This is a genomic window from Mycobacterium sherrisii (genome assembly GCF_002102355.1).
GTDB classification, from domain to species: Bacteria; Actinomycetota; Actinomycetes; order Mycobacteriales; family Mycobacteriaceae; genus Mycobacterium; species Mycobacterium sherrisii.
Genome location: NZ_LQPT01000019.1, coordinates 282,329 through 337,949, shown reverse-complemented (window position 1 = coordinate 337,949; position 55,621 = coordinate 282,329). Strand labels below are relative to the sequence as shown.

Here is a 55,621-nt window from a genome sequence, read left to right as displayed (position 1 = left end):
TGCCGGTGGACAGCAACGCGCGCGCCAGCGCGTTTTTGCCTTCGGCCAGCGCGACCAGTGGGAAGATCCCCTCGGCCGCGGTCACGATGACGTCGTATCGTTCTGCCATCCCGATGAGCAGTGCGTCGACCTCCGTCGGTATGACGGGAAACCCGTCGGTGTGGGTGACGGTCATGGTGTGGCCGGCCAGCGCGACGCGAAACGCGGTGTCGGAACCGGCGTTGATGAAACGGATCCGGATCCGCTGGCCGGGCTTTGCGTTGAAGACGGTGGGGGAGGCGGGAATTCGGCCGTTGATCAGATAGAACGGGTAGGCGATGTCGCCCGCATCGCCGCCGAGAAGATCACTGGTGCCGACGCGCGCGGGGGCCGCGGGCGGCGACGGGCTAATGGAGGTTGCTGTGGTTGCGGGGGTGCTCGTCTCCGACGTGGGGGTACTCGTGGTCGATGACATGGTTTCGGGTGGGGGCGGCACGTTCGTCTTGTTCGGATTGGTGAGTTCCTCGTAGAGTTGGTGCGGGCTCCTGCCCACACCGTCGGTCCAATCATCAAGGACCACAATCCATTCGACGTCGTAGTCACTCTCGGTCGGATCATCGATGATGACCGGCACATACAAGCCGGTGTCCTCGTCGAGGCCGGTGTGGGGATGGCCCCAGAAGGTACCCGAATCCGGCGCCGAGAACTGGTAAGTGAATTCCTGCCCGGCTGCGATGTCCGGTGTCGCCGGCTCGGCGCCATCCATGTCGTTGCGCAACGCGATACCGTGCCAGTGCACCGATGTCGGCCGATCGAGGTTGTTCGAGACCCGCACCACAAGCTCGTCCCCGATCGCGGCCCGGATCAGCGGGCCGGGGATCGTGTCACCGAAGGTCAGCGTCCGGACTACGGGCCCACCCAGATCGATCTGCCTGACCTGCGCGGTCAACCTGGCCGTCACCGTGCGTCCGCTGTGCGGCCGGGCCGCCTCCGCCGCGGCGATCGCATCCGCCATCTTGGTGGCACTGCTCGGCGCCGTCGACTTGGACTGTCCGCACGCGGCCAGCGTCAGTCCGCCCGCAAGGCCCGCCGCCATGAACCCGCGCCGGGTGAGCCGTGCACCGAAGGGACCCCCACGGGTGGGCTGCACCGGCATTGATGGCTCCTTGTCGTCGGTCGGTTGGTTCTCGGCGAATTAACGCTGCCCGGGAGTCAGCCGGAACGCAACCACCCATCGACAATTCCTTCGAACTCAGACCGCGGCGCCGCCCCCGTCGACGTGCAGCGTGGAGCCGGTGATGAAACTGGCGCGGGGGGAGCTGAGAAAAAGGACGGCCTCGGCGATCTCGGATGCGTAAGCGGTACGACCCAACGGCAGCGCCCGCCCGAGTTCCTCGTTGACCTCCCCCCAGGCCACGGCCACCCCGAGGGTGCGGGTGGGGCCGGGCGCCACGCTGTTCACCCGCACCCCGGCCGCCCCGAATTCCGCCGCCCAGGTGCGGGTGAGCGATTCCAGGGCGGCCTTGGAGGCACTGTAGCCCGATGCGCCGGGAATCCCCTTGAACGCGGCCATGGTGGTGACGTTGACGATGCTGCCGCGACCGCGCTCCAACATGCGGGGGATCAGGCCGGCGACCAGAAAGTAGGCGCCGCGTACATTGGTGCGGAACATCTCCTCGAAGGCGGCCATGTCCTGGTCGATGGTCAGCGCGGACGGGAAGCTGCCGGCGTTGTTGACGATGATGTCGACATCGCCGCATTGCTGCACAAGTGAATTCACGGACTCGGCGTCGGCCATGTCGGTCGGCACGAACCGCGCGTTCGGACCGATCGCCGCCACCGCTTGTTCGCCGCGGTCGCGGTCACGGCCCGAGACGATGACCGTGGCCCCTTCGCTTGCGAGCAACCGCGCGGACTCGAGCCCGATGCCCGCCGTCCCGCCGGTGATCACGGCGGTCTGGTCCAACAACTCCATCGGACTCAGCTCCTCGGCATTATTACTTGGCGGTGGGTACCTGAGCGTCCAGCCAGTCGCTGAACCTGGTGGGGTAGAGGGTCACCTGTTCACCCTCGATGGGGACGATCATGCGGTCGTCGAGCACCGCGCCGTAGTACCGGGCGTTGGGATCGGTGATCACCTCGCGCGGATCGCCCGTCGCGGCGAACCGGGTCCGGATGAAGTCGTCCATGCCCTGCTTCTCGGGACCTGCAATGTTGATCAGTCCGGCCGGCTCGCCGATCGACGCGCGCGTGACGGCCGTGGCCACATCGGTGGCCGCGATCGGCTGGAAAGCCCCGTGCGGGGCGCGGACGGTGTTCCCGTCGGTCAGCGAATCGGCAATGCCCCCAACGAATTCGAAGAACTGGGTGGCCCGCACGATCGTGTACGGCGCGCCGGATTCCCTGATCAACTTCTCCTGGGCGATCTTGGCCCGCATGTACCCGCTTGCGGCCGCCCGGTCGGCTCCCACGATGGACAGTGCGACGTGGTGCTGCACGTCGGCCGCCTGCTCGGCCTCGAGGAGGTTACGGGTGGAGGTCGTGAAAAATTCCAGCACGTCATCGTCGGCCCAGGACGGCGAGTTCGACACGTCCACCACCGTGTGCACTCCGGCAACCGCCGCGGCGAGACCTTCGCCGGTAATGGTATTGACCCCCGAACTCGGCGAGGCCGGGACAGCCTCGTGCCCCAGTTCGCTGAGCTGGGCGACTACCTGTGACCCGATGAGTCCGCTGCCACCGATTACCAGAACCTTCATGATCACGCCTTCCGAGTTTCCCGATGCATTGGCTCTCTCAGCATGGTCCCGGTGGCCGCCCCCGGGAACCCCGGAAAGTCCGTAGTCGTCGCGAACTCAGGGGGCCAGCTCGATACCCCGCAGTTGTCGGCGTGAGGTGATGCCGAGCTTGGCGAACACCTTCCGCAGGTGCCATTCGACGGTGTGCGCGCTGATGAACAACTGCGCGGCGATTTCGGGATTGGTCAGGCCCGCACCGGCCAGCCGGGCGATCTGCGCCTCCTGGGCGGTCAACTCCTCGCCCGGCGCGCTTGGGCGGCCGCGCCTGCTCACCTTTTGTCCGGTGACCAACAGTTCGCGGCGAGCACGCGCGGCGAACGGCTCGGCGCCCATCCGCCCGAACATTTCGTGGGCGGTCTGCAACTGGGTGCGAGCGTCGATGCGGCGGTTGCACCGACGCAGCCACTCTCCGTAGACGAGGTGGGCGCGGGCCAGGTGCACGACGATGCGCGTGCGCCCGAGTCGTTCGATCGCCTCCCGGTAGCGGCCTTCGGCGGCGCCGTCATCGGTCAGCAATGCGCGTGACCGCGCCAAAGCTCCTGCGGCCCAATCGGTTCCGGTGACCAGCGCGCGCTCTTCGAGTTGACGCAGGGCAGCCTCGGCCGCCGCGCGTTCGCCGCTTCTGGCGGCGGCCTCGATGAGTTCGATCAAGCACCAGCCGAACAACCCGTAGTCGTCGTCTTCGCAGGCCTGACGGGCGGCGGCGAACGCATCCGGGTAGCGACCGAGACCGTTGTAAAGCACGGCCTTGGCATAGCCGGTCAGACCGAGGACTCGTCCCTCCCCACGCGACATGCCGTCGGCCGCCGCGGTCTCGATCAGTTGGAGGGCCTCACCATCGGCACCGCGCCACGCGGCGAGCAGCACCGAGTGGTATTTGACCGGGGCGTCGCCCGTGGCGGCGCTGATGGCGTTGGCTTCCTCGATCAGCGCCGAGGCCGACGCGAACTCGCCGGCCTGCAGGTGCACACCGGCCCGGTACACCAGGGCATGCGGAAGCACGGCCAGCGCGCCCGCCTCGCGGGCCAGCCGCACCGATTCGGTGGCCAGCTGATGCCAGACGTCGTCATCCCACACTTCGTGAGCCGCGGATTCCTGCACGATGGGGAAGGCCTGCCAGAACCACCGCATCACGTCGCCGTCGCGGCGCCCGGATTCCGCGCGGACCAGCTCCAGCGCCGCGCGCAGCGCCGGCACGCTTGCGGCATGGCCATCGGTGGCGCGGATGGCGATGCCGTCGAGCAGCAGATCGACCGGCCGCGCCGGGTTCGGTCCGGGCGGTGCGGCCCGTGCCGCCTGCGCCGTCATCTGGATCCCGCCGTGCGGGCACAGCCGGCCGCCGAACAGGGTGGCCCCGACCGCTTCGAGATACGTCTCGCGCGACAACGGGGCGTCCAGGGCCGCCAGCCCGCGCGCCGCGTCGAGCAGGCCGACGGCCGAGTCCGACACGAGCGGCGCGTCCGCGGCACCGCTGCGGCTGCGGGCGAACGCGATCTGGGCGCGCAGTCGCACAGAGCGGGCCCGCTGCACGGGGTCCAGGGCCGCGGACTCGGCGATGGTCAGCAATTCGACCGCGGCGTCGAAGGCCGCCACGTCGCGTTTGGCCTGGGCGGCGGCCAGCGCGCGGGCGCCACGGCGAGCCGGGTCGACGGTCAGCTGCGTCGCCCGTTCCCAGAAGGCGGCAGCCGCGGCGACGCCTCCTCTGGCCTGCGCGCGATCGGCCGAGCGCTCGAGTGCGGCGGCGACGGCCTCGTCCGGACCGGACGCGGCGCTCGCCAAATGCCAGGCGCGCCGGTCCGGGTCGACGTCGGAGTCGGTGGCCTCCGCCAGCGCCCGGTGCACGCGCCGACGTTGCGGCAAGTCGGCCGACCGGTAGGCGGCCGAGCGCACCAATGGATGGCGGAAACGCACCCGTGTGCCGACGTCGATCAGCCCCGCCGCCTCGGCCGCCGCCGCCGCGTCCGGCGGCAGCCCCAGCCGGTCGGCGGCCCGCGCGAGCAACGCCGCGTCACCGACCGGTTCCGCGGCGGCGGTCACCATCAGCCGCTGGGTTTCCTCGGGCAGGGACTGGATCCGGCGCACGAACGTCTGCTCGATCTGCCCGGCCAGCGGACGGGCGTCGGGCCGCTGGAAACCGCCCGCGATCTCGGCGGCGGTCAACCCCTGGGGCAGCTCGAGAAGGGCCAGCGGGTTGCCCCGCGTTTCGGCCACGATCCGATCGCGCACCTGGTCGTCCAGGCGGCCGAGAACCGCCGAATCCAACAATGCGCGTGCGTCCGCGGAGTCGAGCCCGCCCAATACCAACTCCGGCAGCCCGCCGAACTCGTGGGGACAACCGTCGCGCACCGCGAAGAGCAACGCGGCGGGTTCGGCGATCAAACGGCGCGCGACGAAGGCCAACGTCTGGGCCGAGATGCGGTCGATCCATTGCGCATCGTCGACAAGGAAGATCAGCGGCTGCGTTTCGGTCGCGGCGCCGATCAGGCTCAGGATGGCCAACCCCACCAGAAACCGATCGGGTGCCGGTCCGACGCTGCGGCCGAACGCGACGTCCAACGCGGCGCGCTGCGGCTCCGGTAATCGGTCGATGCAGTCGAGCAGCGGCGTGCACAGTTGGTGCAAGCCGGCGAATGCCAGCTCCATCTCGGACTCGACGCCCGCGAGCCGCGCGGTGCGAAAGCCTTTGGCGTGCTCGGCCACATAGTCGAGCAGCGCCGTTTTGCCGATGCCGGCCTCGCCACGCAACACCCGCACCTGGCTTTCGCCGGCGCGGGCCGCGGCCGTCAGCTGCTCGAGCGCCATGCACTCGGCGCGCCGTCCGCGCAGCAACTGCGCCGGATGAGTTGTCACGCGCACCGCCACAATTCGAGGATTACGTTGCCTGACATTACGGGGCCGGGGGTTCCGAAGCGGTCGCGGGCGGTCAGGAAAGGCGGCGGGCAAGCCCCTCGTCGGTACTGGCAACCGAGTAGCAGGCCGCGGTCGAAATGATCGTCGGCACCAGCAGCGCCAACACGAAGACGAACACGACAAAGCCGCGATTGGGCGTCGTCAGCCACCCGCCGGGAAGCCGGGCGAGGGTGACGGCCAACCAGGATGCGGCGACGGCGAGAAACAGCGTTCCCACCGTGGCGACCTGGATCGACCGCAGCGCCAGCTGCGTCGGCTCGGCGGTGTTGGATAGCGAGCGGTTGAGATTTCTGGTGCGGATGTAGACCACAACCAGATCGACGATGATGGCCAGCGCGCAGAATGTCACGATCAACCCGGTGAGCCAGAGCGCGGGCCGGTGGCCCAGTACGAAGTGCAGGTAGTCGATGCTGGTCTCGCTCATGATCAGCGTCGTCGCCATCGCGGCGCCGAACGTCAGCCAGCCGCCGAGGTCCGCGAGGAAGCAATAGGCCCGGATGTCCTCCGGGTCTACCTGGTGCGCCTTGTTCACCGCGTGGCTGGCGAGCATCCAGCCCAGCCCGCCGAACAGCGCGGTGGTGCCGGCCGCAAGCATGCCGGTCGCCAGGGTGCCCTGGGTCCAGGCGATCGCGCAGATCCCTTGCCGGTCACCGTTGTCGGGCGGGTGCGTGCCGCTAATGAGACTGAACAGAAAGCTGCTGAGCATCAGGATCAGCACCGCCGACGCGAAACAGGGCCAGCGTGTGGATGCCTTCGCGGCTGTTGCGGTCGAACAGCAGCGCGATCGCGGTGATCAGGAATCCGCCGAGCACACCGGCCAGCTGCGACGTCGAGGGTGCCGACGCGATCATGCTCCATTGGTCGGACGTGCAGAACGGATCGGGATTCATCGCCGCCGCACTCCGATGCGCGCGCTCATGGCCAAACAGTAGCCAGACTCGGCAGGGCGCCGAGGAAGTTTGCTGCTCGCGTCGCGACGTGTCGGTTCTAAATCAAGTGCTTGACTTAAACTGGCATGCGCCGATTAACTCTCCGTGTGGTCAATGAGTTGGATGGCAAGGTCGCCATCGTCACCGGCGGCGCCTCCGGCATCGGTCGCGGTCTGGTGGAGCGGTTCGTCGTCGAGGGCGCACGGGTGGTGATCGCCGACGTCGAGACCGAACCGGGTGAGGCGCTGGCGGCCTCGCTTGGCGACGCTGCCCTCTTTCGCGAGACCGACGTGTCCGACCCCGAGCAGGTGGAAGCGCTGGTGGCCGGCGCCGTCGAATGGTTCGGCGGCCTGCATGTCATGGTGAACAACGCCGGGGTGTCAAGCCCGCTGCGCAGGCTGCTCGACGACGACCTCGCGGACTTTCATCGGGTGATGGGGGTCAACGTGTTGGGCGTGATGGCCGGTACCCGAGATGCCGCGCGGCATATGGCCGGCCACGGCGGGGGATCGATCATCAACATGACCTCGATCGGCGGCATCCAGGCCGGCGGCGGGGTGATGATCTACCGCGCGTCGAAAGCCGCGGTCATCCAGTTCACCAAGGCCGCGGCAATTGAGTTGGCATATCACGAGATTCGGGTCAACGCGATCGCGCCGGGCAGCATCCCCACGCCGATCTTGGGAAAGTCGGCCGCGGGCATGGACCCAGAGCAGCTCAGGCAGTTCGAGGCAAAGATCCGCCAGGGCATGCGCGACGACCGTCCGCTCAAGCGCGACGGCACCCCCGACGACATCGCCGAGGCGGCACTGTATTTCGCGACCGACCGGTCGCGTTATGTCACCGGCACAGTGCTACCGGTCGACGGCGGGACGGTTGCGGGAAAACCGATCCGGTCGGCCAAGCCGGAAGGCTGACTCTCACGGGTTATCCACCGGTGCCACGTCGATCAGGATCTTGCCCACCACACCCTCCTGCGAGGCGCGGTGCGCGTCGGCGGTCTGTTCGAGGGAATAGCGGATGACGGGCAATCCGGCCTGATCGCCCACCTCCAGCGCACCGGCCGCTGCCGCCGCGGTAACCGCACGCACGGAGGCAAGCTTCGCACCCGGTTCCGTCAGGTAGGTCAGAATGTATTGCAGCCGAACGTTTTTGTCCATCCCGGCGCGGGTGGGAATGGGGATGACGTCGCGCTCGTCCGACGCATAGTTTGCGATGGTGCCGTGACTTGCCACCAGCTCCAGGTCTGATTCGATGTTGGCGCGCAGGTTGACCTCGACGATGATGTCGGCGCCGGCGGGGTGTCGGTCCAGCAGCGCCGGCACCAATTTCTCCTGCCGGTAATTGATGATCTGCTGCGCCCCCGCCCGCCGGGCCAGCTCGGCCTTCTCGTTGTCGCTGACGGTGGCGATCACCGTTGCGCCGGACCAGACCGCAAGCTGGATGGCCGCGTGGCCGACGACGCCCGCCCCGCCCGCAACCAGCACGGTGAATCCGCGCAACGCGCCGGGCTCGAGTTGCACCGGTGCGCGATGATGCGCGGTCAGCGCGCGATGCGCGGTGAGCGCAGGGATGCCCAGCGACGCACCCACATCGAAGCTCGCGTTAGCGGGAAGCGGCACCACCTGGTGCGCCGGCAACACAACGTACTCCTGCGCCGTCCCGTCGGCTCGCTGCCACGCAGCGTCCCAAACCCACACGCGGTCACCGACGTTCAGCCCGATCACGTTGTCGCCTACGGCGTCGACGACACCGGCGCCGTCCTGATTGGGGACCTGACCGCCTGCGGCCACCACGGTGGAGCTCTGTCGGGCCTTCCAGTCGGTCGGGTTCACCCCCGACACGGCGATGCGCACCCGAACCTGGCCCGCGGCGACCGGGGGAACGGGCCGCTCGACCAGCTGCAGTACCGAGGGGTCGCCGGCTTCGGTGTAAACGATCGCCTTCATCATGATCCTATCTGCGTGAACGAATGGAGTTGCTGGACAATCGGTGTCACCGCAACCGGACCGGCCGGGCGTCGACGTTGACCCGAATGATCAGATATGGCGGTATGCGGGCTTCGTTGCCGTCGTTGAACAGCGGGATGCGGGGCAGCTGGTTGACGCTGACATAGAGATGCCCGTCGGCGGCCAGTGCCAGGGTGTCCGGCCACAACAGCTTCGGCCCGTGCAGCAACGTAGTCCATCGGCCGTCGGCAGCCTTTTTCAGCACCGCGCTGTGCTCGTAGGCGGTGACGTAGAGATTGCCGTCGGTGTCGGATTCCAGACCGTCGGAGGCTCCTTTGTCACCGTGGTCGAATATCGTTTCCGCGACCCGATCCTCGGGGATGCCGCGATCCCGCAATGCCTGCGTGCTCACGCTGTAGAGCCGACGGCTTGACAGGGGGCAGTAGAACAGCCGCTCGCCATCGGGACTGATCGCGATGCCGTCCGCACCAACCCGGTACTGCTCGCGCACCACGCCCTGCACCACCGCGCGGAACCCGTCCTCGGCTTGGGTGCTGCGATGGCCGCGCAGTCGATCCCAGCATTGGCCGGTGTCGAGGTCGACCACGATCGGCGCGCCGGTCGGTTGTGAGTCCGTGATGTAGGCGTAGCGGCCCCGGCTGAAATCGAAGCGCACGTCGTTGAGGTACGTCTGCGCCGTATTGCCGCATCGTCGATCCGCAGCACACGATCGATAGCGTTGTGCGCCAGGTCGATTCGCACCAGCTTCGGCCCGCCGGCGACATGGGCCGCGAACGAGGGCGCTCCGGTATCCAGCAGCCACAGATACCCGTCCGGATCGACGACGACACTTTGAACCGAGATCAGCTGATCGGCCGAATCCCCGGGGCGCCAGTCGTTGACCCGCGCGTCCGGGTAGGCGACGGCGGCTCCGTCGACCACCTCGGCCACGGTGAACGGCACCTCGTCACCCCACCGCGGGAAGGATACGAAAACCCGCCCGTCGTCGCTGACGGTGACGCCCGTCGGCATCAGGTCGAAGAATTCGGCCACGGTCTGGTAATCGTCCTGGACATAGGCGCCCAGCGGTCGCGTCGCCGAGCCGGTCATGACAAACCACGTCCGGCGCTGGGGTCGTCAAAGTCTTTGCACGACATGAGTATCGACTACCTTCCGAAGCTAGATCAGCGGGGGAACGGTCGAGTCGATGGTCACTTCGATCGGGTGGGTTCGGTCGAGCCCAATGCCCCGGCCGACGGCCTCCTCGAGGTCCTCGGGATTGGTCACCCGTTCGCCGCCGCAGCCGTAACCCTGGGCCAAGGCGACGAAGTCCAGTCCCGGCAGGTCGAGGCCTGGCACACCGGGCGTCTGCAGCAACTCGGCGAAGCTCTTGAGAATGTTGTAGGCCCCGTTGCGGGGAATGATGAACAGGATCGGCAGCTGCTGCTGGACGGCCGTCCACAAAGCCTGGATGACGTAGTTCGCGGCGCCGTCGCCGACGATGCAGATGACCGTGCGGTTGCTGCCCTCATCGCGTTCGGCCAGCGCGACACCCACCGCGGCGGGAAGGCCGAAACCGAGCACGCCGCTCGACATCGAGAAGAACGATCGCGACCGCGCGGTCGGTATCTGCTCACGCAACTTCTGCGCCGTCGACAGCGATTCCTGAACGATCACGCTGTCCGGGGGGCGGACGGTGTGGACGACGCGGTAGAGCCACTCCGCAGTGATCTGAGCTGGGCGCACCGGCGGTTGCGACGCGCGCGGGGTCGGCGAATTGCGTTGCGCGGCCGGCAAAGCCGAGGCCAGCACCGCGCACGACCGGCCCGGGTCGGCCAGCACGGCCTGCCCCACCGGTGCGCGGGCCGCCTCGGATGGATCATCGGTGATCTGAAACAGCCGCGTGCCGACCGGCAGGTATTCGCCTGGGATGTACGGGTAATAGCGGAACACCGGTGCGCCGATCACCACCACGACGTCATGGCCGGCCAGCGCTTCGCCGAGCGGGCCGATGGCCGGCGGCAGCGTGCCTCGGTACAGACGGTGCGTTTCGGGAAACCCGGGCCGGCCTCCCCCGGGGCGGCCCACAACCGCGCATCGCAGCTTTTCGGCGAGCGTCACCGCGTGGTCCCATCCGCCGGACCGATCGACCGCGCCGCCGATGATCAACGCGGGCGAGTCCGCGCCGGCGAGGGCGTCGATCACCGGGCGCAGGGTGTCGGTGTCGGCGGGCAGCGTCGCGCTCACGGTGCGGATCTGCGGTAGCCGCGGGCAGGGACGATCGCAGTCATCCATCGGGATGGAGAGGAAGACCGGGCCCGCGGGCGGCAGCACGGCGGCCGCGTACGCGCGCATCAGCGCCGCGGGCGCATCCTCGGGCCGGACGGTTTCGTAGGCCCACTTGACGAACGGCTGTGGAACCAGATGAGGCGAGACGTTGGTCAAATAGGGCTCTAGCAACAACATTTCGCGGGTCTGCTGGCCGGCGGTGATGATCAGCGGCGCACGGTTGTACCAGGCGCTCTCGATGTTGCCGACGGCGTTGCCCATCCCCGCGGCGGTGTGCAGGTTGACCAGGGCGGGACGGCCGGTGCGCTGAGCGTACCCGTCCGCCATCGCGACGGCCGGCGCCTCCTGCAACGCCAGCACATAACGGAAGTCAGCCGGAAAGTCCTTCAGGAACGGCTCTTCGGTCGAGCCGGGATTCCCGAATATGGTGGTGAGTCCAAGTTCTCGGGCGACCTGGAAGAACGCCTCGCGCACTGTTTGCATGACTTTCCCGCTGCCTATACGGAGTACTTGTCGACGGCACGTTCATCCCAGATCAAGCCCGCCCCGGGTTCGTCGGGCGCCGTCACGGCGCCGGCGTGCGGTTCCAATGGGTTCGCGAGGACGGGCTTGGCCCAGTCGACCCACTCCAGCCAATGGGCGGTCGGGGTGACCCGCAACAGGTGCGCCGAGAACTCCGGGTACAGGTGGCTGGAAAACTGAATGCCCGCGGCGGCGGCCACGGCCGCCGCCTGCATCCAGCCGGTCACGCCGCCGATCCGCATCAGGTCGGCCATGGTGTAATGCACGGCCCCGGCGGTCAGTGACTGCATCAGATCTACTGCACCGTAATAGTTTTCACCGGCCTGCAGTGGTGTGCGGACGCGCCGCGCAAGTTCTGCATACCCGTGGACGTTGTCGTAGGCGATCGGTTCCTCGAACCAGTACAGGCCCAGCTCGTCGAGCTCATGACAACGACGGATGGCATCACCTAGACCCAGGGCTTGGTTGAAGTCCACCATGAGGTCGACGTCGGAGCCGATGCTCTGGCGTACGGCATCGATGGCTGCGATGTCGTCGCGTAGCTGCTCGTAACCCAGCCGCAGCTTCAGCGCGCTGAACCCGCCCTCGTTCAGTAGCGCTTGTGCCTCGGACCCCAACGTGGCGGCTTCATGCCGCCACAGTCCGTTGCTGTTGTAGGCGCGTACCGGTCCTACGGTGCCGCCCAACAGCCGCGCCAACGGCAGGCCGGCCTCTTTGGCGAACGCGTCCCAGAGGGCCATGTCGACGGCGGCAAGAACGATTCTGGAAACACCGCTCACGCCAATGACATTCAGGCCGCGGGTCGTCGCTGCGAACACGTCGGCGGGGGCGACGGGCCGTCCCTGCAGCCCATCGAGCACTGCCATCATTTCGGCGACGACGGTGGGCAGCGAGGCGGCGCGGTAGGGCGCGATGTAGCTCGATCCGATCACACCACCGGTCATCTCCAGGTCGACCAGGATCAGCGGCCATTCGTCGAACTGTCCGATCGCCGCGATGATCGGACGGTTTAGCGGTACGACGACCGGTCGCACGGTCGCGCGCCGCAGCGTCATTGGCTCAGTCCGAACTGGCATGGGGCTCCTAGGGATTGGATGACGACTGCGGCTGTCGCGGCGAGATTAGCGAGTCGCCCTCAGTAACATGCAAGGGCTCCTGCTCTCCGTTGGATACCTTCGCTGGTGAGAGCACCGCGCTGGCGCGCCGACGAGATCATCGGCACCTCGCCGGTGCCGGGTAGACGATTCTGGTCGACGCTGCGCGGCTCGCCGCCGGTCGCGTGCATCCGCGCATCGCAGCCCTTTCATGAAGTAGTAGCGCTACTACCATTTCAGGCTAGCGGCAATGTGGTTGTTCCGCTACCGGTTCGCCTGGGCCGCGCCCGCGACGCCGTTGTGCGGCGGGTCCCGGCCGCGCGGAACCGGCTAACGCCGCCGCCCGACCAATTAGTATCTTGCGGGTAGCTTTACAGCTCGTGGCGGTAGGAGGCCGGCGATGGCGCAGAGCTGCGCGACGGGGCAGCACGACGATCACGACGTGTACTCCGAGCAATGCCCGTGTCGTATGCTGCTCGATTTGTTGGCCAACAAGTGGGCGGCGTTGGTTATCGGTCTACTCGACGACGGCCCGGTTCGTTTCGGCAAGCTGAAGAGTCAGTTGCCTGGAATCAGCCCAAAGATGTTGACCCGCACGCTGCGTCAGCTGGAATCGGCGGCGTTGGTCTCGCGCACGGTGTTCCCGGATGTTCCGCCGCGGGTCGAGTACGCGTTGACCGATCTCGGCGAGAGTGCGGCCTATCCGTTGGGCCTGTTGCGGACCTGGGCCGAGGAGAACATCGACCGCATCGCCGCGCTCAACCCGCAGTGGGCGAGTTAGCCGTTTCAACCGTCGGCTCGCGGTGGGCCACCCGCGCCCATCGGTTTAAATCAAGCGCTTGACTTAATAGCCGGGGGCGAGGTTGACTGGGCGGATGACCACCGCCGGCCGTGCCGTTCGCACCGAGCGTGCCAGCTCCACCCAGGAGGCGATCCTGGTCGCGGCCGAACGCCTGTACGCCGAACACGGCATGTTCGCGGTGTCCAACCGGCAGGTCAGCGAGGCCGCCGGGCAGGGCAACAACGCCGCGGTGGGCTACCACTTCGGCACCAAGGCGGACCTGGTGCGCGCCATCGAGGAGAAGCACCGAGGTCCCGTCGAGAGGCTGCGGGAGCAGATGGTGGCGGAGCTGCTGACCTCCGGCGGCGACACCGAGATGCGCGGCTGGGTGGCGTGCCTGGTGCGCCCATTGACCGATCACCTCGAGGAGCTCGGCAACCCGAGCTGGTATGCGCGTTTCGCGGCTCAGGCCATGACCGATCCGGCCTACTACAACATCATCGTCAAGGGGGCGCTCAGCTCGCCCTCGCTGGTGCAGGTCGTCGAGGGCATCAACCGCTGCTTGCCCAACCTCCCGGCCGATGTGCGCTTCGAGCGCAACATTATGGCCCGCAACCTGCTGATGCACACCTGCGCCGATCGTGAACGCGCGCTCGCCGCCGGTGCGGCGATGATGCAGCCCTCCTGGCGCGCGGCCTCCTTCGGCCTCATCGACGCGATCGTTGGCCTGTGGCTGGCGCCGGTAACTCCGTACGAATGAAGAGCACACCGATGAAAGTAATTGTCGACCAAAACATTTGCGCATCCTCAGGCAACTGCGTGATGAACGCACCCGAGGTGTTCGACCAGCGCGACGAAGACGGCGTCGTCGTACTGCTCACCGAGCAGCCGTCGGCCGAGCAGACCGAAGGGGTGCGCCAGGCGGTCGCCGCGTGCCCCGCCCAGGCCATCTACCTCGAGGAATGACATGTCAGACGCGTTGACGAGCACGGGCATCTCCGAGACCGAGCCGAGTTCGGAGATCCCGGACTACCCGATGGCCCGCAACGAACGCTGCCCGTTCGCCCCACCGCCGGCCGTCATGGCCCTGGCCGAAGAGCGGCCACTGTCCCGGGTGCGGATCTGGGACGGCAGCACGCCCTGGCTGATCACAGGTTACGAGCAGGTGCGCGAACTGTTTTCCGATTCCCGGGTCAGCGTCGACGACCGGGTGCCCGGGTTCCCGCACTGGAACGAAGCCATGCTGTCGACCGTGCACAAACGGCCCCGCTCGGTGTTCACCTCCGACGGCGAGGAACACACCCGCTTCCGGCGAATGCTGTCCAAACCGTTCACGTTCCGCCGTGTCGAAGGCCTGCGGCCGACGATTCAGCGCATCACCGACGAGCACATCGACACCATGCTGGCCGGCCCCCAACCCGCGGATATCGTTGCCGGCATTGCCCTTCCGGTTCCATCGCTGGTGATCAGCCAGATGCTCGGGGTGCCCTACGAGGACGCCGAGATGTTCCAGCAGCACGCGACGATGGGGCTGGCGCGCTACGCCACCGGTGCGGACACCGCCAAGGGCGCGATGAGCCTGCACAAATATCTTGCCCAATTGGTCGAGACGAAGATGGAAAACCCTTCGGAGGACGCGGTTTCCGATCTCGCCGAGCGGGTCAAGGCCGGCGAGCTGAGCGTCAAAGAGGCCGCCCAGCTCGGCACCGGGCTGCTGATCGCCGGACACGAGACGACGGCCAACATGATCGGGCTCGGAGTGCTTGCCCTGCTGGAACATCCCGACCAACTCGGGGTGGTCCGCGACGCCGAGGACCCGAAGGTCCTGACCGGCGCGGTGGAGGAATTACTGCGCTACCTCAGCATCATCCAGAACGGGCAGCGCCGCGTCGCGCTCGACGACATCCACATCGCCGGTGAAACCATCCGCGCCGGCGAGGGCATCATCATCGACCTGGCACCGGCCAATTGGGACGCCGACGCGTTCCCCGAACCGGACCGGTTGTACGTGCACCGCGCCGGGGCGGACCGCAACGTCGCCTTCGGCTACGGTCGCCATCAGTGTGTGGGCCAGCAACTGGCGCGCGCGGAACTGCAGATCGTGTTCCAGACGCTATTCCGCCGCATCCCCACGATGGCGCTGGCCGTGCCGATCGAGGAAATCCCGTTCAAACACGACCGGCTCGCCTACGGCGTCTATGAACTGCCGGTGACCTGGTAGCCGAAAACCTTGAGCAGCCCGATGATCACCCGTGAAGTGCCGATCCAAATGGAGGGTCAACAATGTCAACGCAGACAAGCACGCTCTACCCGCCCGGTGGCTACGGTGCTCCGAAGGATCGGCGCGGCCACGCCGCGGGCAGCGATGTGGGCCTGCCGCAGGGCACCGTGGTCTTCTCGGCGGACAACCACATCTCGCTGGCCGACGACATCTTCTACGACCGCTTTCCCGACGAGCTGAAGGACAAGGCGCCCCGGATCTGGTACGAGGACGGCGCGTACCAGGTCGGCCGCCAGGGGCAATCGTTCTTGCCCGGGGACTTCAGCGCCGTGTTGATGCAGTACGACGATCTGCCCGGCGCCGCCAGCACCAACATCGAGGCTCGCATCGAGGAACTACGCGAGGACGGTGTCGACAAGGAACTGGCCTTCCCCAATGCGGTGCTGGCGCTGTTTCACTACCCCGACAAGAAGCTGCGCGAGTTGGCCTTCCGCATCTACAACGAGTACATCGCCGAGCTGCAAGAGCGGTCCAACGGTCACTTCTACGGCGCGGGACTAATCAACTGGTGGGAACCCGAGGGGACCAGACGCACGCTGGCCGAGCTGAAGTCATTGGGAATCAGGACATTTCTGCTGCCGTTGAATCCGGGCAAGGACGACGACGGCAACGTGATCGACTACGGCAGCACCGCGATGAAGCCGGTCTGGGACGAGATCGAAGACGCCGGACTGCCGGTGACCCACCACATCGGCGAGACCCCACCGAAAACCCCGTGTCAGTTCAACAGCGTGGTGGTCGGCATGATGATCAACGTCGACGGCTTCCGGGAGCAATTCGCCAAGTACCTTTTCACCGGAATTCTCGACGACCACCCCGGACTGCGGATCGGCTGGTTCGAAGGTGGGATCGCTTGGGTGCCTTGGGCTTTGCAAGATGCCGAGCACCTGGTCGCGTCCTACCAGCACATGTTCAACCGGCCGCTGCAGCACGACGTGCGGCACTACTGGGACACGCACATGAGCGCGTCATTCATGGTCGACCCGCTGGGTCTGCAACTGATCGACCGGATCGGGGTCGACAAGGTGATGTGGTCCAGCGACTATCCGCACAACGAAAGCACATACGGCTACTCCGAGAAATCGCTCAAGGCCGTCGTCGACGCGGTGGGTCCGACCGACGCGGTGAAGATCGTCAGCGACAACATCACGACATTCCTGGGCCTGTAGTGACGACGTTTGCGCAACCGGACACCGGCCCCGGACTGGTGATCCCCGATACACCCGACTTGGCGCGGCTGCGCCGCGACACCGGCGCACGCCTGCGATCGGCGATGGCCGACCGCGGGGTCGACGCCATGATCCTGCTGGGCAACAATGCCGTCGTCTACGCCACCGGCGCCAGTTGGCCGCTCGGCGATGCCGGGCTCTCCTACGTCGAACGCCCGGTCGCCGTCGTGCTGGCCGACGACCAGTGGCCGCACCTGTTCCTGCCGTTCCGCGAGGGCGTCGCGCAGGAATCCGGCCTGCCCGGCGACCACCTACACGGGCCGGTGTACCTCGAATTCGAGGAAGGCGTGGCCGATTTCGCGCGCACGATCGCTGAGCTGATTCCGTCCGGAGCGGTGATCGCGGTCGACGAATGCACCGGTGCGATGTCGCGTGCCGCGAAGCTGCTCTTTCGCTCCGGCGTTCCGGTGGACGCCGCCGCCATCGTCAGCGCGGCCAAGTCCGTCAAAACCCCGGACGAACTGTCGTGCATGCGCACCGCCATCCGGATCACCGACGAGGCGATGGTCGAAGTCCAGCAGAGATTAGCGCCGGGCGTGCGCCAAATCGATTTGTCGGCAAGCTTTTTGCGCCGCGCCTTCGAGCTCGGCGCTACCGCCAGCATGCTCGAACCGATCTGGCAGGTCATGCCGCCCAGTAAGGCCGAGGGCGTGTGGACCACCCACGGTGACTTGGCGCTGCCGCTGCTGAGCACCGAGCGGGAGCTGGCCGAAGGCGACGTGCTATGGACCGACGTCAGCATCACCTACCAGGGTTATTGCTCCGATTTCGGTCGCACCTGGATCGTCGGACGTGATCCGTCGCCGCGCCAACAGGCGCAGTTCGACAGATGGTGCGAGATCATGACGGCGGTGTTGGGCGTCGCGCGAGCCGGCGCCACCGCGGCCGACCTCGGCCGGGCCGCGACCGCGGCCAACAGCGGCACCAAGCCGTGGCTGCCGCACTTTTATCTGGGCCACGGCATCGGCGTCAACGCCGCCGAAATGCCGATGATTGGAACAGATCTGGGCCAGGAATTCGACGAAAGCTTCGTTTTGCAATCCGGGATGGTGCTGGTTCTCGAGCCCGTGGTGTGGGAGGACGGCACCGGCGGTTACCGCAGCGAAGAGGTCTTGGTGATCACCGAGGAAGGCTGGATCAGGTTGACCGACTACCCCTATGACCCGTACGGCCATGTCAACTGACGTCTTGCCCGATGCGCGCGCGCTGCGGCTGGGGCGCCGCCGGCGGGCACTGGAACAGATGGCCGCACACGATCTCGATGTGCTGGTCCTCGGCCGGCAAGCGAATGTTCGCTACGTGACCGGGGCGCCGCAGCTATGGGTCGCCGGCACCCGCCCCTTCGGGCCGAGCTGCGTCGTCGTACGCGAGACCGGCGCCGTACACCTGCTGAGCACCTGGGACGAGGGCGTGCCCGAGGACATCCCGCACGACAACCTCTACGGCATCTCGTGGAATCCGATGAACACCATAGCGGCGCTGAGCCGCATCGATGGGGCGGCAACGGCCCGCCGCGTCGGAACCGATGCAATCTCACCGGCTTTCGCACAGCTGCTGCCCACCGCATTTCCCAACGCGCAGCTGGTGGACGGCGAGCTGGCCATGCGGGCGGCGCGGCGCATCAAGACCGACGAAGAGATCGCGGCGTTGCGGGAATCGGTCGCGGTGGCCGAGACGGCCCTGGCCGCCGCGGTCGCGGGGTTGCGGCCCGGGGTCACCGAGCAGGCACTGGCCGGGGCCCTGCTGGAGGCCGCCGCGGCGGGCGGGGTGAGCACCCCGTCGAATCAAGATGTGGCCTGGGTGACGTCGCGCACGCATCCGTGGCGGCGCGCCGACGGTGGTGGCCGCGTGCAGGACGGCGACCTGGTGGCGTTTTCCGCCGGCGTGCTCGCCGGGGGCTACGTCGGCGAGGTCGGCCGCACCTGGCCGGCGGACACAGGGCGGCCCGCGCGCGGCGCCGCAGCGCTGCACGGTCGGTGGGAAAGCCTGTGGGGCAAACTGATTGACGCCTGCCGCCCCGGCGCGGGTGCGGGTGGGCTGCTTGCCGCGTATCACGCCGCCGGGGAGCCCGAACCGCCGATGCCGGTGGCCCGCGGTCTGGGCATGGGTTTCGACCCGCCGGTGGTCGCCAAGCATCTGCCCGCAACGGCGGCACAGGAGCAGCTGGAACCGGGAATGGTGCTCGCCGTCACGGGATATGTGTGGCAAGAAGAAATCGGCGCGATCTTCGGGCGAGAAGCGGTCCTGATTACCGCCAATGGTTCCGAGGTGCTCACCGGTAGCCCGTTCTGGCAGCCCTAGCCATGCCGGGCCCCGCAGAGCCGCCGGCCGAAGAGATCATTCGGTACGGCAAGGATCCCGCGACGCGGATCGCCACCATCACGTTCGACCGGCCGGAATACCTCAACGCCCCCACCATTGGCGCGCGAGTGCGCTACGCAGACTTGTTGCACCGGGCCAACATCGACGACGACGTCAAGGTGTTGGTGGTCCGCGGGGCCGGCGACGACGTCGGTTCCGGGGCGGACCTCGCCGAGGCGATGCGGGTACGCGACGCGGCCGACCAGGGTCCGCGACTGGCCGAATACCGAATCGGCCCCGACGAAGTCAGCCATCCCCCACGGGGGTCGTTTCGCGACGGCGCCACCCTCGGTCAGTGGTACGCCAACCCGAACTCCGGCATTCGCGGGCTGCAGGATTTCAAGAAGATCAGCATTCTCGAGGCGAAGGGTTACTGCTACGGCTGGCATTTCTACCAGGCCGCCGATGCGGACCTGGTGATCTCCAGCGACGACGCGCTGTTCGGGCACCCGTCGTTTCGCTACTACGGCTGGGGACCCCGGATGTGGTGGTGGGCGCAGACCATGGGCATCCGCAAGTTTCAGGAAATGGTGTTCACCGGAAGAGCTTTCACCGCCGCGGAAATGTATGACTGCAACTTCCTCAACAGCGTGGTGCCGCGGGGCGAGCTCGAGGCGGAGGTGGAGAAATACGCGCTGGCCTGCGCCAGTAACCGCCCCACCGACACGGTGTTCATGCAGAAGGTCTTCTTCGAGATCATGAAACAGTTCCAGGGCGAGTACCTGGGCAGCATGCTCAGCGGCGTCTTCGAGTCCCTGGGGCCCTTGGTCCGCCCGGATGCCGGCGACGAGCTGATGCTCGACGACGCGATGAAGCGGGGCCTGGGCGAGGCGGTCAAGGACAACGACGAGAAGTTCCCCGCCGAGTGGCGCCTGAGCAAGAAGGCGCGCAAGAACACCAACGCCGGCAAAACGACCAAGTCGAAGCGGAAGAAGCAGTGAAGCACCACCGCGCCGAATCGCCGCTGACCGGGTACTCGGTGGTCGATCTGTCCACCGGGATAGCGGGCGGGTATTGCACCAAGCTGCTCGCCGACGGCGGCGCCGACGTCGTCAAAGTCGAAGCCCCCGAGGGGGATCCGCTACGTCGGTGGTCGGCCTCGCGCACCGTCGTCCCCGACGGTGACGACGGTGCGCTGTTCAGCTTCCTGGCCGGTGCCAAGCACAGCGTCGTCGCCGACCCGGACCGCGACCGCGACACCACCCTGGTGAACCGGTTGCTGGCCGCGGCGGATGCGGTCGTGTGGTCCCAAGGCTCGCGGCTGGCCAAGCAGCCGGACTTCACACCACATGCCATCCGTGCTCGCCACCCGCATCTGACGGTCACCGCGATCACACCGTTCGGGCTCGACGGACCCTGGCGAGACCGTGCCGCAACCGAATTCACGCTGCAGGCCTGGTCGGGCGGGATCGTAGGGCTCGGCCGGGGCGAACAGGCGCGCGCCCCGGTGTTCGTCGGCGGTCAGATCGGTGAGTACCTGGCGGGTGCCTACGCGAGCGTGGCTACTCTGGCATCGCGGTGGCGCGGAATCGACTGTGGGGCTGGCGAACTGGTGGATCTGTCGATGCTCGAAACGCAAATTCTCTGCCTGACATACTACCCGGTCACCTACTACGAGATGCTCGGGCGACCGTGGCGCGATGCCCGTCGGCCGACGGTGCCGGGCGTTGCCCAGGGGAAAGACGGCCTGATAGATCTCGGCTGCGGTACCGCGCAGCAGTGGTTCGACCTCTGTGCCATGGTGGGCCACCCCGAGTGGATCGACGAAAACTCGCCGCTGTCGATCACCGAGCTGGCCAATGTGTACGCCGACGAGATCTTCGCCTGGATCGCGAGTACACCGATCGACGAAATACGGGATTTGGCAAGCGCATTCCGCATCCCGAACGCACCGGTCGGCAACGGGGCCAACGTCACCGCGTTCGACCAATTCGTGGCACGGGGTTCGTTCGTCCGCAATCCGCGCGGCGGATTCCGGCAACCCGGCCATCCATATCGGATGGAGCCCGCGCGGCTGCGGCCGCCACAACCGGCGCCGCGGTTGGGCGAGCACACCGAGCACTACCGCACCGCGCAGCTGCCCGTCCGGCCGGCCCCCGCCGGCGTCGCGAAAGTGCGGCCGATGACCGGTCTTCGGGTACTGGACATGACCACGTTCTGGGCGGGTCCGTGCGCCACCCATATTCTGGCCATGCTCGGCGCCGAGGTCATCCATGTCGAATCCACCCGGCGCCCGGATGGCACCCGCCTGATCGCCGGGATACCCACCAGCAAGGAACGGTGGTGGGAAAAGTCGCCGATCTTCCATGCCCTGAACACCAACAAAAAGGGACTCACCCTGGACCTGCAAAACGCGCGCGGCCGAGACGTGTTGCGCAGGCTCATCGGAACATGCGACGTGATCGTGGAAAACTTCACGCCCCGTGTGCTGGATCAGATCGGGCTGGACTTCGCCGCGGTCCAGTCGCTGCGGCCCGACGCGGTGCTGGTGCGGATGCCCGGTTTCGGCCTGGACGGGCCGTGGCGGGACAATCCGGCGTTTGCCTATGTCATCGAGGCTGCGTCCGGAATCAGTTGGCTGACCGGTTATCCGGATCGCACCCCGTATGACCCGTATTCGGTCGGTGACCCCAACGCCGGGGTGCACGCGGTCAACGCCGTGCTGCTGGCGCTGGAGCATCGCCGCCGCACCGGCGAGGGGGTGTTCGTCGAAGCGGCGATGGTCGACGCCGCGCTCAGCATCGCGGCCGAGCAGGTCATCGAGTATTCGGCCTACGGCGCACTGCTTCAGCGCGCGGGCAACCGGGGGCCCTCCGCGGCGCCACAGAACCTGTACCGTAGCGCCGACATCGACGAGTTCGGCCGGCCCGACAGTTGGGTCGCCATCGCCGTGGCGACCGACGACCAGTGGACGCGGCTATGCGGTGCGCTCGGATCGCCGTCGTGGGCAAACGATCCCGCACTGGCCACCGCAACCGGTCGGCGCGAACACCACGACGTCATCGATGACCACCTCGCCGCCTGGTGCGAGGTGCGCAGCCGCGACGAGATCATCGCAACGCTGTGGGATGCCGGTGTCCCGGTGGCCAAGGTGCTGCAACCGCATCGGCAAACCGAATTGGCGCAGCTGACGTTTCGCGGCTTCTTCGAGGAAGTCGACCATCCGGTGGGCGACCGCGCTAGGCTCAGCACCGTGCCGATGAGGTTGTCGGGCGGCCCGAAGGTATTTCACGCCCAACCCGCCCCCACGTTGGGGCAGCACAATCATGAATTGCTCGCCGAGTTGGGCATGAGTGCGGCAGAGATAGCGCAGCTGGAAGCCGACAATGTCATCGGCACTGAACCCTGGCTGCGCACGGCGACCTGAGCGGCGATGGCGATCGATCCTTCGGACATCCTGCTCACCGACCGGGTCGCGGTCGTCACCGGTGGCGGTGCGGGCATCGGCCGCGGCATCGCCGCCGGAATGGTTGCCTTCGGTGCCAAGGTGGCGGTCTGGGAGCGAGACCCACAGACCTGCGCAAGGGCAGCGGAATCGATTGGCGCCCTTGGTCTCGTCACCGATGTCCGGGACGGCGAGCAGGTCGACGCCGCGCTGCAGCGGACCACCGCCGCACTCGGAGTACCCACCATCCTGGTCAACAATGCCGGTGGCGTGTTCTCTTCGCCCCTGCTGGAGACCAGCGAAAAAGGTTGGGACACACTGTATAAGACCAACCTTCGCCACGTGCTGCTCTGCACCCAGCGGGTCGCTCGGCAGTTGGTCGCCGCCGATCTGCCCGGCAGCATCATCTCGGTGACGTCGATCGAAGGCGTGCGTGCCGCCCCGGGCTATGCGGCCTACGCCGCGGCCAAGGCCGGAGTCATCAACTACACCAAGACCGCGGCGCTCGAGCTGGCGCCGCACGGCATTCGGGTCAACGCGATAGCACCGGATATCACCCTGACCGAGGGTCTGGCCGCGCTGAATAGTGCCGACGCGGCGGCCGCAATGGCCGATATCGTGCCGATCGGGCGACCCGGCCATGTCGATGAAATCGCGGGTGCAGCAATATTTTTGGCATCCGACATGTCGGTCTATCTCACCGGGCAGACACTACATGTCGATGGCGGGACCCACGCGGCCGGCGGCTGGTATCGCGACCGGCAGACCGGTGCCTACCGGCTGGGGCCGCCGCTCTAGTGTTTCCAGCCCTCGGCGGCTTGGTCGTCGAAGGTGCGGTCGATGCGGTCAAACCTGCGCTTGATCGACGCACGCGCCGCTTCGTGCGGCAGGATGTAGAGCCGATTGGCCAGAATCGCGTCGGCGGTCAATCGCGCCACGTTATGCACCGACACCGTTTCGTCCTGCGTCGGCGGGAGCGGCGCGAACCCTTCGGTCGGGTCGGGGTTGGACGCCGGTTCGTGATCGGCGCCGCGGATCCGCTCGGAGTTGGCAACCAATGGGGTCTCGATGACCATGGGGCACAGCACCGAGACGCCGATGCCGTGTTCCTTGAGCTCACGGGCCAGCGTCTCCGCCAGCCCCACAACGCCGTACTTGGCGACGCCGTAGGCCCCGAGGCCGGTGTTGGGCACCAACCCGGCGAACGACGCGGTGAAGGCGATGTGGCCGCCGTTGCCCTGCTCGATGAGACGCGGCACGAACGCCTCGACGGCATGGATCGAACCCCACAAATCAACGTCAATCACCCAGCGCCAGTCCTCATGCGTCATCGCTACCAGCGGACCGGCGACAACGATTCCGGCGTTGCTGAAAACAACGTCGACCTGGCCGAGAAGGCGGAAGGCCTGGTCTGCGAGGCGGACCACCTCTTCGAGGTGGCGCACGTCGCACGTCACGCCGTGCGCGTCGATGCCCTCGGTCTGCAGGTTCGCCACGGCCCGCTGCAGTGCCGCGGCATCGACGTCGGCTAGCATCACGCGGGCGCCCCTGCGGGCGAACTCGGTGGCGGTGGCCAATCCGATTCCGCTGGCACCTCCGGTGATGACTGCCGCGCGACCCGCAAAATCGGATGCGTACCCGTCCATGGATTCCGAGCGTATGCCCCGCCCGCGGTCGCCTGTGAGAGGCATCATATAGATAGCGCACGAACTATTAGGGCACCATGTAGTAATGGCCGCGCCGACCACCGCCGAAGTCGATCCGTTGGCCCTCGAACAACAGGTGTGCTTCGCATTGGCGACCACAAACCGGGCGGTCTTGGCGGTGTACCGGCCCCTGCTGGAGCCGCTCGGCCTGACGCATCCGCAATACCTGGTGATGCTGGCGCTATGGGATCATCGCAAATCGCCGACCGCGGAAAAGTTCCCAATGTCGGTCAAACAGATCGCCGCGGCATTGCAGTTGGATTCGGCCACGCTATCGCCGATGCTCAAACGGCTGGAGGGGTTGGGGCTGATTACCCGCGACAAGAACCCCGCCGACGAACGCACCACCGACGTGAAGCTCACCGCACGCGGCATCGCGCTACGGGAGCGGGCGCTCGAGATTCCACCCGCCGTCGTGGCACGTTTGGGTGTCGGCCTGGCCGAACTGCGGCATCTGCACCAGGTTCTCACCCGCATCAACGCCGCCGCGGTCGCGGCTGGCGCACTACAGTCATGACATCCAGCATCTTCGAGGAGCGAAAATGACCGCCGACAAACCCAACCTCTGGCAGTACATCGGCTACTGTTACGGCCGGCGCCTGCCGGATTCGATGCGCAGCTGGGTCGCGCGCGATCTGGCCGGCGAGGGAGCCATCCGGCGGCACATGATCAGGTGGGCCATACCACCACTGGTGGTGCTGGCTCCGCTGTGGTTGTTACCCGCCTCGCTGTACGTGCACACCGAGATGACCGCACCGCTCTACATCTGGGCTTTGCTGATTTCCCTTGCGCTGAACAAGGTTTGGCGCCGGCACCGACTGCAGGACCACGGGCTGGACCCCAACCTGGTCGACGTGATCAACCGACGCAAGCAGGCACGGATGCACGAGGACTACATCCGCCGCTACGGTCCGCGACCGGAATCGGCCCAGTGGCAGGACAACAGCAGCCCGTTTTAGTGGTTACTTCAGGCAGCTGCCGGCGTCGATCGGCAGTGTGACGCCGGTGACGTAACGCGACTCGTCGGAGGCGAAGAACAGCACAGCGTTGCTGATGTCGATCGGGTCCACCCACGGGATCGGCAGGGTGTGGAACATCTGGCAGATCGGCGCCATGTCGTCCGGACCGGGGTTTTCCAGGTCCGGCCGGAACATCTTCCAGGTGCCCTCGTTCATGATCATCGGCGTGCTGACGTGGGTGGGATGCACGGAGTTGACGCGAATCATGTGCTGCCCCAGTTCGACTCCGAAGGCGCGCATCAATCCGACCACCCCGTGCTTGGCGGCGACGTAGTGACCGGTGTGCGGGTAGGCCTTCAGGCCGCCGACCGAGCTGGTCAGGATGATCGATCCGCCGCGTCCGGCGGCGATGATATGGGGCACACCGGCTTTCACGGATTTCCAGACACCGGACAGGTTGACGTCGATCATCTCCGTCCAGTCTTCTTCGCTGGTTTTGTCCAGCGTCTCACCACCGTTGCCGATCCCGGCGTTCGCCACGATGATGTCGAGGCGCCCCAGCTGCTCGACGCCGGCGTCCACCGCCGTCTTCAACGCCGCGAAGTCGCGCACATCCACCTCGGCCGTGTAGATCCTCCGGTTGTAGCCCTTCACCAGATCGGCCGTCTCGGCCAGATCTTCGGGCGTGGAGGCGGGGATCGCCGGGCCCTCCGCGGTGCCCGCGCGGATGGGTTTGCAGATGTCGACGGCGATGATATCGGCACCCTCCTGTGCCAGCCGCACCGCGTGGCTGCGGCCCTGGCCACGCGCCGCCCCGGTGACGAAAGCAACCTTGCCTTCAACACGTCCAGTCATCGCTACCTCACTTAGTTGTTCGAACCGGAATGTCTCGGCGGAAACCGGCTGGCCCGGTGGATGGGGAAAGCGCCGGCTGTCAGGGGTAATCGATCGCCTCTCGCAGTCACCGCGTTTGCCCCGACCCGCCGGGGCGCCGCCACTGAACTCTGTCATCACCCGGCAACGGGTGTCAACGGCGAATCCGTTTTGGCTACTTATCGTTCTAAATATTAGAGAATCACATTCTCACAAGGCAACTCGCGTGCGCTATCTGCTCGGCGCCGAAAAGGACCGGAGCAAGGGAGAAGGGTTGTGGGGGTTAGCGCTGGCCGACGAATCCGGCTGAGCAGAAGTCCCACACCTCGTCGGCGGTGATCGGATGGATCGTCGCGTCATCGCTGCCGCCGCTGGACTGCGCGATGAACATGACCGTTTGCATTGTCATCGCGGCGATGCGCCGCGGATTGAGTCCGGCGCGCAATTCACCCGCCTCGCTGGCGGCTTCCATCAACTCGGTCAGCAGCGTGAGCAGCGGCGCATGCGCGACCTTCACCTCGGCCGGATGGGTCACCAGCAGCCGAGGGGCGAAGTCGGTGAACAGGGGTCGCTTGGCGGCGGGGTCGGGTCGCGAAGCCTCGTATAACAGCTCGACCGCCACTTTCAACCGCTCCAGGGGATCGGAGTGGCTTTCGGTCGCGGCGCGGATCTGATCGGCCGATCGGCTCAACGCATCTTCGAACAGCGCGAGGAGCAGCTCGTGCTTGCCGTCAAACTGCAGGTAGAAGCTCCGTAGCGACTGGCGCGAGCGGTCCACCACCTCCTGGACGGTAAAATCGGTGCTGCCCTTTTCGATGATGATGGCTTGAGCCGCATCGAGGAAACGCTGAACGCGTTGCGCGGCACGCAGTTTCGCGGTTTTGATGGATCGCTCGACGGCGCGCTGCTTCCAGGCCGGCTCTCCGCTCGGGTTGGTCACGGAAGGCTCGGACGGTTGCCGCGAGGGGAGAACATGGTTGGACTCTACCGGAGAACGCCGTGACATCGCTGCGCTCGACCCCCTCACGGACCATGTGTCGGAGATTGTAACTTTCTTGCCATGAGAATACTATTCTCCTGAACGCGTGTATAGAAGCGGAATCGCAAGAGTGAATCGCACCGTGGGCGAAAACCCGGATCTACCGAACGAGTGCCCGCAAACTTCAGGGGAGTGCCGTGCAGCTGACCTTCGACTCCGACGTGGAGGAGTTCCGCGCCGAATTTGTCGCGTTCCTCGAAGAAAACCTGCCCGATCCCGCGGTGGCCGGTGAGCGTCCGCGGTCGACTTCGGACATCCCCGAGTGGGCCCGACGGTGGCAACGGCTGCTGTTCGACAGCGGGTGGCTGCTGCCCGGGAATCCGCCGGAGTTCGGCGGGCGCAACGCGACGCTGCTGCAGCAGTACGTGTATCTCGAAGAGTTGTCGCGGCGGCGGATCTACCAAAGCTTCAATCCGCAAGGCGTCGGCATCATTGCGGCTTCCTTGCTTTCATTCGGAACGGACGAACAGAAGCGGCGGTGGGTCGTACCGATTCTGCGCGCCGAGATGACGGCCTCGCTCAGCATGAGCGAGCCCGGCGCGGGGTCGGACCTCGCCTCGCTGAAGACCCGCGCCGTGCCGGACGGTGAGGTCTTCGTGGTCAACGGACAGAAGGTGTGGACCTCGGGTGCCCACCATGCCGACGTGCTGTTGACCTTCGTTCGCACCGACCCCAGCGCGCCAAAACACAAGGGCATCAGTGCATTTCTGATCCCTACCGATACCCCCGGCGTGGTCTGCCGCCCGTTCGCCTCGGTGGGTGACATCGAAGACGTCGACTTCAACGAGGTCTTTTTCACCGACGTACGGGTCCCGGCGCAGAACCTGGTCGGCGAGCTCAACGAGGGCTGGCGCGTGGCCACCGGCTCGCTCGGCCACGAACGCGCCATGCTGTGGCTGGATTACGCCGACATGCTGCACGCGCTGACGGTGGAATCCACCCCGTCGGGGTCCGTGCAGCGAGATCGCTACGCGACCCTGGTGATGGATTTCTACGCGATGCGGCTGTTGGGGTCGGCCACGCTGGCCAAAGCCGCGCGCGGCGAGGAAGACGTGCCCGCGCAGTCGGTGCTCAAGCTTTTGGGTTCGGAGGCGATGCAGCGCGCCTGCGAGGATGCGCTCGATGCCAACGGCAGTGCCGGCCTGGTGTTGCGGGGCGTCACCGCCCCGTTCGCAGCGCTCAACTTGGACAGCCACTACGGCAGTTGGTTCGACCGCTACACCCGCACCTTCGCCGCGACGATCGCCGGCGGTACATCTGAAATTCAGCGCAACATCATCGCCGAACGCGTGCTCGGATTACCCCGAGCCTAGGGCCCGCAGTTGGTGGCGGCCGGATTGTCCAGGCATCGCTGTAAACGCCCCGGATCCCGGGAGTCCAGCCAGGCGTAGTAGCCGATGACGATGAGTCCCGCCACGATCGCCACTGCGCCCAACACCATGCCCGCCGCCGCGACCCGCGCATTCGTCGCCTCGCCGCGACGGACGCGCCGCCGCCCGATATCCCCGCTCAACACCGCCGCGATGCCCAGCGGCACGCCGATCAACAGCCAGCAGGTGGCCAGGGCCAACCCGCCCAGGATCACCGAGGCGACGCCGACCTGATTCCGCGGTTCGCCGAGTGAGCTCATGCGCCCTGATTCTAGGCAGCACCGGCCGACGCGGGGTCCCGAGGCGCTCGGCGAGCTACAGCTGCAGCAGCCGCGGCGCGAAGCCCTTGACCCGCAACGCCGCTCCGGCTTGTCCGGTGAGTTCTCGCGCGCTGCCGAGGAGGCTGTCCAATACCAGCGAGCGTTTGATGTGACGGTGCAGTGGGTGCTCGGCGGTAAAACCGATACCGCCGAGCACCTGTTGGCAGTGCCGGGCCGCGGTCTGCGCCGCTTGCCCCGCCGCCGCCTTGGCAAGGAGGCTGGCCAACTCGGGATCCTCGGGTTGCGCGGCGGCGGCCTGCAGGGTCGCCACGGCGCCCTCGATCGCAACGAGAGTCTCGGCCAGTCGATGACGGATCGCCTGAAACGAGCTGATGTGGCGACCGAACTGGACTCGGTCCAGGGCATGCTGACGAGCCAGCGTCAACATGGCCCGGCTCGCCCCGACCAACCACCAGCCCAGCGCCTGCCGCCCGAGGTCCAGGCCAGCTTGAAAGACCGAATCACCTTCGGCCACAGGATGTATCGGCAGACTTTCATCGATTGCCGAACCGGGTGTGTCGTCACGACGCCAGCGCACCCAGGAATTTCCCGAGAACGGCAGCGCAGTGATACCGCCGACCGGCTTGCCGGCCGCGCGCAGCACCACGTCGTTGAGGACCGGCGCATGCGCACCGGTCTCGCCGAGCAGCCGAAACACCAGGGGGATGGCAAGTTCCGGGATTTCGTCCAGCATGTCACGCCAGCCGAGGTCGGTCAGCGCCGCGTCGAGCCGGGCGCCGGAGGCCGCCCCCATTGCGGTGCCTAGCGACTCGGTCAGCAGCTGCAGTTCCCCGGGGTCTGAGGGCAGGTCCATGCTCATTCCTTCCCGAGATCGAGAAGCCGACGGGCGATGATGTTGCGCTGAATCTCCGCCGTGCCCCCGTAAAGGGTCGACGCGCGCGAATAGAGATATTCCGAACGCCACGGTGTGTCGTCGAGTTCTAAGACGCCGGGCAGCACGTCGCGGACGGTGTCGTAGAGCCGCTGTTCGGCCGCGGCCAGCAGTACCTTATCGATCGAGGTGTCCGGGCCCAGGCGGGCGCCGCCGCCGAGCCGATGCTGGGTGGCGCGGGAGCGGCAGCGCAGCGTGTGCAGCGCGAGATACGTTGCACCTAATTCGAATTCGTCGTGTCCACCGTGCCGAGGGCCGTCGGCAACCTCGGCGATGAGCGCATCGAATCGGGAGTACAGATAGGCGATGCGCTGCCAGAAGCAGGTGGACCGCTCAAAGGGAAGCAGGTCCATCGCCAGCCTCCAGCCGTCGCCCGGCCGGCCGAGCATCCGGTTCGACGGGACCACCACGTCGTCGTAATAGACCTCGCAGAACTCGTCGACGCCGTGCATCGTGCGCAGCGGCCGGATGGTGATGCCCGGGGTGTCGAGGTCGACGAAGAACGCGGTGATGCCGTCATGGTTTAGGTGGGCCGGCCCGGTGCGGGTGAGCAGGATGCACCGGGTGGAGAACTGCGCGAAGCTGGTCCAGACCTTCTGCCCGTTGACGATCCAGTGGTCGCCGTCCCGGACCGCCCGGGTCGTCAACGACGCCAGGTCGCTGCCGGCGCCCGGCTCGGAAAACCCTTGACACCATTGCTCTTCACCGCGCAGCAGGCGCGGCACCATCTCCGCGGCGAGTTCTGGTGGGGCATAATCGATCATCGTGGGAGTGAGCACCTCGAGCATCGAATACGGGCCGGGCTCGGCCAGTCGGCGGCCAACGACCTCCTCGCCGACGATGGCGCGCAGCACCGCGGGCCCACCCAGGCCGCCGACTTCTTCCGGCCAGCCGTAGCGCATCCAATCGGCGTCGTAGAGCGCGCGGCTGACCCGCCGGAATTGGCGCATCTGGCCTTCCAGCGTGTGGTCCGCCCCGGGCGTCAGGTCGTGTTCGTCGAGCCACGCGCGTAAACCCGCCCGGAACTCGTCGACCCTCACGGCTGCGGACGGCCGACGGCGTGTGGACGTCCGGAGTCGTGCACGCCACTGCGCCGAATGAAGGTCATGGCACGGGTTTTCAGCCGCCAACCCTGGGACGTGCGGGAGTAGGTGTCGCGGTAGTAACCGATCCGCATGTCGTGCGTGGCGTGGTCGATGAAGCACAGCGGCTGGGTACCGCTGGCCGTGTCGCCGTCGAGGGTTTCGATCAAGGCGGTTCCGGTGAGGAACAAGCCTTTCGGCGCGGCGGCCACCAATTCCGGGAACCGGTCAAGGTGGTAGGTGGAGCCGAACGCGCTGTAGGTGCCGTCCGGGGTGAAGACACCGATCAGACCGTCGATATCTTCCTGGGTGATGGTGACCGCGTAGCGGGCGAGCAGCTGCTGAATCTCGACCAAATCGTCGGTGCGCGTGCGGCCGCTCTCAGACCGATCGGGTGTCGACATAGACCTTGCCACCTTTCATCACAAAGCTGACGTTTCGCGTAACGGTGATGTCTTCCAACGGGTTTCCCGGCACCGCGATGATGTCGGCGAGAAGACCCGGTGCCAGGCGTCCCCGATCGGTCGAGTTGATCAGTTCGGCTGCGGTGCTGGTGGCGGCGCGCAGCACCGCCAGCGGGGGAAGGCCCCATTCGACCAGGGTGACGAGCTCGTCGGCGTTGCGGCCGTGCGGTATCGCGGGAGCATCGGTGCCGAGCGCGATCTTCACCCCGGCCTCGTACGCCGCCAGGATCGAGGTGCGCGATCTGGGGAACATCTCGGCGGCCTTGGCCTGCAGCTCGGGCGGGGCATGCGACACGTCCATCGCTTCGGCCAGGCGCCGGGTGCTGACCAGGAAGGTGCCGTGCTCGACCATCATCGCGATGGCATCGTCGTCGACCAGGAAACCGTGCTCGATGCAGTCGATTCCGGCGTCGACCGCGTGCCGGACCGCCTCCGCGCCGTGCGTGTGCGCGGCGACACGCAGCCCCCGCCGATGCGCCTCGTCGACGATCGCGCGCAGCTCTTCATCCGAATAGTGCTGTGCGCCAGGCGGACCCGTCAGCGACATCACGCCACCCGAACAACAGACCTTGATCAGCTCGGCGCCGTGCTTGATCTGATAGCGGACCGCCTTGCGGATCTCGTCGATGCCGTTGGCGATGCCTTCTTCGACCGTCAGTTCCAGCGCATGCGGTGCGAACGCGGCGAACATCGTGGGGTCCAGGTGGCCGCCGGTGGGCGTGATGGCATGACCGGCCGGAACCACCCGGGGCCCGTCGATCCAACCCGCGTCGATTGCCTTGCCCAGTGCGACATCCAGCAGGTAGCCGCCCGTCTTGACGAACAAGCCGAGGTTGCGCACCGTGGTGAACCCGGCGCGCAACGTCCGTCGGGCGTTGCCGACGGCGCGCAGCACCCGCGTCGGAGGATCGTCCTGCACCTGAGACAGGCCGGGCTTTTCACCCCGCCCGCCCATCAGGAGGTTGACCTCCATGTCCATCAGCCCCGGCAACAGGATCGCGTCGCCCAGGTCGATGAGCTCGCCGTCGGGCTCGCCGCCGATACCGGCGATGCGGTCGCCGTCGATGGTCACCAACCCGGGGCGGACGATCTCACCGGAGTCGACGTCTAGCAGTCCAGCGGCCTTGAGCGTCAACGGCGATGAGTCGCCGGCGCGAGCAGCGCGGGACAAGGTCAGATCACCGGTTCCCGGATCAATTCCACCCACGCCGCGCCGCTGTCGGGAACGCGCGGTTGTTTCCACGCCTCGATCGGAAAGGACACCATGACCAACGATTGCATCATGTGCATCAACGTTTTCGCGTCATCCGGCAGGTCGTCCAGGGGAAATTTGTCGCAGTACGCGATCACGTCGTTCAGCAGCGGGAACGCGACGTTGTAAAACTCCTGCATCTCGGCCATCGTCGACGAGAGCCGTTTGGCGTACCGCTCGGGTTCGGTGGCCAGATCCCACGCCAAATACGGCTCCAAGGCCGCGAATTCAGACGGTAGCGACATTGCGCTGGTGCTCCTTCTGCCAATTCGCGACGTAGTCGCCCGTGGTCTTGTGCAGATGACGGATCAAGACTTCCTGGTCGCACAGTAAGAACTCGGTGACGGCCCGGGTGCCGATCATGGTCTGGGTCGCTTCCAGGGTATTGGCGTCCTGCAGCGCGTACTCCTTGAATGTCACCGCGGCGAGTTCCTGCGCCAGTCGTTCGCGCGCGTTGCGCGGCGGCACGAAATACAGTGTGCACTCGAAGATGTGCTTGTCCACCGCGGTCGGCCAGTAATGGTAGGTCAGGTACCAACCCGGCTCCCAGATCAGCAGCATGAAGTTCGGGAAGAAGAGCCAGGAGTCGATGCCCCACTGCGGCGCCCGCTTCACGTTCACCCCGGGTGGCAGTTCCAGATTCTCGATGATCTCGGGCTTGTCCCACGGACCGAATAGGCCGCTGCGCAACACCTGGTCCATCGGTTTCACCATGGACATGTCCGGAGGCGGAGCCTGACCGCCCCATGTCGACTGCAGGCTGTGCGGCCCGGCCAGTTCGTAGTGCAACGCCTCGTAGCCGTACTTCTGGATCTTGGCGGCTTCTTCCTTGGTGTACTGCCCCTGATGCAGGATCGGCGCGTGGTAGAACTCGACGAACGCGTCGATGAACAGCTTCCAGTTACTGCCCACTTCCGCGCGATAGGAATAGGTCTCCGTCATCTCGCCAAAGGGGTAGCCCTCGATGCTCTTGGCCAGCGGGCCCAGATAGTCGGTCAGCGGTGCCGCGTTGTCGTCGAGGTTGACGAAGATGAAGCCTTCCCACACCTCGCAACGGACCGGGGCCAGGCCGAAGTTGCTCTTGTCGAGATCGAAGAACTCGTCTTCCTGTTGGACGAAGGTCAGGTCGCCGTCGAGACTGTAGCGCCAGGCGTGGTATTTGCAGGTGAACTGCCGGCATGTTCCGGCGGTTTCCTCGTTGGGAAAGTCGTTCCACACCAATTTGTTTCCCCGATGCCGGCACACGTTGTGATAGGCCTTGACGGTCCCGTCCTTGGTCTTGACGATGATCACCGAGGTGCCCTTGCCCGCCGACGGTAGCTCTTTGGTGAAATAGCTGCCGGCACGGGGGAGCCGGTTGACCCGCCCGACGTTGAGCCAGGTCTTCCTGAACACCGCGTCGCGTTCGGCCTCGAAGAACGCCGGGTCGATCGAGTCGGTGTAATCAACCGGCGCCGTGCCTAATTCGGGGTAGTTCTCTGTCCAGCTGCCGACGGCTGGCTTCGGGAAGTGCGGCAACGTTCTTTGCTCCTCTGTTGACTCTTACTCGACGTGGGTGGCGGCTGGGTCGGGGTGCTCGAGCTGGATGCCGAAAGTGTTGAAAGCCATAGCCAGTAGCGCGTAGCAGCCGACCGTGAACACGAAGTCCATCCGTTGCTGGTCGTTGAGACGCTCGCCGAGCACGGCCCAGGTCGGGTCGGATATTCGCGAGTTCTCTTCGAGTTCATCGACGCCGGTGATCACCGTGGCATCAAACGCGTCGAGGACACCGTCGTCGGCGCCGGTAGCACGCTGGACGGCGGTGATCTGGTCGTCGGTGATGCCCTCGTCCTTGGCCATCCGGACGTGGTGGGACCACTCGTAGGCGCACTGCCGACGATGTGCCACCCGCAGGATCGCCAATTCCCGGATGCGTGGCGGCAGCGTGGACGAGGCGAGCAGATGCACGTTGAAGCGGAGGAACGCCTTCGCCAGCGCGGGGTGGTGTGCAAGGGTGCTGAGCGCGTTGTTGGTATCCGCGCCCCGCATCGACGACAGTGCCCGCCGGGTAGCCTCGTCCCACTGGTCCGCGGGCAGCGGCCGCAAGCGCATCGGCAATGTCCTCTCTGTGCAGGAGAATCGTATTCTCATTTGTAACTAACAGACTGGCATGATTCGCACGACTGGTCAATGCCGGGCGTGCCCACGCAGGGCCGGCGGCGCGGCCGGTGGAGGCCCCGTGCGAGGCGCGCCGCCGTCACCGCGGTGTGCGTAACAATTTTTGGCCGTCCGGGCGGGGATGGCCGAGTGCAGGCACTTCTCCGACGGCGTCGCGGCACGTGAGGGCACACCGGGGCCGAGACGGGACCGAAACGGGCTATACGGGAAGGGTGTTGGGGGGGGGGGGCCGGCTTCGTGGATGTTGATTCTCACTTGGCGAGAAGATAGTTTTCAGAGGTAGCGGGGTGCGCACGGCAGCCGAACGCCCCGGGAGCAGACTGCTCGTGGATCCGATGGAGAGGGAAGCTCATGAACAAAGAAGACATGATGCTGATCAGCGTCGACGACCACACTGTCGAGCCGCCCGACATGTTCAAGAACCACCTGCCGAAGAAGTATCAAGACGACGCGCCGCGGCTGATCCACAACGACGACGGCTCGGACATGTGGAAGTTCCGCGACACCGTCATCCCGAACGTGGCGCTGAACGCCGTCGCCGGCCGGCCCAAGGAGGAGTACGGCATCGAACCGACCGGGCTCGACGAGATCCGGCCGGGTTGCTACAACGTCGACGAGCGCGTCAAGGACATGAACGCCGGCGGCATCCTGGCCTCCATCTGTTTTCCGTCGTTCCCGGGCTTCGCGGGTCGGCTGTTCGCCACCGACGACAACGACTTCTCGATCGCGCTGGTGCAGGCCTACAACGACTGGCACATCGACGAATGGTGCGGCGCCTACCCGGCCCGGTTCATCCCGATGGCGATCCCGGTGATTTGGGACGCCGAAGCGTGCGCGGCCGAGGTGCGCCGGGTTTCGAAAAAAGGCGTCCACGCGCTGACCTTCACCGAGAATCCCGCCGCGATGGGCTACCCCAGTTTTCACGACGAATACTGGAACCCGCTGTGGAGGGCTCTGTGCGACACCGACACCGTCATGAACGTGCACATCGGTTCCTCGGGGCGGCTGGCGATCACCGCGCCGGACGCGCCGATGGACGTGATGATCACCCTGCAACCGATGAACATCGTGCAGGCGGCCGCGGATCTGCTCTGGTCGCGGCCCATCAAGGAATACCCGGACCTCAAGATTGCGCTCTCCGAAGGCGGAACCGGGTGGATTCCCTACTTCCTCGAGCGCGCCGACCGCACCTTCGAGATGCACTCCGCCTGGACGCACCAGGACTTCAAGGGCAAGCTGCCCAGCGAGGTTTTCCGCGACCACTTCCTGACCTGCTTCATCAGCGACAAGGTCGGCGTGGCGCTGCGCAACATGATCGGCATCGACAACATCTGTTGGGAGGCCGACTACCCGCACAGCGACTCGATGTGGCCAGGCGCCCCCGAAGAACTATGGGATGTGTTGTCCCGCAACAATGTTCCCGATGACGAGATCAACAAGATGACCCACGAGAACGCGATGCGTTGGTACTCGTTCGACCCGTTCACGCACATCCCGCGCGAGCAGGCCACCGTCGGGGCGCTGCGCAAGGCCGCCGAGGGACACGACGTGTCCATCAAGGCCAAGGGCCACGACAAGGACAGCCGAGGCGGCTCGTCCTTCGCGGATTTCGCGGCCAACGCGAAAGCCCTTACCGGCAACAAAGACTGACCGCCAACGTGTCGGGCCTGGGTGTCGCGCTGTGTCGAGATTGCACTCAGGGTCGCCATTCGACCTATTGACGACCAGCACGGCGATCGCGCCGCGCGGCAATGAACAGGAGATCCGGCAGTGCCCGGCGATGGGATGAACTTCGAGCTGACCGAAGATCAGGAGCTGATCCGCCGGTCGGTGGCGGAGTTGGCACGGAAATTCGACGACCAGTACTGGATGGAAAAGGACCAGGCGCACGAATTTCCGACCGAGTTCTACAACGCCATCGCTCAGGGCGGCTGGCTCGGCATGACGATTCCGACCGAGTACGGCGGCCACGGTCTCGGAATCACCGAAGCCACACTGCTACTCGAAGAGGTGGCCAAGTCCGGCGGGGCGATGAACGCGGCCAGCGCCATCCATCTCTCGATCTTCGGTATGCAGCCCGTCGTCGTGCACGGCTCCGACGAACTCAAGGCCCGCACCCTGCCGCCGGTGGCGAGGGGCGAGGTGCACGTGTGCTTCGGCGTGACCGAACCGGGTGCCGGGCTCGACACGTCGCGAATCACCACGTTCGCCAAGCGCGACGGCGACCGCTACGTCGTCAATGGCCGCAAGGTGTGGATCTCCAAGGCGATGGAATCCGACAAAATCCTGCTACTCACCCGTACCAAGAGCTACGACGAGGTCACCAAGAAGACTGACGGAATGACGCTGTTCCTCACCGATCTCGACCGCAGCCGGGTCGACATTCGCCCAATCCGCAAGATGGGCCGCAACGCCGTCAGCTCCAACGTGCTGTTCATCGACAACCTCGAAGTTCCGGTTCAGGACCGAGTTGGCGAGGAGGGCAAGGGATTTCAGTACATCCTCGACGGCTTGAACCCGGAGCGGATGCTGATCGCGGCCGAGGCGCTCGGTATCGGCCGGGTGGCCCTGGAAAAGGCCGTCAAGTACGGAAACGAGCGCGAGGTGTTCGGCCGGCCGATCGGCATGAACCAGGGGTTGCAGTTCCCGCTGGCGGACTCGCTGGCCCGGCTCGACGCCGCCGAGCTGATGTTGCGGAAAGCGACCTGGCTTTACGACAATGGCAAACCCTGTGGGCGCGAAGCGAATACCGCAAAATATCTGTGCGCCGACGCCGGCTTCGCCGCCGCGGACCGGGCGTTGCAGACCCACGGTGGCATGGGCTACGCGGAGGAATACCACATCACCCGCTACTTCCGCGAGGCGCGACTGATGAAGATTGCACCGGTCAGCCAGGAGATGATCCTGAATTTCCTGGGCGCCAACGTGTTGAAACTGCCGAGGAGCTATTGACGTCCACCGAAGAACCCGTCTTGCTGTCGCGGGACAACGACGGGGTGCGCACCCTGACGCTCAACCGTCCGCACCGCAAGAACGCCCTCGACCCCCAGTTGTGGATCGCACTGCGCGACGCGCTGCAGCAGGCCGGCCGTGATCGCGGGGTGCGTGCGCTGGTGCTCACCGGTGCCGGCGGAGCCTTCTGTTCCGGCGCCGACATCGCCAGCCCGGACGACGTGCATCCGAAACACAAGCTGCAGCGCCTCACCGACGTGGCGCTGGCGTTGCATGAACTCCCGGTTCCGACGGTGGCCAAGGTGACCGGTGTCGCGGTCGGCGCCGGCTGGAATCTGGCGCTGGGCTGTGATCTGGTCGTCGCGACGCCGGATTCGACGTTCTCCCAGATCTTTTCCAAACGCGGCCTGTCGATCGACCTCGGCGGTTCCTGGTTGCTGCCGAAAATCGTTGGGCTGCAACAGGCTAAACGACTCGCATTGCTCGCCGAAACCATCGACGCGGCCGAAGCCCATGCGCTCAATTTGGTTACCTGGGTGGTGTCGGCCGCAGCGATCGACGGCTTCGTCGACGAAGTTGCCGCGCGGCTGGCCGCCGGCCCGCCGATCGCGTTGGCACAGACCAAGGCGCTGCTCAACGAGGGGGCCGACCGCACCCTGCGCGACGCGCTGGCCAACGAGGCGCGCGCGCAGATCGGCAACTTCGCGACGGCGGACGCGGCCGCGGCCTATGCCGCGTTCCGCCAGCGGCGGGAGCCGTCGTTTACTGGGCGGTGGGCGTTATCGAAATCTGATGAGGAATCGGAGTAGGACATGCGGGAGACGGTCATCGTCGAGGCGGTGCGCACGCCGGTCGGCAAGCGCAACGGCGGGTTGTCGGGCATGCATCCCGCGGACCTGTCCGCGCTCGTCCTCAACGAGGTGCTGCACCGAGCCGGGGTGGGCCCCGACATCGTCGACGATGTGATCTGGGGTTGCGTGTCCCAGGTCGGCGACCAGTCCAGCAACATCGGCCGGTACGCGGTCCTGGCGGCCGGCTGGCCGGAGAGCATCCCCGGCACCACGATCAACCGCGCCTGCGGTTCCAGCCAGCAGGCCCTAGACTTCGCGGTGCAGGCGGTGATGTCGGGCCAGCAGGACGTCGTGGTGGCCGGCGGTGTCGAGGTGATGAGCCGGGTGCCGCTGGGCGCGGCCCGGGCCACCGGCATGCCTTACGGCCCCAAGGTCCTGGCCCGCTACCACGGTTTCTCGTTCAACCAGGGGCTGTCCGCGGAGCTGATCGCCAAAAAATGGGGTTTCTCGCGGCCCCAGCTCGACGAGTTCTCCGTGCAGTCCCACGAGCGGGCCGCCGCGGCCCAGGACAGCGGCGCCTTCACCGATCAGATGGTCACGGTCATCACCGACGACGAATCGGTCGTCAGCGCCGACGAGGGCGTGCGCCGGGGCAGCACCGTCGAGAAACTCGGCACGCTCAAGCCCGCGTTCGCCGAAGACGGTGTCATCCACGCGGGCAATTCGTCGCAGATCTCCGACGGCGCGGCCGCATTGCTGGTGACGACCTCGGACCTGGCCGTCGAGTTGGGCCTGACGCCGATCGTGCGGTACCGCGCCGGCGCCGTCACCGGCGCCGATCCCGTGCTCATGCTCACCGGCCCCATCCCGGCGACCGAGAAGGTGCTGAAGAAAGCGGGCGTTCCGCTGTCGGAGGTCGGCGCCTTCGAGGTCAACGAGGCCTTCGCGCCGGTGCCGCTGGCGTGGATCGCCGAGACCGGTGCCGATACCGCGCGGGTCAACCCGCTGGGCGGGGCGATCGCGCTGGGCCATCCGCTGGGCGCCTCCGGCGCGGTGCTGATGACGCGGCTGGTGCATCACATGCGCGACAACGGGATCCGCTATGGCCTGCAGACGATGTGTGAGGGCGGCGGCACCGCCAACGCCACCCTGGTCGAGTTGGTCGCCTAGCGTCGACGGGGCACGGGGAAGAACTTCCTTTGAGTCCGGCTGAGACCCTTGTCACATCGGCCAAACCTACCTACTGTGTGTTCACTAGGTTGGTTCAGCCCCGCCGATCGGTCAAAGGAGCCCGGTGCCCGACGCTCGCCGTTACGACACGCTGCTCGCCAAGGGTGAGGACCGCAAACAGCGCATCCTCGCGGTCGCGCAGCGGCTGCTGACCCGCAATGGCTGGCGCAACACCACGCTGGCGCAGATCGCCGGGGAAGCCGGAGTGACTCCCGCGGGGCTGCTGCACCACTTCGCGTCCAAGGAGCAGCTGCTGCACGCGGTGCTGGACGCCCGTGATCAAGATGACGACACGCACGCCGACCGTGCCGGCGATCTCATCGCCCAGATCTCCGCCGTCGCAGATCGATTTCACCGGGCGCCGGAGCTGGTCGGCACCTTCACGGTGTTGCTGGTCGAAAACATCCTGCCCGACGCTCCGCTGCACGACCGCATGCTGGCGCGTCATCAGGCCGCCGTCGACATCGTCGCCGAGCTCATCCGCAACGGCCAGGTTGAGGGTCGGTACCGGGCGGAGATAGACCCCACCATCAAGGCAGTCGAAATACTCGCCTTCGTTCACGGAATGGAAACCACATGGTTGCTCGATCCTTCGATACCGCTGACCGAGGTGTTCAAACAGTACGCCGAGACGCTGGCGCGGGACTTCGCGCCGTCGGAGCAGCCGCTGAGCGCATCCCCGAGCACGACATGAGGTATCGCCTGGACGTTGTCGCCTCCAGCGTGCTCGACGTGGTGCGGTTCGCCGGGGGCTGGCTGTTCGACCGCTCGATGGCCGGCTGGGACGTCACGGTGCTGCTCACCGACCTTGCGGACCACCCCGACCTACGGCCGCTACAGATCATCGGCGCCCAGCCGCTCGATCTGGAAGACGCGCTCGCATCGATAAAGGACCGGCCCCGACCGCAGGCTCTGGCGGCGGCGGCCGATCTGGTGGGGTGCGACTCGCGGGTGCGCCAGGGCGTCCTGCAGGCGCTCGATCATGGCGTCACGGAGGTCATCCTGTGGGGTGAGACCTGGCCCGCGGAGCTGGACGGCACCGTCGGCCTGGTGCAACACCGGCTGAGCGTGGCCGCGCAGGTGTTCAAGGGCAAGGCGTTGGCGGCCGCCGCGCTGCCGGGGTGTTCCATCGGCCACACCGAGAGCTTCCGCAGTGGTCTACTCGCGTTTCCGTCGGTGGCCGCCGATCTGGTTCCGGCCGGCTAACAACGCGCTCGTCCTTAGACCGTGCGGGGGCACCTGTCGTTGACGACAACAGGCCCGTGTGGAAATGTAATGCTCATCTCTGAGAGGCTCATTCTCACTGCTGAGATCCGAATGGAGCGGAATGGCGAACGACTTCTCCACGATGGACTTCTTTCGCGGCACCGAGCTCATCGCCGACCCGTACCCCTACTACGAGTCGCTGCGCCGGCGGTGCCCCGTGACGCCTGAAGACCAGCACGGCGTCACCATGGTCACCGGCTGGGACGAGGCCTGCGCGGTCCTGAACGACGCCGAAACCTGGTCGTCCTGCATCTCGGTGACCGGGCCGTTCCCCGGCTTCCCGGTCAGCCTCGAGGGTCTGGGCGACAGCGACATCACCGAGCTGATCGAAAAACACCGCGACGAACTGCCATTCAGCGACCAGCTGCCCACGCTCGACCCGCCCACCCACACCAACCATCGCTCCCTGTTGATGCGACTGATCACCCCCAAGCGGCTCAAGGAGAACGAGGACGCCATGTGGGCGCTCGCCGACCAGGCCCTCGACGACTTCCTGGCGCCCGGCCACGGCGAGTGGATCAAGGGCTTCGCCGGCCCGTTCACGCTGCTGGTCATCGCCGATTTGCTGGGCGTACCGATGGAGGACCGCGACAAGTTCGTCCAGGGCATCCGCGACCACTCCGGCGGCGGTATCGGTGGCACCGGCAAGGAATCGCTGGCGCACAGTCCGCTGGAATTCCTCTACGGACTGTTCTCTGACTACGTGCGCGACCGCCGCCGGGACCCCCGCGACGACGTGCTGACCGGACTGGCCACCGCGACCTACCCGGACGGCACCATTCCCGACGTCGAAGACGTCGCGCGGGTCGCCAGCAACGTCTTTTCCGCGGGTCAGGAGACCACCGTGCGCCTGCTCGGTGCCGCGCTGCAGACCCTTGCGGAGCGCCCGGACATCCAGGCGGAGCTCCGCAGCGACCGCAGCCTGATCCCCAACTTCATCGAGGAGTCGCTACGCCACGAAAGCCCGGTGAAGGGTGACTTCCGGTTGAACCGCAGGCCCGTCACCGTCGGCGGGGTCGACCTGCCCGCCGGCACCACCGTGATGATCGTGCAGGCCGCCGCCAACCGCGATCCGCGCCGGTTCGACGACCCCGCCACCTTCGACCCGCAACGCAAGAACGCCCGTCAGCACATCGCGTTCGGCCGCGGCATCCACAGCTGTCCGGGGGCACCGCTGGCGCGAGCCGAAACCCGGGTTGCGCTGGAGCGACTGCTCGACCGCACCAGCCAGATCAGGATCGACGAAAGTGTGCACGGCCCGGCGAATAGCCGTCGCTACCAATACGTCCCGACGTACATACTGCGCGGGCTCACCGAGTTGCACCTGGAGTTCACGCCGGCATGAAGGTCTGGGTGGACGACCAGCGGTGCCGCGGTCACGGCATGTGTCTGACGCTGTGCCCCGACGTGTTCAGCCTGACCGACGATGGTTACGCCGAAGCGATAGATGCCGCTCTCCCAACGGATTTGGAAGCGGCGGCCGTGGAGGCCATCGAGTGTTGTCCAGAACAAGCCATCAGCGAGAAATGACGGCAGTAGGGAGATCTTGAATGTCTAAGGGGCCAAAAGGGTATGTCATCCTGACCGAAGCGATCAAAGACCCGGAGGGCATGAAGGCCTATGCCCAGGCCGCCGGACCGGCGATGAGCGGGGCAACCATCCTCGCGGTGGACACCGCGCCGAAGGTCGTCGAAGGCAGCTGGCACGGGGATCAGACCGTGGTGCTCGAGTTCGAGTCGGTCGAGGCAGCGCGCGCGTGGTACGAGTCCGAGGGTTACCAGAAGGCGGCCAAACTGCGCCGGGCCGCCGCCGACTGTAATGCCGTGATCCTCTCCGGTTTCTGACCGTTACTCCACGATCGAGATCGCCTGCCGGGGGCATTGCCGCACGGCCTCGCGCACGTCCGCCTCGATGTCCGGGGTGACTTCTTCCCGGTGCACGGTCAGCATGTCGTCGTCGCCGAGTTCGAAGATGTCGGGGTTGATGCCCATGCAGACCCCGTTGCTCTCGCAGAGTCCCCAATCGACTTCGATCTTCTTCGTCATCGTGGTCTTCCTATCGAAGTACCTTGACGGGCACGCTCTTCCAGCCCGCCACGTTCTGCATGCGCACCCGCTGGCACCCGGACCAGTTCACCTCGTAGCGCGGCATGAACTCGAGCAACCGCTCCAGGGCGATCCGGCTTTCCAGGCGGGCCAGGGCGGCGCCCAGGCAGCTGTGGATGCCGTACCCGAGGCCGAGGTGCTGGGCCTCCGTCTGGTCGCGCTCGATGTCGAATGTGTCGGCGTCGGTGAAGGCCTCGGGGTCTCGGTTGGCCGCGGCGCCGCACAGGAACACCGGTTTGCCCGGCGGGATCACGCCACCGCTGACATGCGCCTCCCTAAGGGTGTAGCGGACGTTGTATTGCACCGGACCCTCGTAACGCAGTAGTTCTTCCACCGCTCCGGGAATCTTGTCGGGGTCGTCCAGCAGTTTCTGCCACTGGTCGAGGTTGCGGGCAAAGATCACCGCCGCATTGCCGATCAGCTTGGTGACGGTCTCCGCGCCGGCCCCGCCCAAAAGCGTGGCAAAACCGGTGATTTCGATGTCGTCGAGCTTGCGCGGCTGCCCATCCTCGCCGGGGATCTCGGCCGCGATCAGCCTGCTGATCATGTCGTCCTGCGGGTCGGCGCGCCGCTCCTGGATGAGACCGAAGTAGTACATCGCCGTCTCGATGTTGGCCTGCATGCCGGCCTCGCTGACCTCGATCTGGCCGGGTTCGTGATGCAGACTGGTGTCGATCCAGTGCCGTACCTGTTGGCGGTATTCCTCTGGCACGCCGGCCATCCGGGTGATGACCTCGACCGGGAACGGTCCGGAGAAGTCCGCGACGACGTCGAAATTGTCGGGGTCCGCGGCGCCCAGGTACTTGTCGATCACCTCCACGATCGTCTCGCGCTGCGATTGGATGGCGCGCGGGGTGAACGCCTTGTTGAGCAGGCTGCGCATGTGGCGGTGCTCCGGCGGGTCCATGAAGATGATCGACTTCTGCTCGGGGGATATGCCCCTGCGCACCATGGCCAGATCGCAGCCTCGCGCCGAAGAGTACGTCTCGAAGTCCTTGAACGCCGCCGCGACGTCGACGTGGCGCGTCAACGCGTAGAAGTCCTCTCTCTCGTCGTAGTACAGCGGCGCGTCCTCGCGCATCCGGCGGTAGATGTCGAAGGGGTTGTTGTAGTAGTCCTCGGAGTACGGATCGAAGACGACCTTCGGCTTTGTCACTGACATCCTCCTCAGCGGCGAGGGTTGGGGCGGGCTGTAACCGTTACGATCGAATGCCTGACTGTAACGGTAACGGTAGCGCTTTCGTGGCGAACCCGGAAGGAGCAAAGCGGCGTCACGTCAGACCTTTCCGCCTACCGCCGTGACCGACGTCGCCGATGCCTGCGCTGTCCAGGACGGGCAGGACGTCGATGACGCGGCCCAGTGCCCCCAGCTCGGCGCCGAGGTCCTCGGCGATACCGCGAACGACGGCCACGTCCTTGCCGACGAATTCCCCGGCGACCTCGAAAAACTCCGCGACACCACCGCCCGCCGCCACGATCTCGAGCACCCGGCTGGTAGCGCTGCCGTGCCGCAGCGCGCTCAGCAGCGTCGATTCCGCGACGCCCAGCTGCTCGCCCAGCCTGACCGACTCCGCGAGCACGCCGATGTGGGCCGCGAACAGGGCGTTGTTGACCAGCTTGATCGCCTGACCGGCCCCGCGCGGTCCGACATGCAGGACGGGGTCGCCGTAGCAGCGCAACATCGGCCGGAGCCGGGTTACGGCGTCCTGGCTGCCGCCCACCAACAACGTGATCCGGCCCGCTGCTACGTCGTGTGGTCCTCCGCTGACGGGCGCGTCGACGACGTCGACGGCGTCGTTCCCGGCGGCGACGGCCTCGATCGTGGCGGGGCTGGTGGTCGTGTGCACCACCAGCGCCGAGCCCGGCGCCATCGCGGCGAGCAGGCCGCCGTCCAGGCACAGCTCGCGCACCTGGGCGTCGGTGAACACGCAGAGCACGACCGCGTCGCTGCGCGCGGCGGCATCGGCGGCGCCGTCCACCACGGTCGCACCGAGGTGTTCGAGTTCGCGCCGACGAGCCGGGTCCACCGGCGAGCGGAGCAGCACGCGGACGTCGTGGCCGGCCGCGGTCAGCCGCGTGACCATCGGGCGGCCCATCCGCCCCGCGCCGACGAACCCGATCCTCACCGGGGATGATCCATCAGGGTCAACGCCGCGTCGGCCGCGGCGAGCACGGCGCCGCCATCGGCGCCGACCGCTGTGATGAGGTCGCCGATCAGCCGCACATCCTTCTGTAGCAGCGGTCCGGCCATACCGGCCAGCCGGTCTAGGCCGCCGATGCCGCGAAGAGCGTTGAGCGCGAAACTGTTTCCGCTGCTGCGCGCGACGACCTCGACGAGGCGCTCCCCGGCGATGCCCAGGGACTGGGCCAACCAGAGGGCGGTGGCCGCCGTGCCCAGCTGGGCGGTGAACAGCAGGTTGTTCAGCAGCTTGGCGGTCTGGCCGGTGCCGAGCTCGCCGAGATGGACGACCGGATCGCCGTAGGTCTCGAAGACCGGACGGCAGCTTTCCACGGTGTCGGCGTCGCCGCCGACCATCACGACCAGGCGGCGCTCGGCGGCGGCCGGTCCGCCGCCGCTCACGGGCGCGTCGATGACCGAAACCCCTTTAGCGTCAGCCTTTTTGGCCAGCGATTTGCAGGTGTCGGGGTGCACCGTGCTGTGTACCGCGATCACGCTGCCCGGCATGACACCCGCGAGCAGTCCATGCTCGCCGCCGGCGACCTCGTCGATATCGCTCTCCCTGACGACGCAGAGGCAGATCAGATCGCTGGCCGCGGCGAGTTCGGCCGGCGAGTCCGCGATGGTTGCCGGGGTGTCGTCGAAGGCTGCAACCGAGGCGGGCCGACGGGCCCACAGCGTGGTCGGAAAGCCGCTCTCGATGATCCGACGGGCCATCGGGCCGCCCTGGTTGCCCAAGCCGATGAAGCCCACCCGCATCAACCGGCCTCCTCTTGCTGGGCGTCTTGCGAGCGAGCGGCCACGCTTTCGGTGACGAAGGCGAGAACCCGCGCGTGGTACTCGGCGGCGGTGTGGCCGAGACTGATGTTATGCCCGGCGCCGAGTTGCCTGTGCACGGTGCACCGGGGCGCGGCGGAGAACATCGCAATGATCTCCTGGATCGCCGAATCATCGGTCTGCCAGACCTTTTCGTGCTCGGCGACGCTGAAGTGCACCGGCACCCGCACCGCCGGAGCCAAGGTCGGGAACGTGTGACGGGACCAGTCCGACACCATCTGGTCCTCGTAAGCCGGGGCCGTCGGGGAGACCGTGACCCCACGGAGAATCTCGGGTGGGTACAGATGTTCGGGGTGCCACAGCAGTTCGCGCAACCCCGACGGGCGACGCTGCCGGGTCGCTGCCTTGAGCATTTCGCGAGCGGCGGACTGATAGCGCCGCCCGGTGCCGGACAGCTCGATGCCGAGCAGACCCGCGCCGCGCTCGTCGGCCGCCATCCGCAGCGTCAGTTCGCAACCGCCCGAATGACCGACCACGAAGAGCCCGGCACCGCATGGCTTTTCACCGAGGATGCGATCAACGGCGCCGTAAGCCAGCCGGACCCGTTGGTGACCTTCGGTCATCGCCTCGGGGTAGGCGGCCGAGCTGCCGTAACCAGGTCGGTCCAGTGCGATGACAGTGAATCCCGCTGCGGCGCCGGCCCGTAACAGCGAATACGCCGGATAGCCGGGGCAGTCGAAATAGGTGGCGGTAGTCCCGCCACCGTGGATGGCCACGATCACGGCCGTCGGGTCGGGTGCCTCCGCGACGATCGCCGACATCGGTACCCCGTCGACGATCACCAGCCGGGGCCGGACGCTGATGCGTTGCGCGGTCATGCGTCGCTTCTCAACAGCAACACGCCGCTGGGCGTCAAGCCTCCGCTGCTGACCACCCCGACCCTGGCGCCGGCGACCTGGCGGTCACCGGCCTCGCCGCGCAGCTGGGTGATCGCCTCGTGCAGCAGACCCATGCCATGCGTGCGGCCATGTGACAGCTGGCCGCCGTGGGTGTTGAGCGGCAGTTGCCCGTCGCGCGCGATGTTCTTGCCGCCGTCGAGGAACTCCTTGGCCTCGCCGATCCCGCAGAACCCCAGCGCTTCGATCCAGGACAGGCAGTTGAAGGTGAACCCGTCGTAGAGCTCGGCGACGTCGACGTCGGCGGGCCGCAGCGAGGTGCGCGTCCACAGGTGCGCCGCCTGCCCGAGTACCTGGGGCTCGTGGGTCAGCGTGCTCTGATCCCAGTCGAGTCGCTCGATGATCTGCGTCCCCACCGCCTCCACCAGCACCGGGGACTTGGCCAGGTCGCGGGCGGCGTCGACCGCCGAGACGATCACGGCGACCGCCCCGTCGCACGGCACGTCGCAGTCGTACAGGCCGAAGGGGGTAGTGATGCACCGTGCGTTCAGGTAGTCGTCCATCGTCATCGGCGTGCGGTAGATGGCCGTCGGATTGAGTTCGGCATTGGCGCGCTGATTCAACGCGATCCAGCCCAGCGTCTCCTTGGTGGTGCCGTAGCGATGGAAATGGCGCTGGGCGTTCATCGCCAGGGTGTGTGCGGCGGACGTGGCACCAAATGGCATCTGCCAGCCCGACATTCGGCCCATCGAGGGAGTGATCTTGCCCTGCTTCATCAGCTCGCCGTTGGTGGCTTCCCATAACGTCCGGAAGCACAGCACGTGGCGTGCCAGCCCGCAGGCGACCGCTTGCATCGCGGCGATCACCGAGCCGCCCGGGCCGAACGTTTCCATCGCGCCGTTGTGCCACGTCGGGTGGATCCCCAGCGCGGCTTCGAGCGCCGTGACGCCGCCCTCGCCGAACCCCCCGACATTGATGGCGCCGGGGTAGGTCGACAGGCCATCGATGTCGGCGTGGGTCAGGCCCGCGTCGGCGAGGGCCGCTTGGCAGGCCTGCACCGTCAACGCCAGCGGGAGCGCCATCAGCCGCCGGCCGATCGGTGACATGCCGACCCCGGTCAGCGCGACCTTGTCCTCGAATTTCTCCGTGGTGAGCATGGGTCGGACGTACTCGCCGAAGCGTTCCGGGGCGATCTCGTCGACCGGCAACTGAGCGGGCTCGGCGTCCGGCACGGGTCGAAACAGCGGAAACCAGACGTCTTGAACCTGCTGGAAAACGACCTCGACCTGTTGACCGAGTTCGAGCCGGTCGATGTCGCAGTCAACGAGGTTGGTGGTCAAGCGAACTCGCGGATCCTCGGCGATTGCCACCTGCGCGATTACGTAGGGTGCTGCCAGTCCGGGCAGGCTGAACCGCTCGTTGACGGTGAAACCGGCCAGCGTCGCCTTGCCGGAGACGGCGCGCATCCCGACATCCTGGGAACGGCAATAACGGCAGACCGGCGCCGGCGGATGGATCAGCGAGTCACACGCCCGGCACGCCTGCAGCCGGAGCTTTCCGTCGGCACCCGAGGTCCAGAAGAATTCGTTCTCCGGGGTTACCTGGGGCAGTGGTCGGCTTGGTGCTGCTGACACGTCACCTCCGGAGTCGCGTGGCCACCAATTCGGTAGGGCGGTTATACGAATCGGAGAATTACGTTATCACCGAGCGGCAGGGGTGATCCAGATCGCGTGCTCGGTGGCGACTACAGCGGCACCCAGACGCCGTTCAGGTAAACGCCCCACTGGTGAAACCCGACGCTCCACGTCGGGGCCACGGGTGACCACCACGGCCACGGGGGAGGTGGCGGGACGTCCTGTCCGGCGAATGACGGCGCATAGGCAGGCGCGGGCGTGTACCACGCCGGTGCCGCCGGCGGCGGCTTGCACTGGCCGGTCGCCCAATTCCACGACATGGTGAGATCGCAGTTCGCCGAACTGATGCCGGGTGTCGCGATCGCTGCGACCGCCGTCGCCATGAGCGCGATCGCAAGTGAGGTAGTCAAACGACGAACGAACCGCATCATGGTGGGCCTCTCATGGGCTTTCCCGGCCTTGGTTCGCTTAGCTTATTCCGCTGACCCGCCTCCGACCAGGTCAAAAGGGTGGGACCGTGGATCCCGGCGTCGACGACTGGAACCGTCGGCTGGAAACCAATGCGCAGATGCCGGGCAATCTGCGATATCACTGCCGCGTCGCCAAGGGCTTCGTCTTGTGTCCACCGGGTCGATCTACGCCTACCAGAGGCGGAGGTCGGAGCCGGGGGGATTGCCGGGCAGCAGCCAACCGTGGGCGAATTGCAGCCGTTGCCAGCGGCGGGACCAATCCGGAATGTGCGAGGTCGATGACGGACGTTGCGCCGCTTGTACTTCCGGGGGAAGATGCTCGGTCAGAAGGCTGACGAAGTCCCGGCGGAATGCTTCCACCTCGGGGTCAAAGGTGAGTTGCACGAACGCTCTTACTCGCAAGCCGAAGAGCTCAACGCGTGAACCCCCACTCGGCTTCGTTCTCTTCGGTTTTCAGGTGCTCGGCCGGGTCGTCGGACTCGCCGAGGTCGGCCGGTGGCGGCTGCGGGGCCGGGGCTCTGCGCTGACCGATCTCGGTGATGGCATGTACCGGGCAGTCCAGCAGTGCCCGCATGACAGCGTCGCGGTCCGCCTCGGCCACCGTGCCGTCGCCGACCAGGGATGCGTAGCCCCAGTCGTCCAGCGAGAAGTAGCCGGGCGCGTGCTTGGCGCAGATGCCGAAGCCGTCGCAGACGGTGCGGTCCAGGCGGATTCTCATGGGTTTCTCCCTGTTTCCGCCTCGTAGGGCCGGTCGGCACGGAACACGCCGCGGGCGCAGTCCCGGCAGGTGCCGTACAGATGTGCGGCGACGTCCTCCGGGAATTGGTCGAGCAGGGTGGCCGCGACGTTGGTGGCCGCGTCCAGGGTTGCGCACGCCCCGCGTCCGCGCAGCAGCACCGACCAGCGGCGCAATCGGTCGACGTCCTCGGTGGTTGCGGCGCCGTCGCGCAGCGCCCCCGCGGCCGCCGCCATGGCCGCCGTCCCGTTGAAGCAGGATCCGCACTGCCCGGCGTTTTCCCGGTCGAAGTAGGCCAGCACCGCCGCCGCGACCGCGACGGGGCAGTCGTCGGTGATCAGCGAAATCGCGCCGCAACCCAAACCGCTGCCCAACCGCCGCATCGTCTCGTGGTCCAGTGTGGTGTCCAATACCGTGCGGTTGAGCAAGCCGGCGAAGTATCCGCCCATCAGTACTCCGCGCAGCTGTCCGGGGGAAACGCCGTGCCGCGCAAGCAATTCGGGGAACGCCACGCCGTGCGGCAGCTCGTAGAGGGCCGGCAATTTGCCGCCGCCGGTGATGGTGGCCAGGAAGGTGCCGGGCGACAACGACGTGCCCACCGCACGGAACGCCGCCGCACCGTGGCGCTGCAGGTAGGGCAGATTGGCCAGCGTCTCAACGTTGCTCACCAGCGTGGGCCGGTCATGCACGCCCGCCTCGAATGGGCGCGGCGGCTTGTCGGTCGGTTTGGCCAGGCCCTCGTTGATCATCCGGACCGCGGCGGTTTCCTCGCCCGCGACGTAACCGGGTTGTACCGTCACCAGCTTGATGCCGACGCCGCGGACGTCGGAACCGAGCTCGCCGAGCGCGGCTTCGACGCTGTGCGCCGCTTCCGGATCCGACACGTACACGTAGGCGCGATCGGCGGCGACGACCGCCGCGGCCAATCGCAGCCCGTCCAACACCAGGTGCGGCCGATGGCGCAGCAGCCATCGGTCCTTGACCGAAGCCGGTTCTCCCTCTTCGCCATTCGCGACCACGACAGTGCCCCCGGTGGCCGCGATCAGCCGTCCGTTGTCGCGAACCGTCCGCAACTTCACCGCAAGGGGGAAAGCTGCGCCGCCCCGGCCGAGAAGCCCGCTGGCCTCGACCTCACGCAGCAATGCCTCAGCGTTGACGAGCGCGGCGTAGCCGCCGAGCCGACGGTAGCTGCCGAGGTCCTCCCGACCGGGTTGGTCGGTGAGCAGGCGCGGGACGCAGCCCGGAAAGACGGTGGTGGTCAGCGCGGTGGACTGGGTGGTATTCACGGCCGGCCCGCCATCGGCTTCGTTAGGCTTGCGCCCATGCGGACTGCGGTGGTGCGTCTCAACGTCGACCCGGAAGGTGTGCTCACGGCCGCACAGGTGCGAGACGGCATGGCAGCGCTGGTGGAAGTCGCGGCCCAATCCGGGGCGGAGGCGATCGGAAACGATTTGGCATCCAGGCCGGTGAGTCGTCGTGAAGTTGCGCTGCTCATCACCGCCGAAGACCCTGACACCGCCAAGGCGACGGCAATGAGCCTGTGCGCCAGCGTGTTCGGTATCGATCCCGTTCCCGGCGTTGTCACGTTCGTCAGCCGCGGAACCGACGACGACGCGCTGGGCGTGCTGTCCGCATTCGGCCTCACCGGTGAGGTCGAACGTACGCCGGGCGACGACGGGTTCGACGTCGTGCGGGTGACGCTGCGCGAGGCGGACCTCGAGCGCATTCCAGAAAGCCGAATCCACACGGCACTGGAGGCGTCGCTCAACTGCGAGGTGCACATTCGCACGGTGTGAGCCATCACGACGCCAGGAAGTCCAGGATCGCCGGTGCTGCCTGCACCCAGGTGTCGAACATGTTGAAGTGCTTGACCCGGCCGGCGGCGCGGTCTTCGGATGCTCGCTCCCATGCGTCTTCCGGCCAGGGCGGATCGATCAGCTTTGATCCCTTGATCAGGCAGCTGACTTCCAAGGATGTCCGCTTGGGGTGGTCCATGTCGTTCTCCCCACCGCGGATGATCAGCGTGGGAACGGTGATCCGATCGAACATCTCGTCCTCGACCCCCGGAATCGTCTGTCCCGGTTTGGAAACGAACGCGTTGAGCCAGCGCAGCATGACCTTGAGGAACTCGCCGGAGTCGATCTCCAGGAAGCGCTGTTTGTTGTTCGGGTTCTCCTCGATGCGCTCACGCCATTCCTGCACCTTCACCACGCCGTCCATCCCGGTGCCGCGAACCGCCAGGATGCTGGGAATGATGTAGAAGGAACCCAGCACGAACGTGCCGTAGATGCCGCCGACGATGTTCCACACCACGAGCTTGGTGACCAGCTCGGGGTAGAGCATCGTGGTCAGCATCGAATCCCTTGCACCGCCCGAACCTCCGGCGAGGATGCAGCGTTCGAAGCCGAGTCCCGTCACCAGCTTGTGCAATGTCTCGGCCCGCATGTGGGACTCGCTTTGCCCGTAGAATTGCACATCGGAGGCACCGCAGTTGGGCCGGTCCCACAGCAGCACCCGGTAGCCGCCAGCGACCAGCGCCTCAGCCAGCGGGCGCAGCCCGGGGATCTCTTTGCTGAACCGGCCGCCCGGCGTCAGAGCAATGAGATCGCCTGAGTCACCGAGGATTTCGTAGACGACGTTTCCCCCGTTGATCTCAATAGCAGGCACGCGATTCTCCTGTGGTTAGGCCTGTACCAGAACGTCATTGCCGACGACGCGTACCGGATAGGTGCGGATGCTCCATTCCGGCTTGACCGCGGTGGTGCCCGTCGCCAGCTCGAAACCCCATTGATGCCACGGGCAGTAGATGTATTCCAGGTCGCGCACCATCACCGAGTCGCCCGGAGCGGTCTCGTCGATGATCGTGCGTCCCCTTGCCCGACCCGAACAGAGCGGACCGCCTTGATGTGGGCAGTAATTCGCGATCGCGTAGAAGGTGCCGTTGACGTTGTAGACACCGACTCCATGGCGCCCGATCGGAACCAACTTATGGCTGCCAGGCGGGATTTCGTCAACGGTGGCGACGACGTGTTCGCGACCCTGGGCGAGGCGGGGTTCGGGGCGCCGTGTGGTTGCCCCTTCCTCTTTGGCCGTCAACTCAGAGCACCCGGGTCTGACCCTCGAGGACCGGCACGGTCTCGGGTAGGTGGTAGGTGGCGATGCCGTTCTGGTACATCACCGCATCCCGCGCGTGCTTGGGCAGGTGCTTGACCAACCATCGCGGGTCGTCGAATGTCCAGTGCGGGTAATCGGAGGAAAACAGCAGAATCTTCTCGCACTCCATCCATTCCAGTGCGCGGGTGAGCTCCGTCTTGTCTTCGGGATAATCCAGCGGCTGAGTGGTGAACTTGATGTGGTCCTTGACGTACTCCGACGGCTTGCGCTTGATGTCGACCCAGGATTTGCGGGCCTGGTAAATCGCGTCCATGCGCCACGTCAGCGGCAGGATCCAGGTGAACGCGTGCTCGACGAAAACGATCCGCAGCGTCGGGAACCGATCGAAAACACCGTCGAAGATCAGGCTCATCACCTGGTTGGCGGCCAACAGTGAGTAGGTCACCATGAAGTCGTGGTTGTAGCTGGGGAATCCCACCGGCGGGATGGGCAGCTCGTCGAACTGACTGCGCGACAGGTGGCAACTGACGGTGATGTCGTGCTTGGTGGCGGCGGCCCAAATCGGGTCGTACTTCGGGTGACCCCAGGACGGTCGCGGCTCGGCCTTGATCAGGATCTGCGCCATGTAGGGGTGCCCGGCCCATTTCTCGATCTCGCGCGCGGATTCCTCCGGTTCCTCGATGGCGCAGCAGATCGAACCCCGCCATCGCTGGTGCCAGTTGTTGTGGCTGTCTAGCCAATGATTGGCCTGCCAGTCGTTCAGCGCGGCCGACATCGCGTGCTGCGCTTCGGGTAAGCGTGCCGGGTAGGCGGCCGGTTCCAGGATCGCAATGTCCGAACCCGCCTCCATGATGAGCTGGCGGAATGCCAAATCCGGGTCACTGCACGGGAATTCGCCGTTGGCGGGGAAGGAATCCACCCGCATCGCGTAAGAGTGCGCGTAGTCGGGGGCGTCGTAGTAGATCTGCTCGCCGACGGTACGGGTGAGGAAGTACTTGCTGCGCCAGGGTTCCGGGATGTACGGGACGAGCTCGCCGCGCTTGGGGGCCGGGTGGACATCCGAATCGACGCACCGGATGGCTATGCGTTCGGTTGCCGGAACCCGCTCGTGCGAATGGGTCAACGTCATCTCAGCACTCCTCGGTCTTGCCTCTTGCCTCTACTGTGCGCTTACCCCGGCTGGGATGTCTATGCCGTAGAGCTGCGCCGCGTTACGCCAACACAGCTTTTCGCGCTGCTCGGCGGACAGGGCGCTGGGCAGCTTCTGCGCATCGCCGCATTGCCAGTGCGGGTAGCTCGAGCCGAACATCACCATGTTGTCCTTGCCGGTGAACCCGAACCATTCGCCGGCGAACTCGACATCGCCGGGCCCGTCGAGACTGCCTTGCACGAAATACACGTGACCGGGCAGGTAGTCGCTCGGAATCCGCGGGGCCCATGGCGTCTGCTCCAGGTGCGGCCGGCCGAACGTGTCCATCCGCCAGATGAACGGCGTGATGAAGTCGGCGGCGCCGTCGCCCCACACGAACCTGAGGCCGTCGAACCGCTCGAACACTCCCTCGGCGATCATGTTCATCTGGTGATACAGGTAGTTCAGCGCCATGAAGCTGACGTACTGCTCGTACGTGCGCGTGTTCCCGTTGGGTGTGGGAGGGAACGCGATGCCGGAGCCGACCTCGATGTGGGCGGCGACGGGCAGCCCGGCGTCGGCGGCGGCTTCCCAGAGCGGCCAGAACTGCGGCTTGCCGTACAGCTCGCGGGACTGCAACGGCACGCCGATCTGGACCACGCGCGGGTGCGATCGCCATTTCTCGATCTCGCGCAGCGCGCCGGGGATGTCGTCGGGGTTGACCCGGATGGTGCCGCGGAACCGGTCACCGAAGGTACTGGACTCCAGCCACTTCGACACCATCATCTCGTTGTGCGCGGCGTGCAGCGCGGTGCCCAGATGCCGATCCGGCATGATGCCCCGGGCCATCGGATGCAGCACGGCCACATCGACGCCGCGCTTTGAAAAGAGCTCGTTGCCAACGAACTCGGGGTTCGAGCCCGGGTACCCCCGGTCCGGGCCTTCGGTGCTGGGCGCATATTCACCGCCCGGCGCGCCGTACCAGTCCATCTCGTAGTCGGGGAAGCCCCGGCTCTTGAACGGCTCGCGCAGGGTCGCGCGCAGCGCCTTGTTGGAGGGGAAGAAGATGTGCACGCTCGCGTCGATCAGCGGCGTGGAGGTCCCGTCAGCATGTTCGATCACGACCGTCACCCTTCGGTTCCGGTAGCCAGAGTGGCTCCAACACGGTCATAAGATAGATAATCTAACATTCTCGTCGGCTGTCGATCAATGAACTTTCGGTAAGCGGCTCGATTAGCGATAAGCCCTGGTAGCTGCCGGTAACACCGCCACCAGAGCAATCGGCGTTCTTCAAACCGGATAATACCATTCTCTTGATTAGCCAGCCCGGAATCGACCGCTGCGGGGAGGTTGCTTCCCGGCTTGTGGCACCGCGGCCGACCAGGTGGCCTGACTTACAGATCCGCTGCCAACTGTCACGGCGCCCCGCGGGGTCTCGCCGATGTCTGCGCGCGCCGTGCGCGTCGCGCCACTATTGCGGGTCAATACCTCGCGAGGCGGTGCCGGTGGCGACCTCTAGCGACACCGCGGGTGATGGCAGGCAGCCGACACCGTTCCCGCGCGATCGGTGTCGAACGCGATGACGTCGTTACCGGCACGAAGGAGGCGAGAGGCCATGGGACAGTCCATGTTTGCCAGCCCGACGAACCCGATCGCGGCCACGGCCGTTAGCTTACGTCCGCGTTGTCCAGTTCGGCGAACACCTCGCGGGCGATGCGAAA

Annotated in this window: 60 protein-coding genes and 3 pseudogenes (2 of these 63 cut by a window edge); 26 read left to right on the top strand and 37 right to left on the bottom strand. The window is 66.5% G+C overall.

All coding sequences use genetic code 11. From position 1 onward, the window contains the following. The 6 genes from AWC25_RS03175 to AWC25_RS27255 form a co-directional block, all read right to left on the bottom strand. Positions 1–1,135, bottom strand: partial view of a multicopper oxidase family protein gene (locus AWC25_RS03175; protein WP_069398299.1) — the 5' portion only. 464 nt of this gene lie to the left of the window's left edge; the window shows 1,135 of its 1,599 coding nt (coding positions 1–1,135); it begins with the start codon at positions 1,133–1,135; the stop codon falls past the left edge of the window. Positions 1,136–1,231: 96 nt separating this feature from the next. Continuing rightward, positions 1,232–1,954, bottom strand: coding sequence for an SDR family NAD(P)-dependent oxidoreductase (locus tag AWC25_RS03170; protein WP_069398300.1), 723 nt, complete (start codon positions 1,952–1,954; stop codon positions 1,232–1,234). Positions 1,955–1,976: 22 nt separating this feature from the next. Further along, on the bottom strand, positions 1,977–2,738 hold the full coding sequence (locus AWC25_RS03165) for an SDR family oxidoreductase (RefSeq protein ID WP_069398500.1): 762 nt from the start codon (positions 2,736–2,738) through the stop codon (positions 1,977–1,979). 96 nt (positions 2,739–2,834) lie between these two features. Continuing rightward, the gene (locus AWC25_RS03160) at positions 2,835–5,627 is read right to left on the bottom strand and encodes a helix-turn-helix transcriptional regulator (protein ID WP_264034458.1); all 2,793 of its coding nucleotides are present in this window, start codon (positions 5,625–5,627) and stop codon (positions 2,835–2,837) included. A gap of 73 nt (positions 5,628–5,700) precedes the next feature. Beyond that, complete coding sequence (locus tag AWC25_RS03155; RefSeq protein WP_232326865.1) at positions 5,701–6,393, bottom strand: hypothetical protein; 693 nt, start codon at positions 6,391–6,393, stop codon at positions 5,701–5,703. Further along, positions 6,362–6,577 carry a hypothetical protein gene (locus AWC25_RS27255; RefSeq protein ID WP_232326866.1) on the bottom strand — a complete coding sequence of 72 codons (216 nt, stop codon included), beginning with the start codon at positions 6,575–6,577 and terminating at the stop codon, positions 6,362–6,364. The genes AWC25_RS03155 and AWC25_RS27255 overlap by 32 nt, the downstream gene beginning before the upstream one ends. Before the next feature lie 146 nt (positions 6,578–6,723). Here AWC25_RS27255 and AWC25_RS03150 point away from each other — a divergent pair, with 146 nt between their 5' ends. Then, complete coding sequence (locus AWC25_RS03150; RefSeq protein WP_069398301.1) at positions 6,724–7,533, top strand: SDR family NAD(P)-dependent oxidoreductase; 810 nt, start codon at positions 6,724–6,726, stop codon at positions 7,531–7,533. A gap of 3 nt (positions 7,534–7,536) precedes the next feature. Here AWC25_RS03150 and AWC25_RS03145 read toward each other — a convergent pair whose 3' ends face one another. The 4 genes from AWC25_RS03145 to AWC25_RS03130 form a co-directional block, all read right to left on the bottom strand. After that, a complete protein-coding gene (locus AWC25_RS03145; protein ID WP_069398302.1) occupies positions 7,537–8,565 on the bottom strand; it encodes an NADPH:quinone reductase in 1,029 nt (342 codons plus the stop codon). A gap of 46 nt (positions 8,566–8,611) precedes the next feature. Next, positions 8,612–9,241, bottom strand: a complete 630-nt coding sequence (locus AWC25_RS27085) for an SMP-30/gluconolactonase/LRE family protein (protein WP_211281010.1) — start codon at positions 9,239–9,241, stop codon at positions 8,612–8,614. Positions 9,242–9,744: 503 nt separating this feature from the next. After that, positions 9,745–11,337, bottom strand: coding sequence for a benzoylformate decarboxylase (mdlC, locus tag AWC25_RS03135; protein WP_085166327.1), 1,593 nt, complete (start codon positions 11,335–11,337; stop codon positions 9,745–9,747). Positions 11,338–11,351: 14 nt separating this feature from the next. Beyond that, entirely contained in the window at positions 11,352–12,452 is a 1,101-nt protein-coding gene (locus tag AWC25_RS03130) for an enolase C-terminal domain-like protein (RefSeq protein ID WP_142278665.1), read from the bottom strand. A 418-nt stretch (positions 12,453–12,870) separates the two neighbouring features. Between AWC25_RS03130 and AWC25_RS03125 the strand changes: the two genes are divergently transcribed. From AWC25_RS03125 to AWC25_RS03080, 10 genes are all read left to right on the top strand, one after another. Further along, the gene (locus AWC25_RS03125; RefSeq protein ID WP_085166325.1) at positions 12,871–13,251 is read left to right on the top strand and encodes a winged helix-turn-helix transcriptional regulator; all 381 of its coding nucleotides are present in this window, start codon (positions 12,871–12,873) and stop codon (positions 13,249–13,251) included. Between the two features lie 94 nt (positions 13,252–13,345). Further along, positions 13,346–14,011 carry a TetR/AcrR family transcriptional regulator gene (locus tag AWC25_RS03120; RefSeq protein ID WP_069398305.1) on the top strand — a complete coding sequence of 222 codons (666 nt, stop codon included), beginning with the start codon at positions 13,346–13,348 and terminating at the stop codon, positions 14,009–14,011. An 11-nt stretch (positions 14,012–14,022) separates the two neighbouring features. Further along, a complete protein-coding gene (locus AWC25_RS03115; protein ID WP_069398502.1) occupies positions 14,023–14,217 on the top strand; it encodes a ferredoxin in 195 nt (64 codons plus the stop codon). Between the two features lies 1 nt (position 14,218). After that, positions 14,219–15,472 (top strand): cytochrome P450, encoded by a 1,254-nt coding sequence (locus tag AWC25_RS03110; RefSeq protein WP_069398306.1) that lies wholly within the window; start codon positions 14,219–14,221, stop codon positions 15,470–15,472. A gap of 167 nt (positions 15,473–15,639) precedes the next feature. Further along, complete coding sequence (locus tag AWC25_RS03105; RefSeq protein ID WP_198166574.1) at positions 15,640–16,701, top strand: amidohydrolase family protein; 1,062 nt, start codon at positions 15,640–15,642, stop codon at positions 16,699–16,701. Further along, complete coding sequence (locus AWC25_RS03100) at positions 16,701–17,945, top strand: M24 family metallopeptidase (protein ID WP_069398308.1); 1,245 nt, start codon at positions 16,701–16,703, stop codon at positions 17,943–17,945. Before AWC25_RS03105 ends, AWC25_RS03100 begins: the two co-directional genes overlap by 1 nt. Then, a complete protein-coding gene (locus AWC25_RS03095) occupies positions 17,935–19,062 on the top strand; it encodes a M24 family metallopeptidase (RefSeq protein WP_069398309.1) in 1,128 nt (375 codons plus the stop codon). The genes AWC25_RS03100 and AWC25_RS03095 overlap by 11 nt, the downstream gene beginning before the upstream one ends. 2 nt (positions 19,063–19,064) lie before the next feature. Then, positions 19,065–20,063, top strand: a complete 999-nt coding sequence (locus AWC25_RS03090) for an enoyl-CoA hydratase/isomerase family protein (RefSeq protein WP_069398310.1) — start codon at positions 19,065–19,067, stop codon at positions 20,061–20,063. Further along, positions 20,060–22,489, top strand: coding sequence for a CaiB/BaiF CoA-transferase family protein (locus tag AWC25_RS03085; protein ID WP_069398311.1), 2,430 nt, complete (start codon positions 20,060–20,062; stop codon positions 22,487–22,489). Before AWC25_RS03090 ends, AWC25_RS03085 begins: the two co-directional genes overlap by 4 nt. 6 nt (positions 22,490–22,495) lie before the next feature. After that, the gene (locus AWC25_RS03080; RefSeq protein WP_069398312.1) at positions 22,496–23,305 is read left to right on the top strand and encodes an SDR family NAD(P)-dependent oxidoreductase; all 810 of its coding nucleotides are present in this window, start codon (positions 22,496–22,498) and stop codon (positions 23,303–23,305) included. On the opposite strand, the gene AWC25_RS03075 is transcribed toward AWC25_RS03080, so the two are convergent. Then, the gene (locus AWC25_RS03075; protein ID WP_069398313.1) at positions 23,302–24,153 is read right to left on the bottom strand and encodes an SDR family NAD(P)-dependent oxidoreductase; all 852 of its coding nucleotides are present in this window, start codon (positions 24,151–24,153) and stop codon (positions 23,302–23,304) included. The two genes, AWC25_RS03080 and AWC25_RS03075, sit on opposite strands and share 4 nt — an antisense overlap. 85 nt (positions 24,154–24,238) lie before the next feature. Here AWC25_RS03075 and AWC25_RS03070 point away from each other — a divergent pair, with 85 nt between their 5' ends. Further along, complete coding sequence (locus tag AWC25_RS03070) at positions 24,239–24,730, top strand: MarR family winged helix-turn-helix transcriptional regulator (protein ID WP_069398314.1); 492 nt, start codon at positions 24,239–24,241, stop codon at positions 24,728–24,730. A gap of 25 nt (positions 24,731–24,755) precedes the next feature. Further along, entirely contained in the window at positions 24,756–25,172 is a 417-nt protein-coding gene (locus tag AWC25_RS03065) for a DUF5313 domain-containing protein (RefSeq protein WP_069398315.1), read from the top strand. A 3-nt stretch (positions 25,173–25,175) separates the two neighbouring features. Here AWC25_RS03065 and AWC25_RS03060 read toward each other — a convergent pair whose 3' ends face one another. Both AWC25_RS03060 and AWC25_RS03055 read right to left on the bottom strand, forming a co-directional pair. Further along, positions 25,176–26,027, bottom strand: a complete 852-nt coding sequence (locus tag AWC25_RS03060) for a mycofactocin-coupled SDR family oxidoreductase (protein ID WP_069398316.1) — start codon at positions 26,025–26,027, stop codon at positions 25,176–25,178. A gap of 301 nt (positions 26,028–26,328) precedes the next feature. Next, the gene (locus tag AWC25_RS03055; protein WP_069398317.1) at positions 26,329–26,985 is read right to left on the bottom strand and encodes a TetR/AcrR family transcriptional regulator; all 657 of its coding nucleotides are present in this window, start codon (positions 26,983–26,985) and stop codon (positions 26,329–26,331) included. 236 nt (positions 26,986–27,221) lie between these two features. Here AWC25_RS03055 and AWC25_RS27785 point away from each other — a divergent pair. Both AWC25_RS27785 and AWC25_RS27780 read left to right on the top strand, forming a co-directional pair. Next, a pseudogene (locus tag AWC25_RS27785) lies at positions 27,222–27,878 on the top strand (acyl-CoA dehydrogenase family protein); the annotation flags it as partial. Between the two features lie 30 nt (positions 27,879–27,908). Then, complete coding sequence (locus AWC25_RS27780; RefSeq protein ID WP_425320225.1) at positions 27,909–28,397, top strand: acyl-CoA dehydrogenase family protein; 489 nt, start codon at positions 27,909–27,911, stop codon at positions 28,395–28,397. Here AWC25_RS27780 and AWC25_RS03045 read toward each other — a convergent pair. From AWC25_RS03045 to AWC25_RS03010, 8 genes are read right to left on the bottom strand one after another with little or no spacing between them, the layout of a single operon-like run. Then, positions 28,394–28,714: a DUF4190 domain-containing protein gene (locus tag AWC25_RS03045; protein WP_085166323.1), complete on the bottom strand. Its 321-nt coding sequence runs from the start codon at positions 28,712–28,714 to the stop codon at positions 28,394–28,396. The two genes, AWC25_RS27780 and AWC25_RS03045, sit on opposite strands and share 4 nt — an antisense overlap. 55 nt (positions 28,715–28,769) lie before the next feature. Beyond that, positions 28,770–29,588 (bottom strand): acyl-CoA dehydrogenase family protein, encoded by an 819-nt coding sequence (locus AWC25_RS03040; RefSeq protein WP_085166322.1) that lies wholly within the window; start codon positions 29,586–29,588, stop codon positions 28,770–28,772. Positions 29,589–29,590: 2 nt separating this feature from the next. Next, positions 29,591–30,706: an acyl-CoA dehydrogenase family protein gene (locus AWC25_RS03035; RefSeq protein WP_069398321.1), complete on the bottom strand. Its 1,116-nt coding sequence runs from the start codon at positions 30,704–30,706 to the stop codon at positions 29,591–29,593. After that, positions 30,703–31,152: a nuclear transport factor 2 family protein gene (locus AWC25_RS03030; protein ID WP_069398322.1), complete on the bottom strand. Its 450-nt coding sequence runs from the start codon at positions 31,150–31,152 to the stop codon at positions 30,703–30,705. The genes AWC25_RS03035 and AWC25_RS03030 overlap by 4 nt, the downstream gene beginning before the upstream one ends. Further along, a complete protein-coding gene (locus AWC25_RS03025) occupies positions 31,130–32,383 on the bottom strand; it encodes a metal-dependent hydrolase family protein (RefSeq protein WP_085166321.1) in 1,254 nt (417 codons plus the stop codon). Before AWC25_RS03025 ends, AWC25_RS03030 begins: the two co-directional genes overlap by 23 nt. Positions 32,384–32,385: 2 nt before the next feature. Beyond that, positions 32,386–32,709: a hypothetical protein gene (locus AWC25_RS03020; protein WP_069398323.1), complete on the bottom strand. Its 324-nt coding sequence runs from the start codon at positions 32,707–32,709 to the stop codon at positions 32,386–32,388. Next, positions 32,693–33,982: an aromatic ring-hydroxylating oxygenase subunit alpha gene (locus tag AWC25_RS03015; RefSeq protein WP_069398324.1), complete on the bottom strand. Its 1,290-nt coding sequence runs from the start codon at positions 33,980–33,982 to the stop codon at positions 32,693–32,695. The genes AWC25_RS03020 and AWC25_RS03015 overlap by 17 nt, the downstream gene beginning before the upstream one ends. Before the next feature lie 24 nt (positions 33,983–34,006). Continuing rightward, positions 34,007–34,555: a carboxymuconolactone decarboxylase family protein gene (locus AWC25_RS03010; protein WP_069398325.1), complete on the bottom strand. Its 549-nt coding sequence runs from the start codon at positions 34,553–34,555 to the stop codon at positions 34,007–34,009. 417 nt (positions 34,556–34,972) lie between these two features. On the opposite strand from AWC25_RS03010, the gene AWC25_RS03005 reads away from it, so the two are divergent. From AWC25_RS03005 to AWC25_RS02965, 9 genes are all read left to right on the top strand, one after another. Beyond that, positions 34,973–36,271 (top strand): amidohydrolase family protein, encoded by a 1,299-nt coding sequence (locus AWC25_RS03005; protein WP_085166320.1) that lies wholly within the window; start codon positions 34,973–34,975, stop codon positions 36,269–36,271. 135 nt (positions 36,272–36,406) lie between these two features. Next, positions 36,407–37,573, top strand: a complete 1,167-nt coding sequence (locus AWC25_RS03000) for an acyl-CoA dehydrogenase family protein (protein WP_085166319.1) — start codon at positions 36,407–36,409, stop codon at positions 37,571–37,573. Next, positions 37,570–38,382, top strand: a complete 813-nt coding sequence (locus tag AWC25_RS02995) for an enoyl-CoA hydratase/isomerase family protein (RefSeq protein WP_069398328.1) — start codon at positions 37,570–37,572, stop codon at positions 38,380–38,382. Before AWC25_RS03000 ends, AWC25_RS02995 begins: the two co-directional genes overlap by 4 nt. Before the next feature lie 3 nt (positions 38,383–38,385). Beyond that, a complete protein-coding gene (locus AWC25_RS02990; RefSeq protein WP_069398329.1) occupies positions 38,386–39,534 on the top strand; it encodes a thiolase family protein in 1,149 nt (382 codons plus the stop codon). Between the two features lie 124 nt (positions 39,535–39,658). Further along, positions 39,659–40,288, top strand: coding sequence for a TetR/AcrR family transcriptional regulator (locus AWC25_RS02985; protein ID WP_069398330.1), 630 nt, complete (start codon positions 39,659–39,661; stop codon positions 40,286–40,288). After that, positions 40,285–40,800: a hypothetical protein gene (locus AWC25_RS02980; protein WP_069398331.1), complete on the top strand. Its 516-nt coding sequence runs from the start codon at positions 40,285–40,287 to the stop codon at positions 40,798–40,800. Before AWC25_RS02985 ends, AWC25_RS02980 begins: the two co-directional genes overlap by 4 nt. Positions 40,801–40,921: 121 nt before the next feature. Continuing rightward, a complete protein-coding gene (locus tag AWC25_RS02975) occupies positions 40,922–42,205 on the top strand; it encodes a cytochrome P450 (RefSeq protein WP_069398332.1) in 1,284 nt (427 codons plus the stop codon). Further along, positions 42,202–42,390: a ferredoxin gene (locus AWC25_RS02970; RefSeq protein WP_069398333.1), complete on the top strand. Its 189-nt coding sequence runs from the start codon at positions 42,202–42,204 to the stop codon at positions 42,388–42,390. The genes AWC25_RS02975 and AWC25_RS02970 overlap by 4 nt, the downstream gene beginning before the upstream one ends. A gap of 20 nt (positions 42,391–42,410) precedes the next feature. Next, entirely contained in the window at positions 42,411–42,704 is a 294-nt protein-coding gene (locus tag AWC25_RS02965) for a DUF1330 domain-containing protein (RefSeq protein WP_085166318.1), read from the top strand. A gap of 3 nt (positions 42,705–42,707) precedes the next feature. On the opposite strand, the gene AWC25_RS02960 is transcribed toward AWC25_RS02965, so the two are convergent. The 7 genes from AWC25_RS02960 to AWC25_RS02930 all read right to left on the bottom strand — a co-directional run bounded on the left by AWC25_RS02960 (position 42,708) and on the right by AWC25_RS02930 (position 48,834). After that, positions 42,708–42,905 carry a ferredoxin gene (locus tag AWC25_RS02960; protein ID WP_044508386.1) on the bottom strand — a complete coding sequence of 66 codons (198 nt, stop codon included), beginning with the start codon at positions 42,903–42,905 and terminating at the stop codon, positions 42,708–42,710. Positions 42,906–42,915: 10 nt separating this feature from the next. Continuing rightward, entirely contained in the window at positions 42,916–44,121 is a 1,206-nt protein-coding gene (locus tag AWC25_RS02955) for a cytochrome P450 (RefSeq protein ID WP_085166351.1), read from the bottom strand. Positions 44,122–44,236: 115 nt separating this feature from the next. Continuing rightward, positions 44,237–45,091 (bottom strand): NAD(P)-dependent oxidoreductase, encoded by an 855-nt coding sequence (locus tag AWC25_RS02950; protein WP_084229099.1) that lies wholly within the window; start codon positions 45,089–45,091, stop codon positions 44,237–44,239. Beyond that, positions 45,088–45,903: an NAD(P)-dependent oxidoreductase gene (locus AWC25_RS02945; protein WP_069398336.1), complete on the bottom strand. Its 816-nt coding sequence runs from the start codon at positions 45,901–45,903 to the stop codon at positions 45,088–45,090. The genes AWC25_RS02950 and AWC25_RS02945 overlap by 4 nt, the downstream gene beginning before the upstream one ends. After that, entirely contained in the window at positions 45,903–46,799 is an 897-nt protein-coding gene (locus AWC25_RS02940; RefSeq protein WP_069398337.1) for an alpha/beta hydrolase, read from the bottom strand. The genes AWC25_RS02945 and AWC25_RS02940 overlap by 1 nt, the downstream gene beginning before the upstream one ends. Beyond that, the gene (locus AWC25_RS02935) at positions 46,796–48,451 is read right to left on the bottom strand and encodes a thiolase C-terminal domain-containing protein (RefSeq protein ID WP_085166317.1); all 1,656 of its coding nucleotides are present in this window, start codon (positions 48,449–48,451) and stop codon (positions 46,796–46,798) included. The genes AWC25_RS02940 and AWC25_RS02935 overlap by 4 nt, the downstream gene beginning before the upstream one ends. Before the next feature lie 110 nt (positions 48,452–48,561). Further along, positions 48,562–48,834, bottom strand: coding sequence for a hypothetical protein (locus tag AWC25_RS02930; protein ID WP_232326869.1), 273 nt, complete (start codon positions 48,832–48,834; stop codon positions 48,562–48,564). 134 nt (positions 48,835–48,968) lie between these two features. Between AWC25_RS02930 and AWC25_RS27250 the strand changes: the two are divergent. Then, positions 48,969–49,129 (top strand): annotated as a pseudogene (locus tag AWC25_RS27250) (NAD-dependent epimerase/dehydratase family protein); the annotation flags it as partial. On the opposite strand, the pseudogene AWC25_RS02920 reads toward AWC25_RS27250, so the two are convergent. The 3 genes and pseudogenes from AWC25_RS02920 to AWC25_RS02910 all read right to left on the bottom strand — a co-directional run. After that, positions 49,117–49,305 (bottom strand): annotated as a pseudogene (locus tag AWC25_RS02920) (acyl-CoA dehydrogenase family protein); the annotation flags it as partial. The pseudogenes AWC25_RS27250 and AWC25_RS02920 sit on opposite strands and share 13 nt — an antisense overlap. Positions 49,306–49,333: 28 nt before the next feature. Further along, a complete protein-coding gene (locus AWC25_RS02915; protein WP_069398341.1) occupies positions 49,334–49,639 on the bottom strand; it encodes a ferredoxin in 306 nt (101 codons plus the stop codon). Further along, entirely contained in the window at positions 49,636–50,943 is a 1,308-nt protein-coding gene (locus AWC25_RS02910; protein ID WP_085166316.1) for an NADH-ubiquinone oxidoreductase-F iron-sulfur binding region domain-containing protein, read from the bottom strand. Before AWC25_RS02910 ends, AWC25_RS02915 begins: the two co-directional genes overlap by 4 nt. Before the next feature lie 36 nt (positions 50,944–50,979). Here AWC25_RS02910 and AWC25_RS02905 point away from each other — a divergent pair, with 36 nt between their 5' ends. Beyond that, complete coding sequence (locus AWC25_RS02905) at positions 50,980–51,453, top strand: hypothetical protein (RefSeq protein ID WP_069398343.1); 474 nt, start codon at positions 50,980–50,982, stop codon at positions 51,451–51,453. Between the two features lie 4 nt (positions 51,454–51,457). Here the strand turns inward: AWC25_RS02905 and AWC25_RS02900 are convergent, their stop codons facing one another. From AWC25_RS02900 to AWC25_RS02880, 6 genes are all read right to left on the bottom strand, one after another. Next, on the bottom strand, positions 51,458–52,324 hold the full coding sequence (locus tag AWC25_RS02900; protein WP_069398344.1) for an alpha/beta fold hydrolase: 867 nt from the start codon (positions 52,322–52,324) through the stop codon (positions 51,458–51,460). A 15-nt stretch (positions 52,325–52,339) separates the two neighbouring features. After that, complete coding sequence (locus AWC25_RS02895) at positions 52,340–52,753, bottom strand: Rieske (2Fe-2S) protein (protein ID WP_085166315.1); 414 nt, start codon at positions 52,751–52,753, stop codon at positions 52,340–52,342. 1 nt (position 52,754) lies between these two features. Further along, a complete protein-coding gene (locus AWC25_RS02890; protein ID WP_085166314.1) occupies positions 52,755–53,900 on the bottom strand; it encodes an amidohydrolase family protein in 1,146 nt (381 codons plus the stop codon). A 30-nt stretch (positions 53,901–53,930) separates the two neighbouring features. Beyond that, positions 53,931–55,022 carry an amidohydrolase family protein gene (locus AWC25_RS02885; protein ID WP_085166350.1) on the bottom strand — a complete coding sequence of 364 codons (1,092 nt, stop codon included), beginning with the start codon at positions 55,020–55,022 and terminating at the stop codon, positions 53,931–53,933. Positions 55,023–55,415: 393 nt separating this feature from the next. Next, positions 55,416–55,517, bottom strand: coding sequence for a hypothetical protein (locus AWC25_RS27755; RefSeq protein ID WP_276049089.1), 102 nt, complete (start codon positions 55,515–55,517; stop codon positions 55,416–55,418). Between the two features lie 50 nt (positions 55,518–55,567). Further along, positions 55,568–55,621 carry the 3' portion of a carboxymuconolactone decarboxylase family protein gene (locus AWC25_RS02880; protein WP_085166313.1) on the bottom strand. 336 nt of this gene lie beyond the right edge of the window, so 54 of the gene's 390 nt are visible here — the last part of the coding sequence; its start codon lies beyond the right edge, outside the window — the gene reads right to left on this strand; the stop codon is at positions 55,568–55,570.

What these genes read in the sequence shown, in the direction of transcription:
- AWC25_RS27755 (WP_276049089.1), bottom strand. Translation starts at nt 55,517, where the DNA reads ATGGCCTCTCGCCTCCTTCGTGCCGGTAACGACGTCATCGCGTTCGAC.
- AWC25_RS03010 (WP_069398325.1), bottom strand. Translation starts at nt 34,555, where the DNA reads ATGCGCTTGCGGCCGCTGCCCGCGGACCAGTGGGACGAGGCTACCCGG.
- AWC25_RS03045 (WP_085166323.1), bottom strand. Translation starts at nt 28,714, where the DNA reads ATGAGCTCACTCGGCGAACCGCGGAATCAGGTCGGCGTCGCCTCGGTG.
- AWC25_RS02940 (WP_069398337.1), bottom strand. Translation starts at nt 46,799, where the DNA reads ATGACCGCGCAACGCATCAGCGTCCGGCCCCGGCTGGTGATCGTCGAC.
- AWC25_RS03065 (WP_069398315.1), top strand. Translation starts at nt 24,756, where the DNA reads ATGACCGCCGACAAACCCAACCTCTGGCAGTACATCGGCTACTGTTAC.
- AWC25_RS03040 (WP_085166322.1), bottom strand. Translation starts at nt 29,588, where the DNA reads ATGGACCTGCCCTCAGACCCCGGGGAACTGCAGCTGCTGACCGAGTCG.
- AWC25_RS02915 (WP_069398341.1), bottom strand. Translation starts at nt 49,639, where the DNA reads ATGAGAATCCGCCTGGACCGCACCGTCTGCGACGGCTTCGGCATCTGC.
- AWC25_RS03165 (WP_069398500.1), bottom strand. Translation starts at nt 2,738, where the DNA reads ATGAAGGTTCTGGTAATCGGTGGCAGCGGACTCATCGGGTCACAGGTA.
- AWC25_RS03125 (WP_085166325.1), top strand. Translation starts at nt 12,871, where the DNA reads ATGGCGCAGAGCTGCGCGACGGGGCAGCACGACGATCACGACGTGTAC.
- AWC25_RS03000 (WP_085166319.1), top strand. Translation starts at nt 36,407, where the DNA reads ATGAACTTCGAGCTGACCGAAGATCAGGAGCTGATCCGCCGGTCGGTG.
- AWC25_RS02945 (WP_069398336.1), bottom strand. Translation starts at nt 45,903, where the DNA reads ATGCGGGTGGGCTTCATCGGCTTGGGCAACCAGGGCGGCCCGATGGCC.
- AWC25_RS03170 (WP_069398300.1), bottom strand. Translation starts at nt 1,954, where the DNA reads ATGGAGTTGTTGGACCAGACCGCCGTGATCACCGGCGGGACGGCGGGC.
- AWC25_RS03095 (WP_069398309.1), top strand. Translation starts at nt 17,935, where the DNA reads ATGTCAACTGACGTCTTGCCCGATGCGCGCGCGCTGCGGCTGGGGCGC.
- AWC25_RS02905 (WP_069398343.1), top strand. Translation starts at nt 50,980, where the DNA reads ATGCGGACTGCGGTGGTGCGTCTCAACGTCGACCCGGAAGGTGTGCTC.
- AWC25_RS03060 (WP_069398316.1), bottom strand. Translation starts at nt 26,027, where the DNA reads ATGACTGGACGTGTTGAAGGCAAGGTTGCTTTCGTCACCGGGGCGGCG.
- AWC25_RS03120 (WP_069398305.1), top strand. Translation starts at nt 13,346, where the DNA reads ATGACCACCGCCGGCCGTGCCGTTCGCACCGAGCGTGCCAGCTCCACC.
- AWC25_RS03075 (WP_069398313.1), bottom strand. Translation starts at nt 24,153, where the DNA reads ATGGACGGGTACGCATCCGATTTTGCGGGTCGCGCGGCAGTCATCACC.
- AWC25_RS03070 (WP_069398314.1), top strand. Translation starts at nt 24,239, where the DNA reads ATGGCCGCGCCGACCACCGCCGAAGTCGATCCGTTGGCCCTCGAACAA.
- AWC25_RS03080 (WP_069398312.1), top strand. Translation starts at nt 22,496, where the DNA reads ATGGCGATCGATCCTTCGGACATCCTGCTCACCGACCGGGTCGCGGTC.
- AWC25_RS02970 (WP_069398333.1), top strand. Translation starts at nt 42,202, where the DNA reads ATGAAGGTCTGGGTGGACGACCAGCGGTGCCGCGGTCACGGCATGTGT.
- AWC25_RS03155 (WP_232326865.1), bottom strand. Translation starts at nt 6,393, where the DNA reads ATGCTCAGCAGCTTTCTGTTCAGTCTCATTAGCGGCACGCACCCGCCC.
- AWC25_RS03145 (WP_069398302.1), bottom strand. Translation starts at nt 8,565, where the DNA reads ATGAAGGCGATCGTTTACACCGAAGCCGGCGACCCCTCGGTACTGCAG.
- AWC25_RS03110 (WP_069398306.1), top strand. Translation starts at nt 14,219, where the DNA reads ATGTCAGACGCGTTGACGAGCACGGGCATCTCCGAGACCGAGCCGAGT.
- AWC25_RS27255 (WP_232326866.1), bottom strand. Translation starts at nt 6,577, where the DNA reads ATGAATCCCGATCCGTTCTGCACGTCCGACCAATGGAGCATGATCGCG.
- AWC25_RS02975 (WP_069398332.1), top strand. Translation starts at nt 40,922, where the DNA reads ATGGCGAACGACTTCTCCACGATGGACTTCTTTCGCGGCACCGAGCTC.
- AWC25_RS02930 (WP_232326869.1), bottom strand. Translation starts at nt 48,834, where the DNA reads ATGGCGACGGCGGTCGCAGCGATCGCGACACCCGGCATCAGTTCGGCG.
- AWC25_RS02890 (WP_085166314.1), bottom strand. Translation starts at nt 53,900, where the DNA reads ATGACGTTGACCCATTCGCACGAGCGGGTTCCGGCAACCGAACGCATA.
- AWC25_RS02965 (WP_085166318.1), top strand. Translation starts at nt 42,411, where the DNA reads ATGTCTAAGGGGCCAAAAGGGTATGTCATCCTGACCGAAGCGATCAAA.
- AWC25_RS03115 (WP_069398502.1), top strand. Translation starts at nt 14,023, where the DNA reads ATGAAAGTAATTGTCGACCAAAACATTTGCGCATCCTCAGGCAACTGC.
- AWC25_RS03020 (WP_069398323.1), bottom strand. Translation starts at nt 32,709, where the DNA reads ATGTCGCTACCGTCTGAATTCGCGGCCTTGGAGCCGTATTTGGCGTGG.
- AWC25_RS03030 (WP_069398322.1), bottom strand. Translation starts at nt 31,152, where the DNA reads ATGTCGACACCCGATCGGTCTGAGAGCGGCCGCACGCGCACCGACGAT.
- AWC25_RS02990 (WP_069398329.1), top strand. Translation starts at nt 38,386, where the DNA reads ATGCGGGAGACGGTCATCGTCGAGGCGGTGCGCACGCCGGTCGGCAAG.
- AWC25_RS03005 (WP_085166320.1), top strand. Translation starts at nt 34,973, where the DNA reads ATGAACAAAGAAGACATGATGCTGATCAGCGTCGACGACCACACTGTC.
- AWC25_RS02980 (WP_069398331.1), top strand. Translation starts at nt 40,285, where the DNA reads ATGAGGTATCGCCTGGACGTTGTCGCCTCCAGCGTGCTCGACGTGGTG.
- mdlC (WP_085166327.1), bottom strand. Translation starts at nt 11,337, where the DNA reads ATGCAAACAGTGCGCGAGGCGTTCTTCCAGGTCGCCCGAGAACTTGGA.
- AWC25_RS03130 (WP_142278665.1), bottom strand. Translation starts at nt 12,452, where the DNA reads ATGCCAGTTCGGACTGAGCCAATGACGCTGCGGCGCGCGACCGTGCGA.
- AWC25_RS03090 (WP_069398310.1), top strand. Translation starts at nt 19,065, where the DNA reads ATGCCGGGCCCCGCAGAGCCGCCGGCCGAAGAGATCATTCGGTACGGC.
- AWC25_RS02960 (WP_044508386.1), bottom strand. Translation starts at nt 42,905, where the DNA reads ATGACGAAGAAGATCGAAGTCGATTGGGGACTCTGCGAGAGCAACGGG.